General features: G+C 62.8%; 49 protein-coding genes, 1 tRNA gene and 2 rRNA genes (2 of these 52 cut by a window edge). 35 read left to right on the top strand and 17 right to left on the bottom strand.

The window, feature by feature from the left end:
• The 3 genes from I6L45_RS05100 to I6L45_RS05090 all read left to right on the top strand — a co-directional run.
• A 23S ribosomal RNA gene (locus tag I6L45_RS05100) occupies positions 1–1624 on the top strand; it begins 1265 nt to the left of the window's first position.
• Between the two features lie 78 nt (positions 1625–1702).
• Positions 1703–1817: ribosomal RNA gene (gene rrf, locus I6L45_RS05095) — 5S ribosomal RNA — on the top strand.
• A 97-nt stretch (positions 1818–1914) separates the two neighbouring features.
• Positions 1915–1991, top strand: a tRNA-Asp gene (locus I6L45_RS05090).
• Between the two features lie 152 nt (positions 1992–2143).
• Here the strand turns inward: I6L45_RS05090 and I6L45_RS05085 are convergent.
• The 5 genes from I6L45_RS05085 to I6L45_RS05065 form a co-directional block, all read right to left on the bottom strand.
• Positions 2144–3297 (bottom strand): IS3 family transposase gene (locus tag I6L45_RS05085; RefSeq protein WP_216982260.1). Its coding sequence is split into 2 segments (ribosomal slippage): positions 2144–3060 and positions 3060–3297, totalling 1155 coding nucleotides; the frame shifts between segments, so codons are not numbered across the junction.
• A 929-nt stretch (positions 3298–4226) separates the two neighbouring features.
• Positions 4227–5213 (bottom strand): YafY family protein, encoded by a 987-nt coding sequence (locus tag I6L45_RS05080; RefSeq protein WP_167576929.1) that lies wholly within the window; start codon positions 5211–5213, stop codon positions 4227–4229.
• A gap of 287 nt (positions 5214–5500) precedes the next feature.
• Entirely contained in the window at positions 5501–5887 is a 387-nt protein-coding gene (locus tag I6L45_RS05075; protein ID WP_134697054.1) for a SirB2 family protein, read from the bottom strand.
• A complete protein-coding gene (locus tag I6L45_RS05070; RefSeq protein WP_216983618.1) occupies positions 5884–7740 on the bottom strand; it encodes a monovalent cation:proton antiporter-2 (CPA2) family protein in 1857 nt (618 codons plus the stop codon). Before I6L45_RS05070 ends, I6L45_RS05075 begins: the two co-directional genes overlap by 4 nt.
• A gap of 37 nt (positions 7741–7777) precedes the next feature.
• Positions 7778–8380, bottom strand: a complete 603-nt coding sequence (locus I6L45_RS05065) for an NAD(P)H-dependent oxidoreductase (RefSeq protein ID WP_134697056.1) — start codon at positions 8378–8380, stop codon at positions 7778–7780.
• 228 nt (positions 8381–8608) lie between these two features.
• Between I6L45_RS05065 and I6L45_RS05060 the strand changes: the two genes are divergently transcribed.
• The 5 genes from I6L45_RS05060 (at position 8609) to I6L45_RS05040 (ending at position 16039) form a co-directional block, all read left to right on the top strand.
• Positions 8609–8932 carry a hypothetical protein gene (locus I6L45_RS05060; RefSeq protein ID WP_043756749.1) on the top strand — a complete coding sequence of 108 codons (324 nt, stop codon included), beginning with the start codon at positions 8609–8611 and terminating at the stop codon, positions 8930–8932.
• A 46-nt stretch (positions 8933–8978) separates the two neighbouring features.
• Positions 8979–9410, top strand: coding sequence for a DUF411 domain-containing protein (locus I6L45_RS05055; protein WP_043756752.1), 432 nt, complete (start codon positions 8979–8981; stop codon positions 9408–9410).
• Positions 9411–9718: 308 nt separating this feature from the next.
• A complete protein-coding gene (locus I6L45_RS05050) occupies positions 9719–11872 on the top strand; it encodes a S9 family peptidase (RefSeq protein WP_216983617.1) in 2154 nt (717 codons plus the stop codon).
• A gap of 543 nt (positions 11873–12415) precedes the next feature.
• Positions 12416–13387: a TAXI family TRAP transporter solute-binding subunit gene (locus I6L45_RS05045; protein ID WP_134697058.1), complete on the top strand. Its 972-nt coding sequence runs from the start codon at positions 12416–12418 to the stop codon at positions 13385–13387.
• Between the two features lie 87 nt (positions 13388–13474).
• On the top strand, positions 13475–16039 hold the full coding sequence (locus I6L45_RS05040; RefSeq protein ID WP_216983616.1) for a TRAP transporter permease: 2565 nt from the start codon (positions 13475–13477) through the stop codon (positions 16037–16039).
• Between the two features lie 230 nt (positions 16040–16269).
• Here the strand turns inward: I6L45_RS05040 and I6L45_RS05035 are convergent, their stop codons facing one another.
• Positions 16270–16428, bottom strand: a complete 159-nt coding sequence (locus tag I6L45_RS05035; RefSeq protein WP_005332188.1) for a hypothetical protein — start codon at positions 16426–16428, stop codon at positions 16270–16272.
• A gap of 172 nt (positions 16429–16600) precedes the next feature.
• On the opposite strand from I6L45_RS05035, the gene I6L45_RS05030 reads away from it, so the two are divergent.
• Positions 16601–17227 carry a lysoplasmalogenase gene (locus I6L45_RS05030; protein ID WP_216983615.1) on the top strand — a complete coding sequence of 209 codons (627 nt, stop codon included), beginning with the start codon at positions 16601–16603 and terminating at the stop codon, positions 17225–17227.
• A 62-nt stretch (positions 17228–17289) separates the two neighbouring features.
• On the opposite strand, the gene I6L45_RS05025 is transcribed toward I6L45_RS05030, so the two are convergent.
• Together I6L45_RS05025 and I6L45_RS05020 are read right to left on the bottom strand one after the other, a co-directional pair.
• Positions 17290–18843 carry a DHA2 family efflux MFS transporter permease subunit gene (locus I6L45_RS05025; protein WP_216983614.1) on the bottom strand — a complete coding sequence of 518 codons (1554 nt, stop codon included), beginning with the start codon at positions 18841–18843 and terminating at the stop codon, positions 17290–17292.
• The gene (locus tag I6L45_RS05020; protein WP_216983613.1) at positions 18843–19895 is read right to left on the bottom strand and encodes an HlyD family secretion protein; all 1053 of its coding nucleotides are present in this window, start codon (positions 19893–19895) and stop codon (positions 18843–18845) included. Before I6L45_RS05020 ends, I6L45_RS05025 begins: the two co-directional genes overlap by 1 nt.
• Positions 19896–19992: 97 nt before the next feature.
• On the opposite strand from I6L45_RS05020, the gene I6L45_RS05015 reads away from it, so the two are divergent.
• The gene (locus tag I6L45_RS05015) at positions 19993–20895 is read left to right on the top strand and encodes a LysR family transcriptional regulator (RefSeq protein WP_216983612.1); all 903 of its coding nucleotides are present in this window, start codon (positions 19993–19995) and stop codon (positions 20893–20895) included.
• Between the two features lie 243 nt (positions 20896–21138).
• Positions 21139–21453, top strand: coding sequence for a DUF2007 domain-containing protein (locus I6L45_RS05010; RefSeq protein WP_043756772.1), 315 nt, complete (start codon positions 21139–21141; stop codon positions 21451–21453).
• A gap of 17 nt (positions 21454–21470) precedes the next feature.
• Here I6L45_RS05010 and I6L45_RS05005 read toward each other — a convergent pair whose 3' ends face one another.
• Positions 21471–22754 carry a dicarboxylate/amino acid:cation symporter gene (locus I6L45_RS05005; RefSeq protein ID WP_216983611.1) on the bottom strand — a complete coding sequence of 428 codons (1284 nt, stop codon included), beginning with the start codon at positions 22752–22754 and terminating at the stop codon, positions 21471–21473.
• Between the two features lie 208 nt (positions 22755–22962).
• On the opposite strand from I6L45_RS05005, the gene I6L45_RS05000 reads away from it, so the two are divergent.
• Positions 22963–23208 (top strand): YecH family metal-binding protein, encoded by a 246-nt coding sequence (locus I6L45_RS05000; RefSeq protein WP_043756778.1) that lies wholly within the window; start codon positions 22963–22965, stop codon positions 23206–23208.
• Between the two features lie 102 nt (positions 23209–23310).
• Positions 23311–23910: a YhgN family NAAT transporter gene (locus tag I6L45_RS04995; RefSeq protein ID WP_043756783.1), complete on the top strand. Its 600-nt coding sequence runs from the start codon at positions 23311–23313 to the stop codon at positions 23908–23910.
• 36 nt (positions 23911–23946) lie between these two features.
• Here the strand turns inward: I6L45_RS04995 and I6L45_RS04990 are convergent, their stop codons facing one another.
• The gene (locus I6L45_RS04990) at positions 23947–24924 is read right to left on the bottom strand and encodes a LysR substrate-binding domain-containing protein (RefSeq protein ID WP_216983610.1); all 978 of its coding nucleotides are present in this window, start codon (positions 24922–24924) and stop codon (positions 23947–23949) included.
• Between the two features lie 293 nt (positions 24925–25217).
• Between I6L45_RS04990 and tatA the strand changes: the two genes are divergently transcribed.
• From tatA to I6L45_RS04975, 3 genes are all read left to right on the top strand, one after another.
• Positions 25218–25382 (top strand): twin-arginine translocase TatA/TatE family subunit, encoded by a 165-nt coding sequence (gene tatA, locus I6L45_RS04985; protein ID WP_043756790.1) that lies wholly within the window; start codon positions 25218–25220, stop codon positions 25380–25382.
• A gap of 10 nt (positions 25383–25392) precedes the next feature.
• A complete protein-coding gene (locus tag I6L45_RS04980) occupies positions 25393–25695 on the top strand; it encodes a YfcZ/YiiS family protein (RefSeq protein WP_216983609.1) in 303 nt (100 codons plus the stop codon).
• Positions 25696–25922: 227 nt separating this feature from the next.
• On the top strand, positions 25923–27386 hold the full coding sequence (locus tag I6L45_RS04975) for a lytic transglycosylase F (RefSeq protein ID WP_216983608.1): 1464 nt from the start codon (positions 25923–25925) through the stop codon (positions 27384–27386).
• 4 nt (positions 27387–27390) lie between these two features.
• Here the strand turns inward: I6L45_RS04975 and I6L45_RS04970 are convergent, their stop codons facing one another.
• Positions 27391–27552, bottom strand: coding sequence for a hypothetical protein (locus I6L45_RS04970; protein WP_167576917.1), 162 nt, complete (start codon positions 27550–27552; stop codon positions 27391–27393).
• A 75-nt stretch (positions 27553–27627) separates the two neighbouring features.
• Here I6L45_RS04970 and I6L45_RS04965 point away from each other — a divergent pair, with 75 nt between their 5' ends.
• The gene (locus tag I6L45_RS04965) at positions 27628–28881 is read left to right on the top strand and encodes a phospholipase D family protein (protein WP_216983607.1); all 1254 of its coding nucleotides are present in this window, start codon (positions 27628–27630) and stop codon (positions 28879–28881) included.
• A 470-nt stretch (positions 28882–29351) separates the two neighbouring features.
• Here the strand turns inward: I6L45_RS04965 and I6L45_RS04960 are convergent, their stop codons facing one another.
• Positions 29352–30470, bottom strand: coding sequence for a fatty acid desaturase (locus tag I6L45_RS04960; RefSeq protein WP_216983606.1), 1119 nt, complete (start codon positions 30468–30470; stop codon positions 29352–29354).
• A gap of 149 nt (positions 30471–30619) precedes the next feature.
• Between I6L45_RS04960 and fabR the strand changes: the two genes are divergently transcribed.
• Positions 30620–31240, top strand: a complete 621-nt coding sequence (gene fabR, locus I6L45_RS04955; RefSeq protein WP_043756803.1) for an HTH-type transcriptional repressor FabR — start codon at positions 30620–30622, stop codon at positions 31238–31240.
• 19 nt (positions 31241–31259) lie between these two features.
• Positions 31260–31625, top strand: coding sequence for a YijD family membrane protein (locus I6L45_RS04950; protein ID WP_216983605.1), 366 nt, complete (start codon positions 31260–31262; stop codon positions 31623–31625).
• 37 nt (positions 31626–31662) lie between these two features.
• Here I6L45_RS04950 and I6L45_RS04945 read toward each other — a convergent pair whose 3' ends face one another.
• Positions 31663–31977 (bottom strand): DUF1145 domain-containing protein, encoded by a 315-nt coding sequence (locus tag I6L45_RS04945; RefSeq protein ID WP_043756809.1) that lies wholly within the window; start codon positions 31975–31977, stop codon positions 31663–31665.
• Between the two features lie 110 nt (positions 31978–32087).
• The gene (rsmD, locus tag I6L45_RS04940) at positions 32088–32717 is read right to left on the bottom strand and encodes a 16S rRNA (guanine(966)-N(2))-methyltransferase RsmD (RefSeq protein WP_043756812.1); all 630 of its coding nucleotides are present in this window, start codon (positions 32715–32717) and stop codon (positions 32088–32090) included.
• Between the two features lie 110 nt (positions 32718–32827).
• On the opposite strand from rsmD, the gene ftsY reads away from it, so the two are divergent.
• The 10 genes from ftsY (at position 32828) to hutH (ending at position 44756) form a co-directional block, all read left to right on the top strand.
• Entirely contained in the window at positions 32828–34579 is a 1752-nt protein-coding gene (gene ftsY / locus I6L45_RS04935; protein WP_216983604.1) for a signal recognition particle-docking protein FtsY, read from the top strand.
• A gap of 129 nt (positions 34580–34708) precedes the next feature.
• Positions 34709–35377 carry a cell division ATP-binding protein FtsE gene (ftsE, locus tag I6L45_RS04930; RefSeq protein ID WP_042076158.1) on the top strand — a complete coding sequence of 223 codons (669 nt, stop codon included), beginning with the start codon at positions 34709–34711 and terminating at the stop codon, positions 35375–35377.
• Positions 35377–36330: a permease-like cell division protein FtsX gene (gene ftsX / locus I6L45_RS04925; protein WP_005323432.1), complete on the top strand. Its 954-nt coding sequence runs from the start codon at positions 35377–35379 to the stop codon at positions 36328–36330. The genes ftsE and ftsX overlap by 1 nt, the downstream gene beginning before the upstream one ends.
• A 452-nt stretch (positions 36331–36782) precedes the next feature.
• On the top strand, positions 36783–37637 hold the full coding sequence (gene rpoH, locus I6L45_RS04920) for an RNA polymerase sigma factor RpoH (protein ID WP_043756826.1): 855 nt from the start codon (positions 36783–36785) through the stop codon (positions 37635–37637).
• 127 nt (positions 37638–37764) lie between these two features.
• Positions 37765–38424 (top strand): carbonate dehydratase, encoded by a 660-nt coding sequence (can, locus tag I6L45_RS04915; protein WP_042076162.1) that lies wholly within the window; start codon positions 37765–37767, stop codon positions 38422–38424.
• 9 nt (positions 38425–38433) lie between these two features.
• Complete coding sequence (gene hutC, locus I6L45_RS04910) at positions 38434–39138, top strand: histidine utilization repressor (protein WP_043756830.1); 705 nt, start codon at positions 38434–38436, stop codon at positions 39136–39138.
• Positions 39139–39294: 156 nt separating this feature from the next.
• A complete protein-coding gene (gene hutI, locus I6L45_RS04905; RefSeq protein WP_216983603.1) occupies positions 39295–40530 on the top strand; it encodes an imidazolonepropionase in 1236 nt (411 codons plus the stop codon).
• Complete coding sequence (hutG, locus tag I6L45_RS04900; protein ID WP_216983602.1) at positions 40523–41473, top strand: formimidoylglutamase; 951 nt, start codon at positions 40523–40525, stop codon at positions 41471–41473. Before hutI ends, hutG begins: the two co-directional genes overlap by 8 nt.
• Before the next feature lie 45 nt (positions 41474–41518).
• Positions 41519–43222, top strand: coding sequence for a urocanate hydratase (gene hutU / locus I6L45_RS04895; RefSeq protein WP_216983601.1), 1704 nt, complete (start codon positions 41519–41521; stop codon positions 43220–43222).
• A 1-nt stretch (position 43223) separates the two neighbouring features.
• Positions 43224–44756: a histidine ammonia-lyase gene (gene hutH, locus I6L45_RS04890; RefSeq protein ID WP_216983600.1), complete on the top strand. Its 1533-nt coding sequence runs from the start codon at positions 43224–43226 to the stop codon at positions 44754–44756.
• 186 nt (positions 44757–44942) lie between these two features.
• On the opposite strand, the gene I6L45_RS04885 is transcribed toward hutH, so the two are convergent.
• Positions 44943–46040, bottom strand: coding sequence for a calcium:proton antiporter (locus tag I6L45_RS04885; protein WP_042076170.1), 1098 nt, complete (start codon positions 46038–46040; stop codon positions 44943–44945).
• Between the two features lie 173 nt (positions 46041–46213).
• Positions 46214–47734: an EAL domain-containing protein gene (locus tag I6L45_RS04880; RefSeq protein ID WP_216983599.1), complete on the bottom strand. Its 1521-nt coding sequence runs from the start codon at positions 47732–47734 to the stop codon at positions 46214–46216.
• Positions 47735–48248: 514 nt separating this feature from the next.
• Here I6L45_RS04880 and I6L45_RS04875 point away from each other — a divergent pair.
• Positions 48249–50168 (top strand): EAL domain-containing protein, encoded by a 1920-nt coding sequence (locus tag I6L45_RS04875; protein ID WP_216983598.1) that lies wholly within the window; start codon positions 48249–48251, stop codon positions 50166–50168.
• A 31-nt stretch (positions 50169–50199) separates the two neighbouring features.
• Here the strand turns inward: I6L45_RS04875 and I6L45_RS04870 are convergent, their stop codons facing one another.
• Positions 50200–51147: a 1-aminocyclopropane-1-carboxylate deaminase/D-cysteine desulfhydrase gene (locus I6L45_RS04870; RefSeq protein ID WP_216983597.1), complete on the bottom strand. Its 948-nt coding sequence runs from the start codon at positions 51145–51147 to the stop codon at positions 50200–50202.
• A gap of 69 nt (positions 51148–51216) precedes the next feature.
• Between I6L45_RS04870 and I6L45_RS04865 the strand changes: the two genes are divergently transcribed.
• From I6L45_RS04865 to mshL, 5 genes are all read left to right on the top strand, one after another.
• Complete coding sequence (locus tag I6L45_RS04865) at positions 51217–52083, top strand: hypothetical protein (RefSeq protein ID WP_043756857.1); 867 nt, start codon at positions 51217–51219, stop codon at positions 52081–52083.
• Positions 52080–52673: a PilN domain-containing protein gene (locus tag I6L45_RS04860; protein WP_216983596.1), complete on the top strand. Its 594-nt coding sequence runs from the start codon at positions 52080–52082 to the stop codon at positions 52671–52673. The genes I6L45_RS04865 and I6L45_RS04860 overlap by 4 nt, the downstream gene beginning before the upstream one ends.
• On the top strand, positions 52673–53320 hold the full coding sequence (locus I6L45_RS04855) for a type 4a pilus biogenesis protein PilO (protein ID WP_216983595.1): 648 nt from the start codon (positions 52673–52675) through the stop codon (positions 53318–53320). Before I6L45_RS04860 ends, I6L45_RS04855 begins: the two co-directional genes overlap by 1 nt.
• 55 nt (positions 53321–53375) lie before the next feature.
• Complete coding sequence (locus I6L45_RS04850; protein WP_134696253.1) at positions 53376–53678, top strand: MSHA biogenesis protein MshK; 303 nt, start codon at positions 53376–53378, stop codon at positions 53676–53678.
• Positions 53679–53748: 70 nt separating this feature from the next.
• Positions 53749–54691, top strand: partial view of a pilus (MSHA type) biogenesis protein MshL gene (gene mshL / locus I6L45_RS04845; protein WP_216983594.1) — the 5' portion only. Its footprint extends 743 nt past the window's final position; only the first 943 of its 1686 coding nucleotides appear in the window; it begins with the start codon at positions 53749–53751; its stop codon lies off the right edge, out of view.

Below are 54691 nucleotides of genomic sequence, written 5' to 3'. Positions count from 1 at the left end.
GGTGAAAAGCCTCCTCGCCGGAAGACCAAGGGTTCCTGTCCAACGTTAATCGGGGCAGGGTGAGTCGACCCCTAAGGTGAGGCCGAAAGGCGTAATCGATGGGAAGCAGGTTAATATTCCTGCACGACTTGTAATTGCGATGGGGGGACGGAGAAGGCTAGGTGGGCCAGGCGACGGTTGTCCTGGTGAAAGTGCGTAGGTGGTGTTTCTAGGCAAATCCGGAGACACAACACTGAGACACGAGACGAACGCACTACGGTGCGGAAGCCATTGATGCCCTGCTTCCAGGAAAAGCCTCTAAGCTTCAGATTACAAGTCATCGTACCCCAAACCGACACAGGTGGTCGGGTAGAGAATACCAAGGCGCTTGAGAGAACTCGGGTGAAGGAACTAGGCAAAATAGTACCGTAACTTCGGGAGAAGGTACGCTCTTGTTGGTGAAGTCCCTTGCGGATGGAGCTGACGGGAGTCGCAGTGACCAGATGGCTGGGACTGTTTATCAAAAACACAGCACTCTGCAAACACGAAAGTGGACGTATAGGGTGTGACACCTGCCCGGTGCCGGAAGGTTAATTGATGGGGTTAGCGCAAGCGAAGCTCTTGATCGAAGCCCCGGTAAACGGCGGCCGTAACTATAACGGTCCTAAGGTAGCGAAATTCCTTGTCGGGTAAGTTCCGACCTGCACGAATGGTGTAACCATGGCCATGCTGTCTCCACCCGAGACTCAGTGAAATCGAATTCGCCGTGAAGATGCGGTGTACCCGCGGCTAGACGGAAAGACCCCGTGAACCTTTACTACAGCTTGGCACTGAACATTGAACCTACATGTGTAGGATAGGTGGGAGGCTTTGAAGGCGTGACGCCAGTTGCGCTGGAGCCGTCCTTGAAATACCACCCTTGTATGTTTGATGTTCTAACGCAGGCCCATGAATCTGGGCCGCGGACAGTGCCTGGTGGGTAGTTTGACTGGGGCGGTCTCCTCCCAAAGAGTAACGGAGGAGCACGAAGGTTGGCTAATCCTGGTCGGACATCAGGAGGTTAGTGCAATGGCATAAGCCAGCTTAACTGCGAGACGGACAGGTCGAGCAGGTACGAAAGTAGGTCATAGTGATCCGGTGGTTCTGAATGGAAGGGCCATCGCTCAACGGATAAAAGGTACTCCGGGGATAACAGGCTGATACCGCCCAAGAGTTCATATCGACGGCGGTGTTTGGCACCTCGATGTCGGCTCATCACATCCTGGGGCTGAAGTCGGTCCCAAGGGTATGGCTGTTCGCCATTTAAAGTGGTACGCGAGCTGGGTTCAGAACGTCGTGAGACAGTTCGGTCCCTATCTGCCGTGGGCGTTGGATGATTGAAGGGAGTTGCTCCTAGTACGAGAGGACCGGAGTGAACGAACCTCTGGTGTTCGGGTTGTCACGCCAGTGGCACTGCCCGGTAGCTAAGTTCGGAATCGATAACCGCTGAAAGCATCTAAGCGGGAAGCGAGCCCTGAGATGAGTCATCCCTGACCCCTTGAGGGTCCTAAAGGGCCGTTGGAGACCACAACGTTGATAGGTGGGGTGTGTAAGCGCGGCGACGTGTTGAGCTAACCCATACTAATTACCCGTGAGGCTTAACCATACAACACCCAAGAAGTGTTTCGAGCCTTGTAACGAATACGAAACTACTTACATCAGCTTTCTCAGATTGAAGAATTTGCCTGGCGGCAATAGCGCAGTGGAACCACCTGACCCCATGCCGAACTCAGAAGTGAAACGCTGTAGCGCCGATGGTAGTGTGGCATTCGCCATGCGAGAGTAGGACACTGCCAGGCACCCAATTAAACAGTGATGTGCAAAATTACGTTACTGGCTGCGAGGATGACACCTCAGAAGAAGCGGCAAAAGATTTAGCGAAAGCTAACCGAATGCGGAGCGGTAGTTCAGTCGGTTAGAATACCGGCCTGTCACGCCGGGGGTCGCGGGTTCGAGTCCCGTCCGCTCCGCCACTAACAAGAAGCCCAGTCGAAAGACTGGGCTTTTTTCTTTTCTGGCCATTTCCATCTCCGGTGTCCGCTACATCGGGCGGTTCTTTTGCTTATAAAAGCCGGGCCCCTCTGATAGCGAGAGATAAAGGATATAGTGAATCGCCCCGGCTTCTCTAGACACTTTTGAGCCGTTCGAAATATTGCTTTTCACACTCTACTGGCGATAGCCCGTTGTTGAAACTGTGCCGACGCTTGGGGTTGTAAAACATTTCAATGTAATCGAACACATCCCGCCGGGCCTCCTCGCGATCCGCATAGGTTTTACGTCGGATCCGCTCGCGTTTTAGGAGCTGGAAGAAACTCTCCGCCACCGCGTTATCATGACAGTTACCACGTCTGCTCATGCTGGCCTTGAGCCGGTGCTCCCGCAAAAAATCCTGCCAGTCATAGCTGCTAAACTGGCTACCTTGGTCGGAATGAACCAACACTTCCTGCTCAGGTCGCCGTCGCCACACCGCCATCAGTAACGCGCTGATGGCTAGCTCTCGGTCGATCCTTGGCCTCATTGACCAACCAATGACTTGTCGTGAAAACAAATCCAATACTGCGGCCAGATAGAGCCAGCCTTCATGGGTTCGGATATAAGTGATGTCCGTTACCCAGACCTTATTTGGCTCAGTCACATCGAACTGGCGCTCAAGATGATTCGGTGCAACCACTGCCGGCTGGCCACCATAATGACCGGGACGGCGACGATAACCGGTTTGTGAACGTAAACCCTCATGACGCATTAATCGCGCCACCCGGTGTTTCCCGCAGGTCTCTCCCATCTCTCGCAGGTCATCCCGGATCTTACGATAACCATAGACGCCCCCGCTTTCTAGCCAACATTGCTTGATCTGGCCCAGGAGGCGTTGGTCTTCCAGGGCTCGGGCAGATAAAGGCTGGAGCTGCCAGGCGTAATAACCGCTCGGGTGGACATTCATCATTCGACACAGTCTGCGGATGGGATATGTGGACGCGTGCTCCCGGATGAAGGCGTACCTTACCCTGACAGCTTGGCAAAGTACGCGGCGGCCTTTTTTAAGATATCTCGCTCATCGGTGACGCGGCGCAGTTCAGCCTTGAGGCGCCTAATTTCGGCTTGCTGGCTGGAGTCATGCTGTTGCTGCACGTCGGGTTGGCTGTAGCGCCTGATCCAGGCGTAAAGACTATGGCTGGAAACACCAAGCCGCTCAGCAACCTCTGCCACTGGGTAATTCCGCTCAGTCACTTGCTTGACGGCGGCCAATTTGAATTCTTCCGTGTAACGTTGCTGTTTGCTCATAACACCTCCTGAATGACCTCAGTTTGAGGCTCTTGGGGTGTCTAGGAAAGTAGGGGCGATTCAGTGGTAGACAGATATAAGAAAAGGGGACGGCGTCTGCCGTCCCCTCAAGTCATGTCGTCCAGTCCCTGAACTGCCATGCTCCCTGCAATCCTTGACTCTATCCCTTCCTTTGGAATTTCCCCTTCCCATTCCGTTGGGGTGTCCTGTGGCCATCCTAGCCTGGCAATCGCTCCTGATTGCTTCACCCTCTCCATCCTGGAGGTGTCCATTACCACATCCCGTGGTGTTCCATGTGTCGTCCTGACAGATAACCACCCTGGTTATCTCGCTTCATCCTGAAGCTGGTTCCTGCCGCTTCCTGCGGGGTTCCCTTGCCATCCTTGAGAGTGACTATCCGTACCACTCATCCTCGTCCCGAGGTGTCCAGCGACCGCATCCCGCGGTTGTCCTGTCTATCCTTGCGATAATCATCCAGGTCATCGGCCTCATCCCGAGGTGTTCCTTGTCCACGTCCTGTGGATTATTCCCTGATTATGCGCTGTTTCTGCATCCTGCCGAATCAGCTCGTCCTTGTGAGACCCATACTAAGGCAATCGAGCGCATCTACAAGGCATCTGAAGTCATTGGGATCGATTGGCTGACAAATCCAAGTGTGATGATGACGTTAATTTCCTAATAATATCAAACTGTTAATTAGTTTCCATGGAAAGCATGCCGTACCCTGGATGGCTTCACGTACGGCCAGAGACTGAGGGGTCTTACAGGGGGAATGGCAGATCTCTCACAAGCAGAAAACGGCAGGAAAACGATGGTACTGCGGGTTCAATCAGGGGAGTAAGAGTTAAAAATTAATTGAATAAATATGTGTGAAAAACAGACAAAAGCCGAGCGCAGGCTCGGCTTTTCATCATGGATGGCTGGGGAGATCAGCTCACTCGGGTACCCGGTGTCGTATATGCCTTGCGCAGGGACTCGGGGGCCAGAACCTCCAGGTTGCCGCTCATGTTGTTCAGCCAGGAGCGAAACTCGGGCGTGTCCTGCACTTCGGTCTCGACTACCACGCTGCGCTTGTCATAGCGGGTCATACGCGGGTTATGTCCCGGGATTTGCCCGTCGATCAGGGTCGGGCAGTTTGCATCGATGCGCCCGACGAAGCGGATCGGGCCGCTGACGTCCTGATAACCCTGGTCGCGGATCAGCTTCTGGATATTGAAGTCCTTCGGCTGGGTCGCGCTGAAGTTGGTCAGCTCCACGTTCTTGATGTGATCGAACGGAATGCCGTAGACCTTGGGATCCAGCTCGGACAGGGTGCAGAGCAGGATAGGGCCATCGGTCTGGTTCAGGATGCCGAGGGGATTGATGCGGTCATAACAGAGCCACACGGTGCGCTCCTTGATGACACGCTGGATCTCGGCGCTGAACTTGCGGCCGCGCCAGAGGGCGTCGCGGATCAGGGTGCTGCGACGGATCTCCGGGTTGCCGGCAAACGGACGCGGCGACTGATGCACGCTTTCCAGCCAGCGTTCGGCCAGTTCGCTCTGGCTGTCGCGGATCACCTGGCCGGCCTTGTCGACCAGCGGGTTCAATTCGGTCAGCACGCTGGCTGGCAGCAGTTGGCTCGCCTGGTCGCTCCAGGTCTTCAGGGCCACAGCCAGGGAGAGCGGCATGATGTTGGCGAAGTCGTTGAGACCGTGTCGTTCGAAGCACCAGCCATGGGGCTTGCTGCGCTCATCGGAGGTGAGATCGAACAACCCCATGCCGGACATCTCTTCCAGGTCCCGTTGCACGGTACGGAGACTGACGTGAATGCCTTCCTCTTCCAGTTTTACCTGGAGTTGGCTGGCGGTCAGCTTGTAAGGGCGGTGCGGGATGCAACGCGCCAAGGTCAGTTGTCGTAACAGCTTCTTACTCATGGTGCTTGCCTTCACTGGTTTAGCGTTGAGTGTATCCTAGCCATGGGTTGCGACAGTCTATGTCGCAAGTTTTGCTGCGACAACTGTCGCCATTTTCATACATAGTTCTGCAAGCTATTGATAATAAATATGAATCGTCAACATAGAGGGGTTGTTTGAGGCTTGTTTTGGTTGAAATAAAGTCTTGTCAGGGTTGTCGCCGCCGTGACGGCTGCGAGGAAATGAGGATCAAACGGGGATACAGAGGAGCGGGAGAGGGGGGAGAGAAGCCTCCCCCCAGGAGGTCATCAGGCCAGCCAGGACCAGGGAGACTTGGTGAGGGCGGCGCCCACCATGTAACCGAATACCACCAGGGCGGCGACACCTGCCAGCACCTTCTGGCCGCGGGCCGGGCGCTTGAGCGCCATGACGCCGAGGCCGATGTAGACCACCAGGGCGATCAGCTTGGCCATCAGCCAGGGTTGCTGACCCGGGCTCATCTGCAACGTCACCGCCAACAGCACGCCAAGCAGTAGCAGGAAGGTGTCGTTGACGTGGGGCAGCACCTTCAGCCACTTCTGCTGCAGGCGAGCACTGCCCCCGAGGGCCAGCAGCCAGCGATAGAGGAACAGCAGCAGGCTGACCAGGGCCAGGGTCATGTGCAGGTGTTTGAGCAGGGGATAATAGGCAATCATATTGCTTCCTTGTCGTTGTCGGGCAGACCGCTGTTCCAGTTGTGGGCGTGGGTACGCTCCTGTCCTTCCTGATCGTCTTGCAGCAGGTCGGAGAGGATCTCGCGGTATTGCAGGCTCTTGTTGATATAGGTGTGCTCGTCGTCCAGGTAGTTGACCTGCTCGCGCAGCAGCCGATTGTCGTACTGCTTGAACATCTGGCCGGCGCGCCAGGCCTGGTTGGCCCGGAATCCCAGCTGGGTCAGTGCCTCTACCCCCAGATCCACCGCCGATCCCAGGGTTTCCCGGTGCACGCTGTCGATGCCCTGGCGCAGGATCTCGTGGGCATGGGGTCTGTCCTGGGCACGGGCCAGGATCCTGAGGTGCGGGAAGTGCTTCTTCACCAGCTCGATCACGGCGATGGAGGTGGCCGGGTCGTTGATGGAGAGCACCAGCAGCTTGGCCTTGTGGGCACCGGCGGCATGGAGCAGGTCGAGCCGGCTCGCATCGCCGTAGAATACCTGATAGCCGTACTTGCGCAGCATCTCTATCTGGCTGGCGTCCTGCTCGAGGATGGTGGTGCCGATGCCGTGGCCGTGGAGCAGGCGCCCCACGATCTGCCCGAAGCGGCCGAAGCCGGCGATGATGACGGGGTGCTCCACCAGTTCCGGCTGCTCGTGTTCGGGGGCATCGCTCTGGTTGCGGTAGTCGAACCAGGGCTGGATCACCCGATCGTTGAGGATCAGCAGCAGAGGCGTCAACGCCATGGAGAGGGCCACCACCAGGGTCAGCAGGGAGATGGTATCCCCCGGCAGCACCTTGTTCTGGGCGGCGAACGAAAACAGCACGAAGGCGAATTCCCCTCCCTGGGCCAGGGCCAGGGCAAAGGTCCAGCGCTGGCTCGGCGAGATGCGGATGGCGAAGCCGAGCCCCATCAACACCAGCCACTTCAACACCATCAGGCCGACCACCAGGACCGGGATGAGCAGGGGATGGGCCGCAAACAGGCTGAAGTCGATGCCGGCCCCCACGGACATGAAGAAGAGGCCGAGCAGCAACCCCTTGAACGGCTCTATGTCCGCCTCCAGCTCGTGGCGATACTCGCTGTCGGCCAGCACCACACCGGCGAGGAAGGATCCGAGGGCGGGGGAAAGACCCACGGATTCCATCAGCACCGCGATGGCGATCACCAGCAGCAGGGCGGCGGCGACGAAGATCTCCCGCATATGGGCCTCTGCGATGGCGCGAAACACCGGCCGCATCAGGTAGTGGCCGCCCAGCACTATGCCGGCGATGGCGGCCACCACCAGCAGGCCGTGCTGCCAGCCGGCGAGTTCCGATCCACCGTTGCTGGCGACCGGAGCGATGGCCAGCAGCGGCAGTATCGCCAGTATGGGGATGACGGCGATGTCCTGGAACAGCAGCACCGCAAAGCCGGAGCGGCCGCTCTCGCTCTGCATCAGCCTGCGTTCCTGCATGCTCTGCAGCACGATGGCGGTAGAGGAGAGCGCGAGAATGAGGCCGATGGCGAGCCCCTGTTGCCAGGGCAACCCGACGAGGCTGGCCACCCCGGTCAGGGCGGCACTGGTGAGCAGTACCTGCAGGCCGCCGGTGCCGAGGATGGGCCCCTTCAGTTGCCACAGCAGTGCCGGACGCAGCTCCAGGCCGACCAGAAACAGCATCAACACCACTCCGAACTCGGCGAAGTGCATCACGTCCTTCTGCTCCCCCACCAGGCCGAGCAGGAAGGGGCCGATGATGATGCCCGCCAGCAGGTAGCCGAGCACGGAACCCAGCCCCCAGCGCTTGGCCAGCGGCACCGCGATCACCGCGGCACAAAGATAGATCAAGGCGTCAAACAGCAGTCCGTGTCCCATCAGTGATTCCTCCGCCCTTGTGGTCTTGTTTCTTGCCTCATGATGACAGCCCCCCCAGGAGATCGCGCAGGTAGGAGGTGCCGGTGAGCTGGGCCGGGGTCAGCTGCTCGTCCCGCAGGGCGCACAGCAGCTGACGATAGTCCTGGCCGCAGCGACGCAGTGCCTCCGGATCCCGCATCTTGTGAAAGGAGTGCAGCACGAAGGGGGGCAGCCAGGTCATGCCGCACAGCTGCGCCGTCTGCTGAAAGGGGAGCAGGAAGTCGAGCAGCGGGCGCTGGTTGTAACCGGCGCTGCAATAGGATTCGGGCGCGCCCCCCGTGGTGATGGCCGAGAGCCACTGCTTGCCGCTGAGGGCGTGGGCCTCGGGGCCGTAGGCGTAGCCATACTCCAGCACCAGATCCATCCACTCCTTCATGATGGCGGGGCAGGAGTACCAGTAGAAGGGGTGCTGGAAGACGATGATGTCGTGGTTCGACAGCAGGGTCTGTTCCCGCTTCACGTCGATGTACATGTCCGGGTAGTGGTGGTAGAGGTCGTGCAGGGTGACACCCTCCAGACCGTCGATCGCCTGCAGCAGCTGCCTGTTTGCCCGGGAGCTCTGCAGTGCCGGGTGAGAGAAGATAACCAGAATGCGTTTCATGGGGTCATAACCTGAAGGGAAGGACTCGGCAAAGGTACATCGAGTTGCGACGTTATCAAGAAGCGCCCCGGCTCGCCACTGTCCATGTCGACTGACGGGCGTTTACACCAGGGCCGGTGCCGATTTGCCTCTATTGCCTCTTCTTTTGATCTCCCTCAGGTGACGGGCTTGACCCTCACCCTGGGCCAGGGGTTACCATAGCCCCATCTTTCGTCAATGAGTCCTGTCATGGTCCTGACCCGTCGCCAATTCGCTCGCGCCCGCCGCTGGCTCCCCCTGTGGGGCCTGCTGATGGTGCTGATGTCGTTTGGCAGCCAGGCCGCCACGGATCTCTGTACCCTGACGCCTCATTGCAGCCAGAGCGAACGCACCCTGGAGAAGGCCATGCCCTGCGGCAGCTTCACCTCGGCCCTCGCCATGACGGTGCTTGCCAGCGACAGTCTGACGGTCGCAAGACTTGAGCCTGACGCGCCAGCCTTCGTCTCCCCCTCCCTGTTCACGCCGGATGCGCCGCTGGAGCGGCTGGAACGCCCGCCCCGTCACCTCTGCTGAGTCGATCCCCCCTTTTCTGGGCATTTCTTCTTATCCGAGGTGAGTTATGTACAAGTCCCTGTTACTGGCCGTGCTGGCCAGCACCATCAGTCTGTCTGCCCTGGCAACCGAGCAGATGACCGTCTACAAGTCCAAGTATTGCGGCTGCTGCAAGACCTGGGTCAAGCACATGGAAGAGAACGGCTTTGAGGTCAAGGTCGTGGAAACCGAGCAGCTCGATCCCATCAAGCAGCAGCACGGCATTACTCCGCAGCTGGCTTCCTGCCACACCGGGGTAGTGAATGGCTATGTGGTGGAGGGGCATGTGCCCGCTGCCGACGTGCAGAAGCTGCTCAAGGAAAAACCGGCGATCCGCGGTCTGACCATTCCGGGCATGCCCCAGAGTGCGCCGGGCATGGATATTCCGGGCCAGCCCTATGAGGTGCTGAGCATCGACAAGGAGGGCGCGACCAAGGTCTGGTCGAGCTATCCCGGCTGATGCAGGCTGACCCTGAGCGGGCACACTTTCATCATGTGAGGCACACCTGAGCGAGCCCGTGCCGCTCATGGTCAGCAAGAGGGGCCGCCATCGCGAGATGGCGGCCCTTTTTCGTCGATTTGGGGGGAATGTCAGGGGATCGCTTGCAACCCAGAACGACAAGGGGCAGATTGAACGCCAATTTGTTTTCTCAGGGACGATGCCCTCCCGTCTGCCTTGCCGTCCTCCTGGTGGCCTCGGTGGTGCGATCGTCGATGCATGACGTTCCCCCGGGGCCGTCAGCCCTGTTACCGCGCAGAGGATGCGACATGTTTACCTTTTCCCGAGGGTTGCTGCTGGCTTGCCTGCTTGCCGCACCCTGTACCCATGCCAATGAAGAGCCAGCCATGCCTACAAGCGATACCTCCCCTTCGTCCACCCTGCTCCCCCCGGTAGCGGCCAAGCACCCTCACACACTCAAGAAGCACGGGGATACGCGGGTCGACAACTACTACTGGCTGCGCGACGACGAGCGGCAGAATCCCGAGGTGCTGGACTATCTCAAGGCCGAGAATGCCTATACCGAGGCCATGCTCAAGCCGGCCAAGCCGCTGCGCGACCAGCTCTACAAGGAGATGGTGGCCCGCATTCCCCAGCAGGATGAATCCGTCCCCTACGTGAAGAATGGTTACCGCTACCAGACCCGCTACGAGCCCGGCAAGGAGTACGCCATCTACTCCCGCAGCAAGGTGGACGGGGATGGGGCCCAGAGCCTGCTGCTGGACAGCAACCAGCGTGCCGAGGGCCACGAGTTCTACTCCCTGGGCGCCCTGGAGGTGAGTCGCAACAACCGCTGGATGGCGGTGGCGGAAGATTTCCTCTCCCGCCGTCAGTACCAGGTGCAGTTCCTGGATCTGGAGAGCGGCACCTGGGCCGTCGACAAGCTCGAGAACACCTCGGGCAACCTGGTGTGGGCCAACGACAGCAAGACGGTGTTCTACGTGCGCAAGCACCCCCAGACCCTGCTGCCCTATCAGGTCTATCGCCACGAGCTGGGCACGGATCCCGCCAAGGATCAGCTGGTCTATGAGGAGAAGGACGACAGCTTCTACGTCAGCCTCTACGCCACCACCTCGGAAGACTTCATCGTCATCAATCTCTCCAGCACCACCACCAGTGAGGCGCGGCTCATCGACGCCAACACCCCGGTGCAGGCGCCGCGCCTGTTCCTGCCCCGCCAGGTGGATCACGAGTACAGCCTGGATCACTATCGTGGCCGCTTCTATGTGCGTTCCAACAAGGACGGCAAGAACTTCGGCCTGTACGAGACCAAAGAGAGCCCGGTGGATCGCTGGAAGGCGGTGATCGCCCCCAATCCCGACGTGCTGCTGGAGAGCTACGCCCTGTTCAAGGAGTGGCTGGTGCTCGAGGAGCGCAGCCAGGGGCTGACCCGGCTGCGCCAGGTCAACTGGCAGAGCGGTGAGCAGAAGGAGATCGCCTTCGACGATCCCGCCTATGTCACCTGGCTCGCCTACAACCCGGAGCCGGAAACCAGCGCCCTGCGTTACGGCTACTCCTCCATGACCACGCCGTCCTCCACCTATGAGCTCGACATGGACAGCGGCAAGCGCACCCTGCTCAAGCAGCAGCCGGTGGCGGGCTTCAAGGCCGAGCAGTATGCCAGCGAGCGGCTCTGGATCGCCGCCCGCGACGGCGTCAAGGTGCCGGTCTCCCTGGTCTATCGCAAGGACAAGTTCAAGCACAATGGCCAGAACCCCTTGCTGGTCTACGGCTATGGTTCCTACGGTGCCAGCATGGATCCGGACTTCAGCAGCTCTCGTCTGAGCCTGCTGGACCGGGGCTTCGTCTATGCCATCGCCCACATCCGGGGTGGCGAGGAGCTGGGTCGCGCCTGGTATGAAGACGGCAAGCTGCTGAAGAAGCAGAACACCTTCAATGACTTCATCGACGTCACCGAGGCGCTGGTGGCCCAGGGCTATGGTGCCAGGGATCAGGTCTATGCCATGGGGGGCAGTGCCGGCGGCCTGCTGATGGGGGCCGTTATCAACCAGGCGCCCCAGCTCTATCGCGGCGTGGTGGCCCAGGTGCCCTTCGTCGATGTGGTCACCACCATGCTGGACGAGTCCATTCCCCTCACCACCGGCGAGTACGACGAGTGGGGCAACCCGAACCAGAAGCGCTACTACGACTACATGAAGTCCTACAGCCCCTACGATCAGGTCAAGGCGCAGGCCTACCCGAATATGCTGGTGACCACGGGTCTGCACGATTCCCAGGTGCAGTACTGGGAGCCGGCCAAGTGGGTGGCCAAGCTGCGGGAGCTGAAGACAGACGACAGCCAGCTGCTGCTCAGCACCGACATGGATGCCGGCCACGGGGGCAAGTCGGGCCGTTTCAAGGCCTATGAGGATATCGCCCTGGAGTTCGCCTTCATTCTGAAGCTGGCCGGCAGCAAGGCGTGACCCTCGGCATCGAATGAAAACGAGTTGTAACAGACCCCCGATCCGGCAGCGGATCGGGGGTCTTGCGTTATGGCGATGACCGCGTCTTCGACATCGCGATTATGCTGTATATGGTCGCCGTTTCGAGATAACACACCAGGCTTGCAATCCCTGCCAGCAAAGGGTTACGAAAGAATCTGATGACTTTTTTTATTGCTTCCATTCGATGGCACATCTAATTAATCTGCCATTGAGAAATGAATGATCCGCTTCAAAATTCTCGCTATTTAAATCCGCCATTTTGCTGTTTTGTTTGATTTATGTTGGCGTTATGTGCTTAATCGGGGCGTTGATGCTTTTGAACTGACCTGGTCGTGGTCAGATCATCTCCGATCGGCATGACGCTGATTATCTCACCGCAGGATGATGGTGGCTTATGGAAGAGCGCGTGTCGCTCGACCATTTCCTCGTACGAGGCTGTATAGGCAATCCCGTCGCAGAGCGGGCCTGCCTCATAATCACCCGGGAAACGGGTGGGATTAATCAATGAAAAGGATGAAGAACATGAAAGGATTATCCTTGGCGTGCGCCTTGTCGGCGGCCCTGGTCGGTGTGTCATTTGGTGGTCCGGTACAGGCGCAGGAGCGCTTCGTGACCATAGGCACCGGCGGTCAGACCGGCGTTTACTACGTGGCGGGCCAGTCCATCTGCCGCTTCCTGAACCGCGGCGCCGCCGATCACCAGATCAAGTGCAACGCACCGGCCAGCGGTGGCGGTGTTGCCAACGTCAACGGCATCCGCTCCGGTGAGTTCAACTTCGGCATCATGCAGTCCGACCACCAGTACAAGGCGATGAAGGGCGTCGAGCCGTTCAAGGCCGAAGGGGCCATGGACGACATCCGTGCCGTCTTCTCCCTGCAGAGCGAAGTGTTCACCATCCTGGCCCGCAAGGATGCCAAGATCGCCGGTTTCGACGATCTGAAGGGCAAGCGCGTCAACATCGGCAACCCGGGCTCCGGCCAGCGTGACACCTTCGAAGAGATCATGGCCGTGAAGGGTTGGGACAAGTCTGCCTTCAGCCTGGTCTCCGAGCTGAAACCCGCCGAGCAGGCCTCCGCCCTGGGTGACAACAACATCGACGCCATGAGCTACTTCGTCGGCCACCCGAACGGTGCCATCCAGGAAGCCTCCACCACCACCGACACCGTGCTGGTGCCGGTGACCGGCCCCGAGATCGACAAGCTGCTGGCCGAGAAGAGCTACTACAGCAAGGCCGAGATCCCGGGTGGCCTGTACAAGGGCAGTCCGAACCCGACCCCGTCCATCGGTGGCAAGGCCGTGCTCTCCACCAGTGCCAAGGCCGATCCGGAAGTGGTCTACCAGCTGGTCAAGTCCGTGTTCGACAACCTGGATCGTTTCAAGCGCCTGCACCCGGCCTTCGCCGACCTGAAGGAAGCCGACATGATCAAGGTGGGTCTCTCCGCCCCGCTGCATGAAGGCGCGGTGCGCTACTACAAGGAGCGTGGCTGGATGTAATCCGGTTGCAGCTTCGGATGTGCCCCTGACTCGCTCCTCCTTCGGGGGAGCGAGTCTCGTTTATTGCAGCACCAACAGAGTCACACTATGCAGCAAACACAACAACAAGAGGCGCTCTCGGCCGAGGAGCTGATCGCCCAGGACGTGGGAGCCCGCCTGCCGGTGGGCACCATGAGCTGGATCATCGCGGGCCTCGCGCTGATCTGGTCCCTTTTCCAACTCTGGATCGCTTCGCCGCTGCCGTTTTCTCTCGGCATCGGTGTTCTCAACGACACTGAAACACGCTCGATTCACCTGGCCTTCGCCATCCTGCTCGCCTACCTGGTGTTCCCGGCCATGCGCAGTTCGCCGCGCGACCGCGTGCCGCTTGGCGACATCGCCCTCGGCCTCATCGGGGCCGCCGTCGCCAGCTACCTGTTTGTCATGTATGACCAGCTGGCCCAGCGCCCCGGCAACCTGACCACCATGGACTTCGTGGTCGCCTGTATCGGCGTTCCGCTCCTGCTGGAAGCAGCCCGCCGCGCCCTTGGCCCGGCCCTGGCGGTGATCGCCATCGTCTTCCTGGCCTACAGCCTGGCCGGCCCCTGGATGCCCTCCCTGCTGGCCCACCGCGGGGTCAGCCTGCATGCGCTGGCCAACCACCAGTGGATCACCACCGAAGGGGTGTTCGGCATCGCCCTCGGGGTCTCCACCAGCTTCGTCTTCCTGTTCGTGCTGTTTGGCGCCCTGCTCGAGCGTGCCGGCGCGGGCCACTACTTCATCCAGCTCGCCTTCAGCCTGCTCGGCCACCTGCGTGGCGGCCCGGCCAAGGCAGCCGTGGTGGCCTCGGCCCTGACCGGCGTCATCTCCGGCTCCTCCATCGCCAACGTAGTGACCACAGGCACCTTCACCATCCCCATGATGAAACGGGTCGGCTTCTCCAAGGAGAAGGCCGGTGCGGTGGAAGTCGCCTCCTCGGTCAACGGCCAGATCATGCCCCCCGTCATGGGGGCCGCCGCCTTCCTGATGGTGGAGTACGTGGGCATTCCCTATGTGGAGATCATCAAGCACGCCTTCCTGCCTGCGGCCATCTCCTACATCGCGCTGCTCTACATAGTGCACCTCGAGGCGCTCAAGCTCGGCATGGAGCCCATCGGCAACCGTCAGCCGCGCCCCTGGCTGCGTCGCCTGACCGGCTTCGCCTTCGGTGCGGCGCTTATCAGCGGCCTCTCCATGGCGGTCTACTATGGCCTGGGCTGGCTCAAGCCGGCGCTGGGTGACTACGCTCTGCCGGGGATCAGCGTGCTGCTGGCTGCCGCCTACCTGGGTCTGCTGAAGATTGCCGCGAGCAACGAGCCGCTGCCGTCGGAAGATCCGGACAAGCCCCTGGACGAGCTGCCGGAGACCCGCGCCGTGCTGCTCTCCGGCCTGCACTTCCTGCTGCCGGTGGTGGTGCTGGTGTGGTGTCTGATGGTGGAGCGCCTCTCCCCCGGCCTGTCGGCCTTCTGGGGCTCGGTGATGCTGATCATCATACTGCTGACCCAGCGTCCGCTGCTGAACTGGCTGCGCACCGACGGCAAGCATGACTACGGCAGCTTCACCGACGGTATGGTGGACCTGCGCGAGGGGCTGATCGCCGGTGCCCGCAACATGATCGGCATCGGCATCGCCACCGCCACCGCCGGCATCATCGTCGGGGCCGTCTCCCAGACCGGGGTCGGCCTGGTGCTGGCGGATCTGGTGGAGTTCCTCTCCATGGGCAACCTGCTGCTCATGCTGATATTGACCGCACTGCTGAGCCTGATCCTCGGCATGGGGCTGCCCACCACCGCCAACTACATCGTGGTGTCGAGCCTCCTGGCGCCGGTGATCGTGACCCTGGGGCAGCAGAACGGTCTCATCGTGCCGCTCATCGCCGTGCACCTGTTCGTCTTCTACTTCGGCATCATGGCGGACGTGACCCCGCCGGTGGGACTGGCCTCGTTCGCCGCGGCCGCCGTCTCCAAGGGGGATCCCATCAAGACCGGGATCACGGCGTTCTACTACAGCCTGCGCACCGCGGCGCTGCCGTTCCTGTTCATCTTCAACACCGATCTGCTGCTCATCAACGTGGACTTCGCCCACGGCGTGATGATCTTCATCGTGGCGACCATCGCCATGCTGATCTTCGCCGCCGCTACCCAGGGCTACTTCCTGGTGAAGAGCCGCTGGTACGAGAGCGTGCTGCTGCTGCTGGTGGCCTTCACCCTGTTCCGTCCCGGCTTCTGGATGGACATGCTGCACGACCCGTATCGCGACGCCGCGCCGGCCGAGCTGGCCCAGACCATGGGGCAGGTGGAAGCCGAGAGTACCCTGCGCCTGCGCATGGAAGGGGAGGACGCGGTGGGCAAGCTGCGCCGCTTCACTGTGCTGTTGCCGGTGCCGGATGGCGCGAGCGGTGAGGATCGTCTGGCCAAGCTGGGGATCCAGACCTACGAGCAGGACGGCAAGATCCTGATCGACACCGTGACCTTCGGCAGTCAGGCCGCCGAGCTGGGGCTGGAGATGGATCAGCAGATCCTGAGCGTCAAGGCCCCCACCGAGCGTTGGAACAAGGAGCTGATGTGGCTGCCTGGCTTCCTGCTGTTTGGCGCCGTGGTCTGGCTGCAACGCCGCCGGGCTGCCCGCCCATAAACCAGTGCAATGAAAAACGGCGCCTTCGGGCGCCGTTTTCTATGGTGGGCTGGGGCCAAGCTGTTGGCAGGCCTGCTCTAATCCGATGCCCGGAGTATTAGTTGGACTGGTTCTGCTTTTGCAGCAGATCGAGGGTCTACTGTTCCTGCGGGCTGAGGCCAAGCTGCTCGCAGGCCTGTTCGAAGCTGATGCCCGGCATGTGGCACATCGGGATGCCGATGCCGGGAAGATTAGTTGGACTGGGTCTGCTTCTGTTTTTGCAGTTGGTCGAGGGTCTGCTGTTCCTGCGGGCTGAGGCCAAGCTGCTCGCAGGCTTGCTCAAAGCTGATGCCAAGGTGGCACATCATGATGTCGATGGCGGGCAGGTAGTTGGTCATAGCGTCTTCCATGGTGATCTTCCAGAGCTGTCTCTTATGCCCGAGCCACGAGGGAGGGGCAATTAGACTTTAGGTGTAGGGTGCCATATGTCTCACCCTCTGCCACTGGCCGGGGGAATTTGCTACTCTTGCGTGCACTAAAGGGGTTGCCGCCCGAGCGCGCGCAGTCGGTGAGGAGCAGGGTATGGTATTGAGTTTCTTGATCATCGCATCGGGCTGGTGGCACATCCGCGCGGCCTATGGCTCAGACTCCCGTCAGTTCTACATCAGCAAGCCCCTGACCATGCTGTTCATCATCGCCCTGGCGTTTGGCTACCAGAGTGACGATCACAATGGCTCCCATGCCTGGATCCTGATCGGCCTCTGCCTCTCCCTGGCTGGCGACGTACTGCTGATGTTGCCACGGGATCGCTTCATCCAGGGGCTGGCGGCATTTCTTGTCGCGCACCTCTGCTACATCGTCGGTTTTGCCCAGGGCCCCCTGGTGCTCAAGCTGGTGGACGGCCTGCTGCTGCTGGGGCTGGCAGCCCTGGTGTTCGGCCTGCTGTGGGGCAGTCTTGGGGAGATGCGGATCCCCGTCTTCTGCTACATGCTGGTGATCATCGCCATGGCCTGGGTGGCCGCCGGCGCCTGGCATGCCTCCCTCACCGCCGGCAGCGCCGCCGCCCTGGTGGGGGCGCTGATGTTCCTCTTCTCCGACAGCATGCTGGCCCTCGACCGTTTCCGTCGTCCGTTCCCCCATGCCACGGCCTGGGTGATGACCAGCTACTTCGCCGCCCAGTTCCTGATCGCCGCCTCCCTGGCGGGCTGACCGGCAGGCAGCAATGAAAAACGGGCCTTCTGGCCCGTTTTGCTATTCCATCTCCACCGTTTTCACGCCTCGACCGGTTCTGCATCAGGCGCTCTCGGGGCCGGCTGCTTGAGCAGCAGCATCAGGGCGCTGGCGATGAGCAGGAAGATGCCCATCACGTAGAACACCTGGTTGTAGGCCATGATGGCTGCCTCGCGGCTGATGGTGTTCGACAGCATGGCTCTGGCCTGTTGCTGCGCCAGTGCCGGATCCGAGCCCTGAGTCATCATGCTCTGGGCCAGCTGCAGCAGGTAGCTCTGCCCCTCGATGCTGGTGGCGGCCAAGGTGCTGCCGATCTGGCTGACATGGATGCGGGTATCGTTGTCGATCAGGGTGGCGATGATGGCGATGCCGAAGGCACCCCCCAGGTTGCGCAGCACGTTGAGTAGGGTGGAGGAGGAGGGTATCTCGTCCGGGGTCAGGCTGGCGGTCGCCACCAGGGAGAGGGGTACCATGATGAAGGGCTGCCCCAGCGCCCGCACGATGAGCGACTGGATCAGCTGGGGGCCGGCGTAGTCGGCGCTCATGTTGACGTTCATAAAGCAGCTGATGGCAAAGACCAGAAAGCCGAAGCTCACCAGATAGCGCGGGTCTATCTTGTGGGTCAGCTTGGGCACCAGGGGCAGCACCAGCAGCTGGGGCAACCCCATCCACATCAGCACCTCGCCGATTTCCAGCGCGTTGTAGTTGTGGATCTGGGTCATGTAGAGGGGCAGCACATAGATGGAGCCCATCAGCGCCATGCCGAGCACCAGGTAGGCGAAGCAGGCCAGGGCGAAGCGCGGGTTGTGCAGCAGCCGCAGGTTGACCAGCGGGTGGCGGCGCAGCAGCTGGCTGATGACGAAGAACACCAGGGCCACCACGGAGATGACGGTGAGCCGCACAATGAAGCTGGAACCGAACCAGTCCTCCCGGTTGCCCTCCTCCAGCACCACTTCCAGCAGACCCAGCCCCGCCGCCATGGTAAGGATGCCGATGAGATCCACCCGCTTGATCACCTCCCAGTCCACCGGCTTCCGGTCCAGTCCGTGGGCCAGCATGGCCATCACCAGCAGTCCCGGTGGCACGTTCAGGTAGAAGATGTAGTGCCAGGACATCTGTTCCGTCAGCCAGCCCCCCAGGGTCGGACCGATGGCGGGAGCGAAGGTGGCGCACAGGCCGAACAGCGCCATGCCGGTGGCCCGCTTTTGCAGCGGCAACAGGCTGACGATGAGGGAGAAGGCCATAGGGATCAGGGCTCCGCCGGTGAAACCCTGCAGCGCCCGAAAGACGATCATGCTGGTGAGGTTCCAGCTGAACGAGCAGAGCACGGAGGCGACGATGAAGGCGCCCGTGGTCCACAGCAGGTAGCGCCGCACGCTCAGTCCCCGGCTCAGCCAGCCGCTCAGGGGGATGGCGATCATCTCCGCCACCAGATAGGAGGTGGAGATCCAGGAGCTTTCGCTCAGGGTGGCCGAGAGCGCCCCCTGAATGTCCTTCAGGGAGGCGTTGGTGATCTGGATGTCGAGGATGGCCATGAAGGCGCCGATAAGGCCCCCCATGACCGCGATCCAGTTGCGGCGTGGAATGGGTTCCATCAGTGGGCGGCCACCACGGGTTCAGGGGGGCGGGTATCCACTATCACCTCGGTAGAGAGGCCCGGCAGCAGCTTGCCCGCCAGCGCACCCGGCTCCGGGATGCGGATCTTGACCGGCACCCGCTGCACTATCTTGGTGAAGTTGCCGGTGGCGTTCTCCGGCGGCAGCAGGGCGAACTTGGCACCGGTGGCCGGCGCCAGGCTGTCGATGATCCCCTCGACCGGCTGATCCGGGTAGGCATCCAGGATCACCTCCACCTTCTGCCCCGGCTGCATGTGCTGCAACTGGGTCTCCTTGAAGTTCGCCTCGACCCATACCTGCTGCAGCGGCACCAGGCTGGCCACCTGCATGCCGGACTGGACGTAGAGCCCCTCCCGCAGGCTGCGCTTGCCGATGATGCCGTCGGCCGGTGCCCGCAGCTCGGTGTAGCCAAGCTCCAGCCTGGCCTGTTCTAGCTGAGCTTCACTCAGGGCCAGCTTGGCCTGGTTCTGCTTGGCTTCGGCATCCAGCACCAGCAGCCGCTCGCGGGCGGCCTGCAGGGCGGCTTTGGCCTCCTGCTCCTGGGCCTGGTTGACCTGCAAGCCGGCGCGCACCTCGTCCAGGCTGTCCTGGGAGCTGTAGTGGCGCTGATTGAGCTGGCTGACCCGGCGCACCTGCTGCTGGGCCCGAATCTGTTCGGCATTGGCCGAGCTGACCTTGGCCTCGGCTTGACGAATGAGGCTCAGCTGCTGGGTACGGGTGGCGGCGAGATTTTCCGCCGTCGCCTGGTTGAGACGCAGGTCGGCCTCGGCCTCCGCCACCCTGGTCTTGTATTCGCGGTCGTCGAGGCGAGCGATGAGCTGGCCGGCCTTCACCGCCTGGTTGTCGGTCACCAGCACCTCGCTGATGTAGCCGGAGAGCTTGGAGCCGATGCCGGTCACCTCGCTCTGCAGGTAGGCGTTGTCGGTGCTCTCGAAGTAGCGGCCGTGCAGATACCAGTAGGCGGCGAACAGCATGCCCAGCAGTGCCAGCAGCAGGGCAGCCAGCAGGGGGATCTTCTTGTGTTGACTCATGATATTGGTTTTCCTGAACTGTGGCGGGCAGGCTAACATCGCGAAACTGTTTCGATTAGTATCCATTCATGAGATATACAGTTTCACTGGTGAGACAATGGACCTGAACGCAGCTCTAATTCTGGTGCGCATCGTCGACAAGGGCTCCTTCACCGCCGCCGCCCAGGAGCTGGGCATGACCAAGGCCACGGTGAGCCGGCGCATCGCCGAGCTGGAGCAGCGTCTCGGGGCGCGGCTGCTCTACCGCTCCACCCGCCAGCTCACCCTGACCGAGGCCGGGGAGCAGTACTACCTGCGCTGCAGCAAGGCGGTGGAAGAGCTGGCCCAGGCCGAGCTGATGCTGAGCGCCAGCCAGCAGGAGGTGACCGGTACCCTCAAGCTGGCGGTGCCCATCGAGACGGGGCAGCTGGTGGTGGGCAGGCTGGTGGCCAACTTCCTGCAGGCCTATCCGGGGCTGCGGGTGGAGCTGGAGCTGACCAATCGCATCGTGGATCCCATCAGCGAGGGGCTGGATGCCATAGTACGGGTCGGCGACATGAGCGACTCCAACCTGGCGGCTCGGCGGCTGTGGAGCACGGAGCGGCTGCTGTGCGCCAGTCCGGATTATCTGGCGCGCAGCCCGGCGATCGGCCGGCCCGAGGATCTGGTGCACCACGAGCGGATCGCGGTCAGCAGCGGCTTTCTGTCCTCTCACTGGTGTTTCGAGCGGGAGGAGCGCGAGGTGCTGGTGGACCCGCCTTCCCGTTTCCAGGTCAACAACATCACCTGTGCCCGGGAGGCGGCCAAGGCCGGGCTGGGGCTCGCCTCCCTGCCCGCCATGCTGTGCCATGATGAGCTGGCGAGCGGAGCTCTGGTGTCGCTGCTGCCCGAGTGGCAGCAACCCAGGGTGCCCATCTACCTGCTGTTTCCGGAGCGGCGGCTGATGCCGCGCAAGTTGAGGGCATTCATCGATTTTCTGGTGGCCAACGGCCCCGAGTATGGCATCGACAAGCTGTTGTGAGCGGCGCCCGGGGGCGGGTGCCGGTGTGGGGATGACAGGGAGGGGCCATAGTGGATCACAGGCCATCGGACCAGGCGCCCGGGGTGGCATGGCTCGGGCGGGAGGCTTGCGATAGGGGAATGGTGAGGAGATCTTTTATGGATCCATGGCTTGGCTTGTATCTGGTCTCCCATTCCCTGGAGGTATTCGCCCTGGCATGAGGGTCGCGCTGGCGGCACTGACAAGCGGTTTCGAGGACAACGTATGGATCAGTGGATTAACTTGTATCGGGCCTCCCACTCCCTGGAGGCGCACGCACTCAAAGGGGCGCTGGAGGTCGAGGGAGTCAGGGTGAGGCTGAGCGGTGAGGGGCTCTCCGGCGCGCTGGGAGAGCTGCCGGTGGATCTGCTGCAGGTCACCCTGATGGTGTGCGAGCAGGATCGCAGCAAGGCGGGGCGGATCATCGAACGCTACCAGCAGCGGCAGGGCAACGGCTGGTTGTGTGGTCAGTGCGGGGAGGAGAACGGCGCCAATTTCGACATCTGCTGGCGCTGCCATCACGATCCCCACGACCACTGAGTGCCGCCCGCGCGGCCTCAGCGCAGGGTGAAGTCGATGTCATCCCCCGCGCTGGCGTCGTGGTAGGTGGCGAGATCCAGCTCCTTCTCGCTGCGGGCGATGAGGACGGAGACCAGGATGTCGCCGGAGACGTTGACCGTGGTGCGCGCCATGTCGAGGATCCTGTCTATGCCGGCGATGAGGGCCACCCCTTCCAGTGGCAACCCCACCGCAGTGAGTGTCAGCGTCAGCAGCATGAGCCCGGTGCCCGGCGTGCCCGCCGTGCCGATGCTGGCGAGGGTGGCGATGCTGATGATGGTCAGGTAGTCCACCAGGTGCAGATCCACGCCGAAGGCCTGGGCCACGAACAGGGCGGTAACTCCCTGGTAGAGGGCTGTCCCGTCCATGTTGATGGTGGCCCCGATGGGTAGCACCTTGGCGGTGATGGCGGGGGAGACCCCGAGCCGACGCTCGGCGCAGGCCAGGCTGATGGGCAGGGTGCTGCTGCTCGAGCTGCTGGTAAAGGCCACCGCCTGGGCGTCGACGATGCTCTTGAAGTAGTGCAGCGGATTGAGGCGGGCCAGCAGGATAAGCAGGCTGCTGTAGACGCCGAGCACGTGCAGCAGGCAGCCGAGGTAGACGGCCCCGATCACCTTGAGCAGCGGCAGCAGCAGGCTGACGCCGTATTTGCCGGTCATCCAGGCCATCAGGGCGCAGACGCCGTAGGGGGCCAGTGACATCACCATCTGGGTCAGTTTGAACATCCCCTCCGCCAGGGAAGTGAAAAAGAGGATGGCGGGGCGGCCACGCCGGCCAGTGGCATGGAGGGCCAGGGCGAGGGCCACGGCGAACACGATCACCTGCAATATCTTGCCATCCACCATGGCCTGCATCGGATTGCGCGGCACCAGGTGGCTCAGCACGCTGGCCAGGGTCGGCTGCTCTGCCATGGCACCCCGCTCATAGGGCCCCATATTGGCACCCATGCCCGGCTCCAGCAGCCAGCCCATCATCAGGCCGATGCAGATGGCGATGGCGGTGGAGCTGAGGTAGAGGGCGATGGCCTTGCCGGCGATACGGTCCAGGCGCTTGCCCTTGAGCAGAGCGGTGAGGCCGGCGATGACGGAGCAGAAGATGAGGGGGACCATCAGCATCTGTATGGTGTTGACGAACAGGACGCCGACGGGTTTGAGCAACAGCGCCTGCTCATTGAAGCAGAGCCCCAGCCCTATCCCGGTCAGCATGCCGAGCAGTGTCTTCAACCAGAGCGGGCGGCGGGTCCAGATCCGCCAGGGTTTGAAGACCAATCCATGGAACAGCATGACGCCAATGTCCTTATTTTCTGTCTGCGATGGCAAAAAGGGGCGCCAGTGTAGCCGTCCCACCGTCAGGTTGCCACATTATCGACAAAGCGGTGAATACGATCACCCCGGTGGCGCAAAAAAGGGCGCTTTGTTGGCTTATATCAAGATCATGCTGCGGACTTTTGGTTTTAATTGGCATCTGACATGATGATTAACGAGGTTTGAGATGTCCCAGTCGATACACGGCCACGAAGTGATGGAGATGATGCTGGCGCAGGGAGGGCAATTTACCCGGGCCAGCCTGAAGCAGGCGATCGAGACGCACTTTGGCGCCGATGCCCGTTTCCATACCTGCAGCGCGAGCGAGATGGATGCCGAGGCCCTTATCGCCTTCCTGGCCCAGCGCGGCAAGTTCATCGAATCCGACGAAGGGTTCCAGACCCGCGCCGACAAGATCTGCAACCACGGGTGATCCCTGGCGGCGGGCACACCTGGGTGCTCGCCGAATCCCGCCACCTTTGTTATATTTCGCCCTCTTTTCCCCTCTTGTTGAAAGGCTCTGCCTGGGCGTTGTATGGACACTTTTTCCGCTGCCGTCATGCTGTTTCTGATCATGGATCCCCTGGGGAACCTGCCGGTCTTCCTCTCGATCCTTCGCCATGTCGATCCCAAGCGGCGGCGCAAGGTGATGATCCGCGAGCTGCTGTTCTCTCTGGTCATCATGATGGGCTTCCTGTTCGCCGGTCAGCAGATCCTGAGCTTCCTCAACCTGCGCCAGGAGGCGGTCAGCATCGCTGGCGGCATCATCCTCTTCCTCATCGCCATCAAGATGATCTTCCCGAGTCCGGGCGGCGTGACCGGGCTGGCGGCGGGGGAGGAACCCTTCCTGGTGCCCATGGCCATCCCCATGATTGCGGGCCCCTCCATCCTGGCCTCCCTGCTGCTGCTGGCGAACCAGGAGCCGACCCGGATGGTGGACTGGTCCCTGGCCCTGTTGATGGCCTGGGGGGCCAGCGCCGTCATCCTGATGTTCTACGAGCTGTTCAACAAGCTGCTGGGTGAGCGAGGACTCACCGCGGTGGAGCGGCTGATGGGCATGCTGCTGGTGATGATCTCGGTGCAGATGCTGCTGGACGGCGTGCACCACTATCTGGCGGTGACGAACCAGAACTGACGAAGCGGGGCTGAGACAGCCCCGTTTTTTTGCGCGTCAGGCGGCACTCTCCACCGCGCTGGTGGGGGACTCCAGCTTGCCCATGATGAGGGTGAGCAGGGTCTCCCGCAGCCAGCGGTGCCCCGGATCCTCCTCGTGGCGCTGATGCCAGATGAGCAGATGGGAGATGCTGTCCAGGGCGATGGGCAGCGGCAGTGGCACCAAGGGGTAGACCTGGGTGGCATGACGGGCATAGAGCCGGGAGAGGGTCACTATCATGTCCGAATGCATGCCCATGCGCAGGGCCGCCTCGAAGGAGGGCACGGTCGCCTCGATCCGGCGGTAGAGATCCTGCTCCGCCAGCTTGTGATCCAGCATCCAGCGATCCCGCCCCTCGCAGTAGGTTTGCACGTGGGGGTAGGCGAGGTAGCGGGCGAGATCCCAGTCGGGCTCGCGCAGGGCCGGGTGATCCCGCTGCACCAGGCAGGTGAGATCGTCGATGGTGAGCAGCCGCTGGCAGATGGCGTTGGGCAGGGTGTCGAGCCGGAAGTCCGAGTTGATGCAGTTTTCCCGCACCGTGAAGGCGATGTCCACCTGACCCTGACTCATCTCGGTCAGGCTGTGCTCGGTCCACTCCTCGTAACGCAGCCGGATACCGGGGGCCTGGCGCTTGAGCTCGCTCAGGTAGAGGGGCGCGAACAGGGTGAAGGCGCTGTCCATGCTGGCGATGACGAACTCCCGCTCCGTGCTGGCCGGATCGAAATCCGGCGGCTGGATCAGGTTGTCCAGGGAGAGCAGTATGGGCTGCAACTGCTGCTGGAGATCCAGGGCGCGGGGGGTGGGGTCCATCCCGTAGGCGGAGCGGACGAACAGGGGATCGTCGAAGGTTTCCCGCAGACGGCCGAGGGCCTTGCTGACGGCAGACTGACTCAGGTGAAGGCGGCGGGCGGCCCGGCTGCCATTGCGCTCTTCCAGCAAGACTTGCAGGATAATCAAGAGATTGAGGTCTATACGCCCCAACTGTTCCAGCAACATGATATGAATCCTCTTCAATTCTTAGATGAATTTATACCATTTGTTTTCATATCTTGGCGATCCTATGCTCAATCCGTCTCTCGCCCTGGTGGCGGCTGGTACAGGATGTAGCGGTTGAGGGGACAAGTAGCACTGATTCATACGGCGACTCCAGGTCGCCGTATTTTTTTGCCTCGAACGTCCGCATCTGAGCGATTTTCCCGCCAACTTGCACCTGCCTTGATTTTGCCCAACAATCGAGGCGCTTTCTTTTGATACAACTTCAGGGTATCTAATCTGTCAGGAGTATCCCTATGGGGCTGGGTGGAATCCATATCTGGCACCTGCTGATCCTGCTCGTCGTCGTGGTGGTGGTGTTTGGCAGCAAACGCCTGGCCGGCGCCGGTGAGGACCTGGGCGCCGCCATCAGAGATTTTCGTAACGCCTTGCGTGACGATGGCAATATCCGGAATAAGTAGGAGTAAACATATGTCTGTAGACGAGAAAGTGGAATTGAACGAGACCTGTGACAGCTGCGGTTGCTTCGCCGAGATCGGGACCATCATCGGCGAGGGTGATGACGTGATGGAGCTGGTGATCGAGGCGGCGGAAGAGACCGATGCCCGCGCCAAGCTGGCGGCCTATGAGGCGCTGGCCCGGCAGGTGACTGCCGAGGCGAAGAGCAGCAGCGAGCTGAGCCAGGGGGCCCACGGTGTGATCCTGAAGGCCCGCCTGCAATTTACCTGCACCGCCGAGAAACTGATCTTCGAGATGCGTGCCCGCTCGCTCTGAGTTCGTGATGAAACGGCAGGCTTGCCTGCCGTATTGCCCCTCCGATAGCCTTCCCCGTTGTATAGTGAGTTATCCCGCGGACGTTCCCGGTGCCAGAGCGGAACGAGCCGATGGGCGGACGCGCGCCCGCACCGCTATGGCCCCAGCCATGGGGCGCAGGCGCCACGGACGTCGTTCTGCTGACGCTTCCCCCGACGCGAGTCGGCCCACGATGAGGTGGCTGGATCATGATACGGCGATGGATCTGGGCCCTGCTGGCCCTCTGCTCTCTCCCCCTGCTGGCGGCGGATCCCGTGCCTCTGTCTGACGCAACGCCTTCACGTGTCCCGGATGTCAAACCCAAGCTCCTGTCCCAGGCCGGGGATCTCGATCACATCCTGGAGAAGAAGGAACTCAGGGCCCTGGTGGTCTATGAGCGGGGCTTCTTCTTTTTCGACAAGGGGGCCCAGTACGGCATCCTGGTCAATCAGCTGCAGGGGTTCGAACGCTGGCTGAACCGGACCTATCTGGCCAAGGATAAACTCAAGCTCAAAATCATCTACATCCCGGTACGCCAGGACAAGTTGCTGGACTACCTCACCGAGGGGCGCGGGGATCTGGTGGCGGCCAACCTGACGGTGACGCCGACCCGGCGCGAGCAGGTGACCTTCTCCCAGCCGCTCATCTCCCCCATCGAGGAGTGGGTGGTGAGCCAGCGGGATCTGCCGGCCTTCAACCGCATCACCCAGCTCTCCGGCCGGCGGATCTGGGTGCGGGCCAGTTCCAGCTATTACGAGAGCCTGCGCCAGCTAAACTGGTTGTTTCGCGAGCTGGGGCTGCCCCCCGTCTACATAGAGACGGTACCCGAGTACCTGCAGGACGGGGACCTGCTGGAGATGGTGGCGGCCGGTATCATCCCGCTGACGGTCACCGACAGCTTCAAGGGGCGGATCTGGCTCGACATGATAGGGGGGCTCAAGGCCCACAGGTTGATCCCGCTGCGGGATCAGGGGCGCAGCGCCTGGGCTCTGCGCAACAACAGCCCGGAGCTGCTCAAGGCGGTGAACGCCTATATTTCGGAGTCGAGCAAGCGCACCCTCTACAGCGACATGACCCTGCGCCGCCTGATGGCGCAGAGCGACCAGATGAGCAACATACTGGCGCCGGATCCCCTGGGCCGCCTGTCGACCATTCGCAAGGTGCTGGAAACCCAGGCCGACAAGTACGGGCTGGACTGGCTGATGCTGGCGGCCCTGGCCTACAAGGAGTCGGGGCTCAACCCCAATGTCCGCTCCCACCGGGGGGCGGTTGGCATCATGCAGCTGCTGCCGAGCACCGGGGGCGAAGTGGGGATCCGCGGCGCCAGGCTCACCAGCCTGGAGGGGAATGTGGAGGCGGCCTGCCGCTACATGCGGCTCATTCTCGATACCTACTTCAACGACCCCGGGATGGACAGGGTCAACCGCCACCTGTTTGCGCTGGCCGCCTACAACGCGGGCCCGAACCGGGTGAAGGCCCTGCAGGCCAAGGCCGGGGAGCGGGGGCTGGATCCCAACGTCTGGTTCGGCAACGTGGAACAGCTGGTGGCCAACGAGGTGGGCCAGGGGCCCATCAACTACGTCGGTACCATCTACAAATACTACGTGGGCTACCGCTTCAGCCTGCCCCAGCTGGAGGGCAAGTCGGAGGCCATCGAGGCGCTGCAACCCTGAACGCTCAATGCCGCCCGGGAAGGCGATCCCCGTGAAGCGGGGGGAGGGGGTCCCAACCCAGATCCTGGTGCTGCAGGTACCAGGGCATCAGCAGCCTGGCGGGGGTCGGGTCCGGCTGGCTGGCCTGGGGGCCCTGGCTGAGAGAGGGGTGGTCGCGCAGTTCCATCATCGGCTCCTTGACACGTGGCGATCGGGGCGGTTGTCTGGGTTATGCCACGACCAGATGACAGGGAGATGACCCTTGCTCACCGCCGACTTCGCCCTGCTGGATAACCCCGGTGACGCCCTCAAGGCCCGTTGCCAGCTAATCCGCCACGCCCGCCACCGGATCCTGGCCCAGTACTACAGCTGGGAGGAAGACGGCAGCGGCAAGCTGCTGCTGGCCGAGTTGATCCGGGCGGCGAGGCGCGGGGTCCGGATCCGGCTGCTCATCGACGACCTCTATGGGGGCGACAACCGCTTCCTGGAGGCGGTGGCGGCAGAGCCCGGCATCGAGGTGCGCCTGTTCAACCCGTTCTGGCTGAGGGGCTGGCGCCCCCTGACCCTGCTGCTGGAGGGGCTGCTGAGCTTTCGGCGCATCAACCACCGCATGCACAACAAGCTGCTGCTGGTGGACGGCTGTCAGGCGGTGATCGGGGGGCGCAACATCGGCGACCGCTACTTCGGTCTCGGCCCCCCCCCCCATTTCATCGATCTGGATCTGCTCTGCCGGGGCCCGCTCTGCCAGCAGGCCGAACAGGGGTTTGACCTGTTCTGGTATAGCCGCTGGAGCCACCCCATCCGGCGCCTGTTGCGGCGCGCCTTGTCGCCCGCCGAGGTCACGGTGCTGAACGACTTCCTGCTGACCCTGAGCGAGCCGGCGGTGGCTGCCGTCTACGATCTGCCCGCCAGCCTGTTCGACGACGAACCTGTCTCCCTGCGCTGGCACCCCGGGCGGGGGGAGTGCTGGTTTGACCGGCCCGGCAAGGGGCTGGTCTCCCGGCCCGCCACGGCGCCCCTGCTGGGGCGCAAGCTGGGCGGTAATCTGGGGGATCTCAGGTTGGTGAGCCCTTACCTGATCCTGACCCGGAGCCTGCGCCGCCAGCTCAGGGCGCAGCGCAGGGCGGGGGTCGGCATCGAGATCCTGACCAACTCCCTGGCCAGCACGGACGTCCCCCTGGTGTATGGCGCCTATCGGCGTCACCGCCCCTGGCTCGAGCGCCAGGGGATAGCGCTGTTCGAGCTGGTGGGGGAGGAGGTCAGCCTGCACGCCAAGCTGATCCTGATGGGGCGGGAGGAGGCGCTGCTCGGCAGCTTCAACCTGGACCCCCGCTCCCTGATGCTCAACACCGAGCTGATGCTGCACCTCAGGTGCCCGGTGCTGTGCGACGAGTTGCAGCAACTCATCGATGGCTGGTTGCAGCAGGCCGTTCACCCGGTGGCGGCGTCCCCCTCTGCATGGCGGCGGCTGCTGGCGCAATTGAGCGATTGGTTACCGTTGCACCGCTGGCTGTGAGGGGAGCAGGGCTTGTGCGAGATCTCGCAAAGCCTTGTGCGCCTTCGAAGACAACGTTTGCCATCCAAAATCGGGTGGGGATTTTATCGTATTGTTTTTAATCGGTTTATCTCTTGAGGCTGGCGATGCGATCGCCACCAGGTCTCCATGGCGGGCCGGATAAAGCGGTTTTTTATTTTATTGAACTGCGTAGTATTTCGGTTGCAAGGACAAACACGGCGGCTGGTCTGCCGTGTGGGTGAAAGCAGCAGGGGAAATGGGCTGGCCGGATTGCTTCGGCTGGCAGCGCGGATCGGGAGCGGAAACCCGAGAGGCACAACGGCTCCCCGTCGTTGCCGGATCCCAATATGGAACATGCTATTTGCGAGGGGGTGACATGCGAATGTCGCCCCATTTTTTTATGCCCGCTTCCAGCCGGGACCAATGAAAAGACCGCCCGGAGGCGGTCTTGTCGGCAAGGCGTTCCGACGTCAGGCAATGCCGGCCAGGAGGCGGCTCCAGTTGCGTTTGCTGGCGAGGAAGCCATCGCGCAGCGTGCGATACTCCAGTTGCAGCTTGAGCCTGTCGTAGCGTGCCATGGCTGTGCGCTTGCGCTGCTCCAGCAGGGACTTGCGACTGGCGTAGTAGTGCTGTATCTGCAGGCTCAGCTTGTCGTACTCCTCCTGCAGCAGCGCCTGCCACCGCTCCCTGTCCTCTCCCCTGTGCAGCCTTGCCTGGGCGCGCTTGAGCTGCATCTCCAGCCTGGCCTGCTCGATGCGCTCCTCCGGGCAGGATCTCAGGTCCTTCGCCAGACCGCACCAGGCGGCGCTGCGAATGAGCCACTTGGTGGGATCGAACTGCCACCAGTGAATGCCGTTGCGATAGTCGTTCTCGAACAGGTGGTGGAAGTTGTGGTACCCCTCGCCGAAGGTGAAGAAGGCCAGGATGCCGTTGTCCCGGGCGCTGTTGCGATCGGTGAAGGGCTGGCTGCCCCAGATGTGGGCCAGGGAGTTGATGAAGAAGGTGGTGTGGTGGGTCATCACCATGCGCAGCACTCCGGCCAGCAACAGCATGCCGAGCAGATCGCCGTGGACGAGCCCCAGCAGCAGCGGGATGCCGATGTTGGTGGCCAGGGTCAGCGCCAGATAGTGCCTGTGCTGGAAGGCGACGACGGGGTTGTTCTGCAGATCCCGCACATTGGTGTAGTCGTGGTAGATGTCGCGCTGGTATTCCCGCAGCATCCAGCCGATGTGGGAGAACCAGAATCCGCGGCCCGCGCTGTAGGGATCCTTGTGGTTGTCGTCCACGTGGCGATGGTGGCGACGGTGATCGGACGACCAGTGCAGCGCCGAGTTTTGCAGGGCGAGGGCCCCGCCGATGGCGAAGATCCATTGCAGGATAGGGTGCGCCTTGTAGGCCTTGTGGGACCAGAGCCTGTGGTAGCCGGCGGTGATGGAGATGCCGCAATAGCAGAACAGCAGCAGGAAGCTGCCCCACTGCCAGAGGTCATAGCCATGGGTCATGCCGTACCAGGGCACGGCGATCAGTGCGGTCAGCCCGGAGAGGGCAAACAGCAGGGTGTTGGTCATGATGATCGGGGGGCGTTCCATCTCACTCGGTTCCTTTCAGCGAACAGCTGTTCACTATTCTCCATTGAGCCGGAATGCGGGTCAATGGTAAAAAAGTCGGAGACAAACCTGATCCCGCCCCTCCCTTCGGGTTATCATCTGGCCTCGCTCATCTCAAGGTGACAGTTTTCGTGGGTATTCGCGCGCAACAAAAAGAAAAGACCCGGCGTACGCTGATCGAGGCGGCGTTCAGTCAACTCTGTGCCAACCGCAGCTTCTCCAACCTCAGCCTGCGGGAAGTGGCCAGGGAGGCGGGCATAGCGCCGACCTCCTTCTATCGTCACTTCCGCGACATGGAGGAGCTGGGGCTGACCCTGGTGGACGAGGGTGGCCTGACCCTGCGTCAGCTGATGCGCCAGGCGCGCCAGCGCATCGCCGGTGGCGGCAGCGTCATCAGCACCTCGGTGCAGACCTTCATGGAATTCGTCGAAAACAACCCGAACATCTTCCGCTTGCTGCTGCGCGAGCGCTCCGGCACCTCGGCGGCGTTCCGCCAGGCGGTGGCCCGGGAGATCCAGCACTTCATCGCCGAGCTGACCGACTATCTGGAGGCCACCACGGAGGCGCCACGGGAAGAGGCCTACATCCAGGCCGAGGCCATGGTGACCATCGTCTTCAGTGCCGGTGCCGATGCCCTCGACATGACCAGTGAAGAGTGTCGGGCCCTGTCGGAGCGCACTATCAGCCAGCTGCGGATGATCGCCATGGGCGCCGAGGTACAGAACCGCAAGCGTCGCGAATCACTCTCTTAACGCAAGGATGGACAGCCCCATGCACGAACCGACCCCGATCCCGAAGAAGCCCCTGTTACTGGCCCTGCTGATAGGCATCTGCGGCGATGCTTTCTTCGCGGTGGTGACCGAATCCGTGGTGCCTTTCTCCTTCTTCCCCCTGATCGCCCTGCTGCTGGCGGCCAGCCAGCTCTATCAGTACTACCGTCAGGAGCCCATGGTGGGCAATACCCCCAGCTGCATCCTGCTCTGTTTCTTCATCGGCGCGTTCGGCCACTCTGCCCTGATCAAGGTGCAGTACCCCGAGCTTGGCAGCAACTTCTTCTCCCTCATCGCCATGCTGTTGCTGCTCGCCGTGCTCTCCATCAGGCTCGGGATCAGCCTCGGAAAAACAACGAAGGAGTGACGTGTCACTCCTTCTGGTCAGGCATGGCGGCTCGACGCTAGTCGACCCTGGGCGGGTTCTCGCCCTTCTGTCTGGCGTCTATGATGGCCTGCAGCTTGGCGCGGATCTCCATCATGCCGAACACGCCGAAGATCAACACCTGGGTGAACTCCAGGCGCGTGACCGCGAAGTAGGGTTTGCAGGCCGCCTTGATCATGCTCGCCTGTACCCAGTGCATCAGTATCACGATGACGCCGCAGACCGGCAGGAAGCCGTTCAGCTTGCCGGGCAGGGTGCCCAGCAGGGCGAGCGCCACGCCGAACCAGAAGAACAGCAACACCCCCATCGCCAACAGATTAAACACCCGCTTCATCACCTACCTCCCGTACATAGAGTTGATGGCAGACCTGATGTGATTGACCTGCCTGTCCTTGAGTCGTTGTCCAGATTGACGGGGAGGGGCACTGCGCCCATCTCCCCCCTTTAAACTGCTGCGTCATTTTTGGTGTCCCGCAGATAGAGCTGATAGCAGACCTGACCGGCCTGCTTGTCCTTGAGTAATTGCCAGCTGGCGGGCAGGGCCAGATCGGCCATCTCCTTTTCCCGCTCCAGATAGATGAGGGCGTCTGGCGCCAGCCAGCCGCGCTGCTCCAGCAGGTCGCACACCTGGGGCAGCAGCTCGCGGCGAAACGGCGGATCCAAGAACACCAGATCGAAGGGGGTGACCGGGCCTTGTAGCCAGCTCACCGCATCGGCCTGGATCACCTGGCCCTGGCTGCTGCCGAGCACGGCCAGATTCTTCTTGATCTGGTCGGCGGCGCCCTTGTCCATCTCGATCAGGGTCACCTGCTCGGCGTAACGGGACAGAGCCTCCAGCCCCAGGCCGCCGCTGCCGGCAAACAGATCGAGGCAGCGGGCACCGCGCACATGGGGCGCCAGCCAGTTGAAGATGGTTTCCTTGACGCGATCCGTGGTGGGTCTGAGACCTTCCACATCCCTGACCGGCAGTTTGCGACCCTTCCACTGGCCGCTGATGATTCTTACCACGCCCGCTCGCCCCTGGGGGGCCGGGCTCTTGCTCGGGCTGCTACGGCTGGATTTCACTCTGGGCATCGCGTTTCGTCGTCAGAAAATAAAGTGATAGTATAAGGCGGTTCATTTTTATGCCGACCCGCCGAGGGACGGCTATCTTAGCAGTCAGCCTTTGATGTGAGTATTTTTAGATGGCAAAAGGTTTGTTTTCCTGGCTGGGTTTCGGCCGCAAGAAAGAAGAGGCTGAGGCCGTCCAACCACAGACACCCCAAGCCACCCCTGAGTCCGAAGTCGCGACCAGCCCTGCCCCCGTTTCCGATACCGTGCAGCCCGAGGCTGTCGAGACGCCGGCCAGCGCACAGAATGCTGGTGTGCAAGAGGAGTGCGCCCCCTCCGCCGAGCTGGATGACCACGGTCCCGTAGTGGTCGAGGAGTGTGCGTCCGAGCTGGAGCCGGTGATCGTCAATGACGCCCTGCTGGCCGAGGAAGAGGCCCGTCTTGCCGCCGAAGCCCGCGCCGCTGAAGAGGCTCGTGTTGCCGCCGAGGCTCGCGCCGCGGAAGAGGCGCGTCTCGCCGCCGAAGCTCGCGCCGCAGAAGAGGCTCGTCTTGCCGCCGAGGCCCGTGCCGCGGAAGAGGCCCGCATTGCCGCCAAAGCCCGCGCCGCGGAAGAAGCCCGTCTGGCCGCCGAAGCCCGCGCCGCAGAAGAGGCCCGTCTGGCCGCCGAGGCTCGCGCCGCGGAAGAGGCCCGTCTTGCCGCCGAAGCCCGCGCCGCGGAAGAAGCCCGTCTTGCCGCCGAGGCTCGCGCCGCGGAAGAGGCCCGTGTTGCTGCCGAGGCTCAGGCCGCGGAAGAAGCGCGTATTGCCGCCGAAGCTCAGGCAGCCGAGGAAGCCCGTCTCGCCAAAGAGGCCCAGCGCGCGGAAGATCTGCGCCTGGTCGCCGAGATGGAGGCGGAGGCCGCCGCCCTGGCTGCCCTGCCGCTGGCCGCGGCCGTGGACGACGACACCCAGGACAAGCCGCAGCGTGAGGGCTTCTTTGCCCGTCTCAAGCGCAGCCTGGTACGCACCAAGGAGAACATCGGTTCCGGTTTCTTCGGCCTGTTCCGTGGCAAGAAGATCGATGACGATCTGTTCGAGGAGCTGGAGACCCAGCTACTGACCGCGGATCTCGGCGTGGACACCACCAGCCGCATCATCGAGGGTCTGGTGCAGCACGCGGATCGCAAGCAACTCAAGGACGCCGAGGCGCTCTACGGCCTACTCAAGCAGGACATGGGTGCCATGCTGGCCAAGGTGGAGCAGCCCCTGGTCATCGACACCAGCAAGAAGCCCTATGTGATCCTGATGGTCGGCGTGAACGGCGTCGGCAAGACCACCACCATCGGCAAGCTGGCCAAACAGTTCCAGGCCGAGGGCAAGAGCGTGATGCTGGCCGCTGGCGACACCTTCCGCGCCGCCGCCGTCGAGCAGCTGCAGGTGTGGGGTCAGCGCAACAACATTCCGGTGATCGCCCAGCACACCGGTGCCGACTCCGCCTCCGTCATCTTTGACGCCATCGAGGCTGCCCGCTCACGCGGCGCCGACGTGCTGATCGCCGACACCGCCGGCCGCCTGCAGAACAAGAGCAACCTGATGGAGGAGCTCAAGAAGGTGGTGCGGGTGATGAAGAAGCTCGACGAGGAAGCGCCGCACGAGATCATGCTGACCCTGGATGCGGGCACCGGCCAGAACGCCCTGAGCCAGGCCAAGCTGTTCAGCGAGGCGGTGGGCCTGACCGGCATCACCCTCACCAAGCTGGATGGGACCGCCAAGGGGGGCGTCATCTTCGCGGTGGCCGACAAGTTCCAGATCCCGATCCGCTACATCGGGGTGGGCGAGGGGATCGACGATCTGCGCCCCTTCGTGGCCAACGACTTTATCGAGGCGCTTTTCAGTCGCGATGAGTAAGGCCGTCACTTGAGTGAAGGCATCCCGTCGGTTCGATTAACCGCAAAGTGGCGTAATCGGATGTTCGCGATCTGAGCCCCAATACATGCCCCGACCCAGGTCGGGGCTTGTCACTGTCAGGGAACCGTTATGATTCGTTTTGACAAGGTCAGCAAGGTATACAGCGGTGGCCACCAGGCGCTGCAGAAGGTCAGTTTTCACCTGCGCAAGGGGGAGATGGCCTTCCTGACCGGCCACTCGGGGGCGGGCAAGAGCACCCTGCTCAAGCTCATCAGCGTGATGGAGCGCCCGACCGACGGCCGCGTCTTCTTCCACGGCGATGACGTCAGCCACATCCAGCGCAGCCAGATCCCCTATGTGCGGCGCCAGATCGGCATGATCTTCCAGGATCACCGCCTGTTGATGGACCGCACCGTGTTCGACAACGTGGCCCTGCCCCTGGTCATCGACGGCTACAGCCACGCCGACATCAACAAGCGGGTGGCGGCGGCGCTCGACAAGGTGGGCCTGCTAGGCAAGGAGCGTTACCAGCCGCGCATGCTCTCCGGCGGGGAGCAGCAGCGGGTCGGCATCGCCCGCGCCATCGTCAACAAGCCGCCACTCTTGCTGGCGGATGAACCGACCGGCAACCTGGATCCCCAGCTCTCCATGGACATCATGCGCCTGTTCGAGGAGTTCAACCGTTTCGGCGTCTCCGTGCTGATCGCCACCCACGATCTGGGGCTGATTGCCCGCATGCGCTATCGCACCCTGACCCTCAAGGCAGGGCGTATGTATTCGTCCGGGGAGGAGCTCTGATGGCTATTGTTCGTCATAAACAGCCGCCGTTGCGTCGTTTGATGATGTATGGCGTGGACCACGTGCGCCAGGCCTTTGCCAGCCTGGGAGAGCTGTGGCGCAATCCGCTCGCCTCCCTGATGACCCTGGCCGTGCTGGGGGTGAGCCTGGCGCTGCCCTCCTGCTTCCACGTGCTGCTGAAGAACGCCGAGGTGGTGGAGGGGAGCTGGCAGACCAGCTCCCAGATCTCCCTCTATCTGCGCAAGGATCTGCCGGAACAAAGCATCCTCGACATGAAGCAGCGGATCCTGCTCTACCCCGAGGTGGAGTCCGTCACCTATATGAACCGGGATGAGGCGCTCAAGGAGTTTCGCGAGATCTCCGGCTTCGGCGATGCCCTGGATTACCTCGACAGCAACCCGCTGCCGCCGGTACTGAGCGTGATCCCGGATCCGCGCTGGCAGAACCCGGAAGGGGCCGCCGAGCTGCTCGCCAAGCTGGAGAACGAACCCGGCATCGAGCAGGGCAAGCTGGACCTGCAGTGGCTGACGCGGCTGCAGGGGATCATGAACCTGCTGCGCCACACCATCACGGGGATCGCCGTGCTGCTGCTCTCCGCCGTGCTCTTGATCGTCGGCAACACCCTCAGGCTGAATATCCTGAACCAGCGCTCCGAGATCGAGGTGCTCAAGCTGGTGGGGGCGACCGATGCCTTCATCCACCGTCCCTTCCTCTATACCGGCATCTGGTTCGGTGTCATCGGTGGCATGCTGGCCTGGTGGCTGACCGAGGTGATGGTGATCTGGAGCGAGGGGGTGGTGAAGGAGCTGGCGGGACTTTACAACAGCAACTTCCGGCTGGTGGGGATGGGGGCGTTCGACGGCTTCAACCTCATACTGCTCGGGGCCTTGCTGGGGTTGATCGCCTCCTGGTTTTCGGTCCACAGGCATATTCGCGACATCGAACCTTCCTGATGAATTTACCAGCAGTGCAAAGCACTGGATTTTGAGAACTGGATCAAGTAAAAGAGTGGCCCGTTTCTGGCAAGGCCCACTTTCTCGGGGTAATCTGAATTGTACCTGAATCATCAGGCGCTTCTCCGAGTCTTGGGAACCTTCCAATTTGTTAGCGGTCTACTAGTTCGACAAATTTATACGGGTATGGCCCCTATGCCTTGCTCGTCTGACTTGGCAAGCATGTGAAGGTTGCGAGCTCCGCAACAATGGACTTAGCATGCTACTTTTCGGGGGTCCTTCACTGTGACCCCTTTTTTTTGATTGTTCATTTATGATTCATGGCGTCAGCCTAAGATAGGCCGGGTTCATGCTGGGGTTATGTATGATGCAGCCCGCAGAATGATACCTGGTCGGTAGACACGTCTTCTCAGGGTGTTAGACTGATTCGATTGAAAAGTAAGAGGTAGAACATGGGAACTTCATTGCAGCGCACTATGGCTCTGATTCCGCAAGGTAGTCTGGAAGGCTATATCCAGGCCGTCAACTCGATCCCTGTGCTGAGCGCAGAGGAAGAGCGCGAACTGGCGATGCGTTTGCAGCAGGACGGTGATCTCGAGGCTGCCCGCCAGCTGGTCATGTCACATCTGCGTTTTGTCGTTCACGTGGCCAAGAGCTACTCCGGCTATGGCCTGCCTCAGGCCGATCTGGTGCAGGAAGGCAACATCGGCCTGATGAAGGCGGTCAAGCGCTTCGACCCGAGTGTCGGTGTGCGCCTGGTCTCCTTCGCCGTGCACTGGATCAAGGCCGAGATCCACGAATACGTGCTGCGCAACTGGCGCATGGTCAAGGTGGCGACCACCAAGGCCCAGCGCAAGCTGTTCTTCAACCTGCGCAAGTCCAAGAAGCGTCTGGGCTGGCTGAACCACGAAGAGGTGCAGGCCGTGGCCGCAGACCTCGGGGTTTCCGCCGCGGACGTCACCGAGATGGAAGCGCGCATGAGCAATTACGATCAGGCCTTCGATCTGGTCGGTGACGATGAAGACGAGGGTGGCTTCGCACCTGTGCACTATCTGGAAGACAAGTCTTCTGATCTCGCCGCCACCATCGAGAACGACAACTGGGACAGCCATGCCACCCGTCGTCTGAGTGCGGCCATGGCCACTCTGGACGAGCGCAGCCAGCACATCATCCGTGCCCGCTGGCTGGATGAAGAGAGCAAGACCACCCTGCAGGAGCTGGCCGACAACTACGGCGTCTCCGCGGAGCGGGTCCGCCAGCTCGAGAAAAACGCGCTGAAGAAGCTGAAAGATGCGATGGATGCCTGAGGGCTTCCGCCGAGATTAAGCAGGGCCTGATGGCCCTGTTTTTGTTTCACGGGGAGCTGGTCGGCCTTGCCTTGGTTACCCTTGTGTATGGTATGTTGCCGCCACTGCCACAGTAGGGAGAGCAGAAGTGAAACTGTTGAACGACCTGTTTACCAATAACCGCGAGTGGGCGGAACGGATCAAGGCCGAGGATCCCAATTTCTTCGCTACCCTGTCCGCCCAGCAGGCCCCCGAGTATCTCTGGATCGGCTGCTCCGACAGCCGGGTGCCCGCCAACCAGCTGATGGGGCTGCTGCCGGGGGATGTCTTCGTCCACCGCAACGTTGCCAACCTGGTGGTGCACACCGATTTCAACTGCCTCTCCGTGCTACAATACGCGGTGGAAGTGCTCAAGGTGAAGCACATCATCGTCTGCGGCCACTATGGCTGCGGCGGCGTCAAGGCGGCGATGCAGAACCAGGAGCTGGGCCTCATCGACAACTGGCTGCGCAACATCAAGGACGTCTACTTCAAGTATGGCGAAGAGCTTGAGGCCATCGAAGACGAGCACGAGCGCTTCGACTACCTGTGCGAGCTGAACGTGGCCGAGCAGGTAGCCAATGTTTGCCACACCACCATCATCCAGAATGCCTGGCGCAAGGGTCAGGAGCTGGCGGTGCACGGCTGGATCTATGGCATCAAGGACGGCCTGCTGCACGATCTCGATCTCTGCATCAGCGGTCCGGACCAGATCCCGGACGTCTACCGCGCCTGGCCGGACATGCGTCCGCCCCACCGCCGTCGCTGAGGCGCCTAGGTGGCCCCCGCACTCTACCTGCAGATAAAGCAGCACATCCTGGACGGGATCCGCGAACGCCACTACCAGGCGGGAGACAGGATCCCGACCGAAGCCGCCCTGTGCGAGCAGTTTGCCGTGAGCCGGATGACGGTCAACAAGGCGCTGCGTGAACTGGTGGCCGAGGGCTGGCTGGTGCGCACCGCCGGATCCGGCAGCTTCGTGGCCGACAGGCGCACCGAGTCGCCGCTGCTGGCCATACGCAACATCGCCGACGAGATCGCCGAGCGGGGCAGCCAGTACAGTGCACGCGTGATCCGCCTGCAACGCCAGGCCGCCGACGAGAAGGTAGCGGTGCGTCTGGGCCTGCGGGTGGGTGCGCCCACCTTTCACAGCCTCATCGTCCACCAGGCCGACGGGGAGCCGCTGCAGCTGGAGGAGCGCTTCGTCGATGCGGAGCGCCTGCCGGACTACGGCGAGCAGGACTTTACCCAGCAGACGCCGAACAGCTATCTGATGGAAGTCTGCCCCCTCTCCGAGATGGAACACGTGGTGGAGGCAGTGCTGCCGAGCGCAGGGGAAGCCGGATTGCTGCAGGTACGGGTCGATACCCCCTGCCTGCTGCTGCACCGGCGCACCTGGTCGGATGGCTACCTGGTCTCCTATGCCAGGCTGCTCTCGCCGGGCTCCCGCTACAAGCTGAGTTCCAAGACGCGCCTCGCATGATTGTATATACAAATTAAGCATTTAAAAGCCCACCCCTCGGTGGGCTTTTTTGTGTTTAAACTCTAATGAAGCCGCTGTTATCAAGATGTGAACTTGATCCTTTCTTTCTCGTCAGAGATCGGCTATAAATTATTGTATATACATTTAGAGGTCGGTATGAACAAGGAACTGTTGAACTGCGAGCGGGTCTGGCTCAACGTGACACCCGCCACCCTGCGCTCCGATCTGGCGGACTACGGTCTGCTGGAGCCCCACGCCCTCGGCGTGAAAGAGGGGCGGATCCACGCCATGGTCCCCATGCAGGATCTCAAGGGGCCCTATCCCGCCCACTGGCGCGACATGAAGGGCAGGCTGGTGACCCCCGGCCTCATCGACTGCCATACCCACCTCATCTTCGCGGGCAGCCGCGCCGAAGAGTTCGAGCTGCGCCAGAAAGGCGTGCCCTATGCGGAGATCGCCCGCAAGGGGGGTGGCATCCTCTCCACCGTCAGGGCCACCCGCGCGGCCAGCGAGGAGCAGCTCTACGATCTGGCCCTGCCGCGGATCAAGTCCCTGATCCGGGAAGGGGTCACCACGGTGGAGATCAAGTCCGGCTACGGGCTGACTCTGGCGGACGAGCTCAAGATGCTGCGGGTCGCCCGCCGTCTGGGCGACGCCCTGCCCATCCGGGTCAGGACCACCCTGCTGGCGGCCCATGCGGTGCCGCCGGAGTATCGGGACGATCCCGACTCCTGGGTCGAGACCATCTGCCAGGAGATCATCCCGGCAGCGGCCGAAGAAGGGCTGGCCGATGCGGTAGACGTCTTCTGCGAGCACATCGGCTTCTCCCTGGCCCAGACCGAGCAGGTCTATCTGGCGGCGGCCCAGTACGATCTCGCGGTGAAGGGGCACATGGATCAGCTCTCCAACCTGGGGGGCAGCACCCTGGCCGCCAACTTCGGTGCCCTCTCGGTGGACCATCTGGAATACCTGGATCAGGACGGCATCCAGGCGCTGGCCCATCGCGGGGTGGTCGCTACCCTGCTGCCCACCGCCTTCTACTTCCTGAAAGAGACCAAGCTGCCACCGGTGGAGGCCCTGCGCCGTGCCGGTGTGCCCATGGCGGTCTCCTCCGACATCAACCCGGGTACGGCCCCCATCGTCTCCCTGCGCATGGCCATGAACATGGCCTGCACCCTGTTCGGCCTGACCCCGGTGGAGGCCATGGCCGGTGTGACCCGCCACGCCGCCCGGGCGCTCGGCGAGCAGGAGCGCCTGGGACAGCTGAGAGTGGGCATGCAGGCCGATTTTCTCATCTGGAATTGCGGCCATCCGGCCGAACTCAGCTACCTCATCGGCGTCGATCAGCTGGTGAGCCGGGTACTCAACGGCGAGGAGACGCTCCATGGATAAGTGCAACCCGGTCGACATGTCGGTCTGGCAGGGTCGCCAGGATCCGGAAGACGGCGCTCTGGCCCTGCGCTGGCACGACAAGGTGCAACCCTGGCAGGGACGGGGTGAACCCGGCGTGGTACTGCTCGGCTTCGCCTGTGACGAAGGGGTGCGCCGCAACAAGGGGCGTGTCGGCGCCGCCGGTGCACCGCTGGCGGTGCGCAAGCTGCTCGCCAACAGCGCCTGGCACCTGGACCAGCCCGTCTATGACGGCGGCGACGTGCGCTGCGAGGACGGGGATCTCGACGCCGCCCACGGCCGGTTGGCCGAGCGGGTCGCCGCTGCCCTGGAACAGGGCCAGTTCCCGCTGGTGCTGGGGGGCGGCCACGAGGTGGCTTTCGGCAGCTGGAGCGGCCTTAACCGCCACCTTCTGCAACAGAACGCTGGCCGTGGCAAGGTCGGAATCATCAACTTCGACGCTCACTTCGATCTGCGCATGAAACAGGAGCAGGCGAGTTCCGGCACCCCCTTCTACCAGATCGCCGAGCAGTGCGCGGCCCAGGGCTCGGTGTTCCATTACGCCTGCCTCGGGGTCGCCGAGACCGCCAACACCGCGGCGCTGTTTGCCCGCGCCGAGGCGCTGGGGGTGTGGCACATGCTGGACGAGGCCATGACCCAGGCCGATCTGCCGGTGCTGCTGGCGGGGCTGGATGCCTTCATTGCCCGCTGTGACCATCTCTATCTGACCATCGATCTGGACGTGCTGCCCGCCGCCGTGATGCCGGGGGTGAGCGCTCCCGCCGCCCGCGGCGTGGAGCTGGCCGTCATCGAACCCCTGATCGCCCATATCCGGGCCAGCGGCAAGCTCAGGCTCGCCGATCTGGCCGAGTACAACCCGAACCTGGATCAGGACAACCGCAGTGCCCGCGTGGCCGCGCGCCTGGTCCACCAGTTGACCAAGTAGCGGCGCACCGCGCCGCCTGACCGTATCGATAAACAAGGAGTGTCTATGTCTGTACAACACCAGGATCCCCGCCACGATCCGAGCCGGATCATCCGTGCTCCCCACGGTACCCAGCTGACTGCCAAGAGCTGGCTCACCGAGGCGCCCCTGCGGATGCTGATGAACAACCTGGATCCGGAAGTGGCCGAGCATCCCCAGTCCCTGGTGGTGTACGGCGGCATCGGTCGCGCCGCCCGCAACTGGGAGTGCTACGACAAGATCGTCGAGGTACTGACCCGTCTCGAGGATGATCAGACCCTGCTGGTGCAATCCGGCAAGCCGGTCGGCGTGTTCCAGACCCACAAGGACGCGCCGCGCGTGCTGATTGCCAACTCCAACCTGGTGCCGCACTGGGCCAACTGGGAGCACTTCAACGAGCTCGATAAGAAGGGCCTGATGATGTACGGCCAGATGACCGCCGGCTCCTGGATCTACATCGGTACCCAGGGCATCGTCCAGGGCACCTACGAGACCTTCTTCGCCGTGGCCAACCAGCACTTCAACGGCGAGCCCAAGGGCCGCTGGATCCTGACCGGGGGCCTGGGTGGCATGGGCGGCGCCCAGCCCCTGGCCGCCACCATGGCCGGCTTCTCCATGATCGCCGTGGAGTGCGACGAGACCCGCATCGACTTCCGTCTCAAGACCCGCTACGTCGACAAGAAGGCCTACAGCCTGGATGAGGCGCTGGCCATGATCGAGGAAGCCAAGCAGAGCGGCACCGCCGTCTCCGTCGGCCTGCTCGGCAACGCCGCCGACGTCTTCGCCGAGCTGGTGGCCCGTGGCATCACCCCGGACGTGGTGACCGACCAGACCTCCGCCCATGACCCGGTGCATGGGTACCTGCCCCAGGGCTGGAGCGTGGCCCAGTGGCGCGATCTGCAGAAGAGCGCGCCGGAAGAGGTGAATCTCGCCGCCCGCCGCTCCATGGCCCGTCAGGTTGAAGCCATGCTGACCCTGCAGTCCCGTGGCGCCGCCACGCTCGATTATGGGAATAACATCCGCCAGATGGCGCTGGAAGAGGGTGTCAAGAATGCCTTCGACTTCCCCGGCTTCGTCCCGGCCTACATCCGTCCGCTGTTCTGCGAAGGGATCGGTCCGTTCCGCTGGGTCGCGCTCTCCGGCGATCCGGAAGACATCTACAAGACCGACCAGAAGGTCAAAGAGCTGATCCCGGACGATCCGCACCTGCACAACTGGCTCGACATGGCCCGTGAGCGCATCGCCTTCCAGGGTCTGCCGGCGCGTATCTGCTGGGTCGGGGTCAAGGATAGGGTTCGCCTCGGTCTGGCCTTCAACGAGATGGTGAAGAACGGCGAGCTGAAGGCGCCGGTCGTCATCGGTCGCGATCACCTGGACTCCGGTTCCGTGGCGAGCCCGAACCGTGAAACCGAATCCATGATGGATGGCTCCGATGCCGTCTCCGACTGGCCGCTGCTCAACGCCCTGCTCAACACCGCAGGCGGCGCGACCTGGGTCTCCCTGCACCACGGTGGCGGTGTCGGCATGGGCTTCTCCCAGCACTCCGGCGTGGTGATCGTCTGTGACGGCACCGACGACGCCGCCAAACGGGTCGGCCGCGTGCTGCGCAACGACCCGGGCACCGGGGTGATGCGTCACGCCGATGCCGGCTACGAGATTGCTATCAACTGTGCCCACGAGGCGAAACTGGATCTGCCGATGCTGGACGCAGCAGGCAAAGGGGTGAAATAAGATGTTCGAACTCAATCTGCAACCGGGCAAGCTCTGCCTCGCCACCCTGCGCCGCGTCAGCCGCGAGCCGGTACACGTCAGTCTGGACCCGTCCGCCCTGCCGGGGATCCACGCCTCCGCCGCCGTGGTCACCAAGGTGATCGAGCAAAACCGCGTGGTGTACGGCATCAACACCGGCTTCGGCCTCCTGGCCAATACCCGCATCCCGGTAGAGCAGCTGGACGAGCTGCAGCGCTCCATCGTGCTCTCCCATGCCGCCGGTATCGGCGAGTACATGGATGACGCCACCGTGCGCCTGATGATGGTGCTGAAACTGAACTCCCTGGCCCGCGGCTTCTCCGGCATCCGCCTGGTGGTGCTGGAGGCCCTGATGCGCCTCATCAACGCCGAGGTGTACCCCGTGGTGCCGAAGAAGGGCTCCGTCGGTGCCTCCGGCGACCTGGCGCCCCTGGCCCACATGAGCTGCCTGCTCATCGGGGAAGGCAAGGCGCGCCACAAGGGTGAGCTGATCGACGCCGCGACTGCCCTGAAGATTGCAGGCCTGGAGGCCATCTCCCTGGCGCCGAAAGAGGGGCTGGCCCTGCTCAACGGCACCCAGGCGAGCACCGCCTTCGCGCTGGAAGGGCTGTTCCACGCCGAAGACCTCTACGCCGGTGCCATCACAATCGGTGCCATGAGCGTGGAGGCGGCCCTCGGCAGCCGCCGGCCGTTCGATGCCCGCATTCACGAGGTGCGCGGCCAGCGTGGCCAGATCGACGCGGCCGCCTGCTACCGCCACCTGCTGGTGGATGGCAGCGAGATCGGCATGTCCCACCACAACTGCGAGAAGGTGCAGGATCCCTACTCCCTGCGCTGCCAGCCCCAGGTGATGGGCGCCTGTCTGACCCAGATCCGTCAGGCCGCCGAGGTGCTGGTGTGCGAGGCCAACGCGGTCTCCGACAACCCGCTGGTGTTTGCCGAGGATGAGGAGATCATCTCCGGCGGTAACTTCCACGCAGAACCCGTGGCCTTCGCCGCCGACAACCTGGCCCTGGCCATCGCCGAGATCGGCTCCCTGTCTGAGCGTCGCATGGCGCTGCTCATCGACTCGCGCATGTCCGGTCTGCCGGCCTTCCTGGTCAACAATGGCGGCGTGAACTCCGGCTTCATGATCGCCCAGGTCACCTCGGCGGCGCTCGCCTCCGAGAACAAGACCCTGGCGCACCCGGCCTCGGTGGACAGCCTGCCCACCTCGGCGAACCAGGAGGACCACGTTTCCATGGCCACCTTCGCCGGTCGCCGTCTGGCGGACATGGCGGAGAACACCCGCGGCATCCTGGCAGTCGAGCTGCTGGCCGCTGCCCAGGGCCTGGATTTCCGTGCGCCGCTGCGTTCTACCGAGCTCATCGAGCTGGCCAAGGGCCGTCTGCGGGAAGAGGTCAGCTTCTACGACAAGGATAGGTACTTCGCGCCGGACATCGAGGCGGCCGCCGCGCTGCTGGGCCGTGCCAGCTACAACGACCTGATCCCGGCCGGGACTCTGCCCAGCCTCTGAATCGAAGCCTGAGCAAACCATAAAAAAAGACCGCCCATGGGGCGGTCTTTTCATTTCTGGGTTTTGGGTGCAGCTCCTGTCCTTGGCCATCGGGAGCGGGCAGCGCGGCAACGGCAGGCGCCCTTATCCGTGCTCGAACATCAGGAACAGGTGGGCTGTGAATGGAACCATGCAGAGTCGGCGCCGTTAGCCATGTTCGAACATCAGGAACAGGTAGACCACGAAGAGCACCAGATGGGTGGCGCCGTGCAGGGCGTGGGTGCGGCCACTGCTGAAGGTCACCTTGCACACCATGAGGGTGGTGACGAGCAGCACCATGTCGGCCGGGGAGAGGCCGAGGCGCACGTCGTGGCCCACCAGGGAGCCGATGAAGAGCACCGAGGGAACGGTGAGGGCGATGGTGGCCAGCACGGAGCCGAAGTAGAGGTTCATGGCGCGCTGCAGCTGGTTGTTGAAGGCCGCCTTGATGGCGCCGACCGCCTCCGGCGCCAGCACGATACAGGCGACGATGAAGCCACCCAGGGCCGCCGGGGCCTCCATCACATGGACACCGTGATTGATGGGGATGGCCAGCGTCTTGGCCAGCAGGATCACCACCACCAGATAGGCCAGCAGCAGCAGGGTGTGATAGACGTTGCTGCGCAGGGGGCCGTGGTGCTCCTCGTGATCCTCGTGGTCGCTGTCGACGAAGAAATGGCTGTGGCTGCGAGTCTGGATCAGCAGGAAGACGCCGTAGAGCAGCAGCGAGATGATGATCAGCATCCAGGACATGGCGCCGGACAGGCCGCCCTGGGAGCCCCCCTGGGTGAAGTTGGGCAGCACCAGGCAGAGCAGGGCCAGGGGAATGATGGCCACCAGATAGGATTTGACCCCGTCCAGATTGAAGTTCTGGGTGTGGTAGCGCCAGCCGCCGAACAACAGGGTGAAGCCCACCAGGCCGTTGGTCACCAGCATCACCACCGCAAACATGGTGTCACGGGCCATGGTGGGGTTGGGCTCGCCGGTCAGCATGACGGAGGAGATCATCACCACCTCCAGGGAGATGACCGACAGGGTGAGGATCAGGGTGCCGAAGGGTTCGCCGAGCTTGATGGCAAGGGCATCGGAGTGACGGACGACGGAGAAGATGGCCCAGGTGACGACGGCCAGCAGGAGCAGCGACACCGGCAGGTAGACCGCAAGGGGGGTTGCCTCCGTCAGCAGCTCGCTGCCGAGCGTCTTGAAGAAGAGCAGGGTCAGCAGGCCGGCGGGCAGGGCAATCTCTTGGCGGATAAATGACTTCATAGGCAGTGGTTCTCATCTCGGGGCGGCGGTGGCCGACAGGGTATGGAGCGACTTGGCGTCGTCACCGGCGTGACGAACCCGCAGATGATAAAGGCTGTTGTCCGTTCAGGGGAAAATCATTTTGTTACAAATCGCGAGAGCGCCGGACCCGTCACCCGGATCCGGCGCCGCCATCAGGTGCTCGTGCGGCTCTGACTCCAGGCCATCTGCCAGATCTTCAACTGGCTGAGGGACATGGGTTTGGCATAGACATAACCCTGGATGAGATACACGCCATGCTCGCTCAGATAGTCGACCTGGGCCTGGGTCTCGACCCCTTCGGCGATCATCTCCATGCCCGACTTGCGGCCGAAGGCGATGATGGCGTCCAGCACACTGCGCTTGAGATCGTCCGTGCCTATGGTGTCGACGAACATCTTGTCGATCTTGATCTGGCGGATGCCGAGGCGCTGCAGGTAGGCAAAGCCGCCATAGCCGGTGCCAAAATCGTCCAGCTTGATGTGATACCCCTTCTCCTGCAGCGTGGTGATCTCTCCCATGGCGGTCTTTATATCCTTGATGGGCTCACGTTCCGTGAGCTCGAAGGTCAGCCTGATGGGGGAGGGCCAGTCGTTCTGCTGCAACAGCTCGCGCAGGTGGGGGTGTTCGAGGTGGGTGGCCACTATGTTGACGCTGACCCACTGTCCGTCGGCGAGCTTGGGCAGATCGGCGATCACTTTCTCCAGCAGCTGGCTGGTCATGGGCAGGATCAGTCCCTGTTCCTCCGCATAACCGATGAAGGCTCCTGGGGGGACCAGGCCGCCCCCCCGCTGCCAGCGCAGCAGGGCCTCGAACCCCACCACCTGCCGGGTACGGCTGTCCACCACGGGCTGGTAGAAGGGGATGAACTCCTTGCGTGCCAGCCCGGCCTGCAGCAGGCCCTTGAGGGAGCGCCGGTAGTTGCGAAGCCCCCAGTAGGCGGCGACCAGCAGCAGCCCCAGGGCTCCGCCGAACCAGAGGCCGTCATGGCGAACCTGGCTTCTCGCATAGTCGTGCAGCGCCTTGCCCGCCCACAGGTCTTGCTCCACCCGATGGAGCTCGTCCATGCTGGTCACGCGGATGGCGTTTGCCTCTTCCCGTATGTGCTTGTTGCCCCGGGGGAAGTAGAGCCCGGCCCGGGCCGGATCCTTGTGGTTGAATTCGAGGTAGAAGCAGTCGTCGCATGGAGTACGCAGCAACTCATGGCTCCAGCTGCTGTCGAGCACCCAGAAGGCGAGGTTATTGTCGCGCTTCCCATAGACCAGGGTCTCCCGCTCGGTGTCGAACATGGGGACTGTACTGGTGAAGTGGAGACCCGGGTCGGTAGGCATAGTCGCACCGGACAGCAGGGGGACTGCCAGCCCCAGGGTCGAGCAGCCCGTCCCATTGGCCAGTTGCAGGCCGGCCAGGCGGATATGGCGGTTGTAATATTCCGGTTCTCTCAGCAGGGCCATGTCCTTGGGGCCGCAGTCAAAGACGAAGCGATCCAGCTGGAGGGGCACATGGTGATCCAGTATCCGGGTGCGTTCCTTCTGGAACTCCGCCAGCTCCATTCCCTTCGACTCGAGCAGGTGGCGAGCCAGCCAGTCGGTCAGCAGGGGGCTGAGAAGCAGCATCAGGAGGAGGGGGGCACAGAACAGCCCCAAAGAAATCCATAACGGAGAGCGTGTCGACATAGGGAAACCCTTCTTCCATGAAACAAGGTCACTCGATTGAGGCTCAACCAGCATAACATTAGCTACATCGATTTGAGTCGAATCGGTCACACTTGGAACAAAAATGCTAATTCCTTGATAAACAACCAATATGACAAAGCGAGCGGTGAAGATTCAATCGCTGACCTGTCATAAATGACAATTGTCCAGCTTATCTGAAATGGCTAGAGTAGCAGTGCGGTTTGACTCACCGTGTGTTCAATACTCCTGTATCTATTTTTGTCAGTAGCACAGAGTGTTAGTTTTGATATGAGTGTTTCTTTTGGTCCCCATAGTGGGACCATTTTTCTGCCCGTTTGTCACCTCCTTTCTTCCTGATTTCGCTCCCGTCCCCCATTTTTCCCTCGCGCCGTGGTGCCGCGGTCTGACGCCTGCCATCGCTTATTTGCAGAAGCGGGATCTTCATCCATAGGCGCCTTTTGGCCAAGGCTGATACCATGAGGGTCAATGGATGCTGTCGGCTACGGAAAGGCACATGAAACTGACCACTCAACTCGTCTCCTTTATTACCCTGTGCGTGATCTCGGCCATGGCCATGGTGATGCTGGGGGGGGTCTTCAGTTTCCGCCAGATGGGGATGGAGCTGCAGCAGAACCGGGTCGACTCCCTGGTGGAAATCATCGACAAGCAGCTCGGGGTGACCGACGACCAGCAGGCCCTGGCCCGCTGGCTGCCCTCCCTGTTGCGCGCCTCCCACGTGGTCGAGCTGGAGATCCGCCAGGACAAGCAGCGGGTCTACTGGTTTCGCGACGTGCAGCAGCAGACGGACGAGAGCCTGCTGATCCCCTACAGCAAGGCGATCCCCAACCAGGCCGGCATGCGGGCCGAGTTCAAGCTGGACAGGCCGTTCAAGGAGTTCGAGTACTCCATGCGGGCCATGTTCGGCATCTCCTTCGGGGTCTTCATCGTGGTGTTCGGGCTCTGGTACTCCATCCGTTGGTTGCGCCAGCAGCTGCGCGGCGCCGAGCTGCTGGCGGATCGCGCCCAGCTGATCCTGGACGGCAAGCTCACCAAGCTGGCCCATGATCCCGCCGAGGAGTGGCCGGCTCCCGCCAGCCAGGCCCTCGACTACCTGCTGGCCGAGCTGGCGGACGCCCGCAAGGAGCGCAGCCGGTTCGACAACTTCATCCGCAGCAACGCCTTCGTCGACAAGACGACGGGCATCGGCAACCGCCTCTTCTTCGACAACCGGCTGGAGAGTGCCATCATGGAGGCGAGCGTGATCAGTGGCGGTGTGCTGCTGATCGAGCTGGCCGGTCTGGAGGAGCTGGATCCCGAGCTCAGCAGCCGCCCGAGCCAGGATCTGCTGATGGAGGCGAGCGCCTCCATCGGTACCTTCGTGCGCAAGCACAGCGGCGCTCTGCAGGCCCGCTATGCCGGCCAGGTCTTTGCGGTGTTGCTGCCCAACATGTCCGAGAGCGAGATGGTGGACGGCGCCAGCCAGTTGCTCAAGAGCCTGCAGCGTCTGCACTGGCCGGAGTCGGTCAATGTGGAGACGGCCGTCTATCTGGGTGCCGTCTGCTATCAGGCGGACGATTCCCTGCTCAAGGTGCAGGAGGAGGCCGAGCTGGCGCTCAAGAGCGCGCGCCTGCAGGGACACAGCGGCTGGTTCCTGTTCGAGAAGTCCCTCAACGAGGAGGCGAGCAACAAGGGGACGGTGCGCTGGCGCACCCTGATCTCCCGGCGTATCGAGGAGCAGGGGATCTCCTTCTACCTGCAGCCGGTGCAGCAGGAGCGGGATCAGGTGGTGCTGCAGCAGGAGCTGCTGATCCGCATCCACGACGAGCAGGGGCGGGAGTTGCAGGCGGGGGTCTTCATGCCCATGGCGGAGAAGGCCGGGCTCTTGCTGCCGCTGGATCGGCTGGTGATCGCCAGCACCCTGCGCCTGCTGCGCCAGCGGCCGGCGTCGAGCTGCCCCGTCAGCCTCTCCCTCAGCGCCCAGAACCTGCTCAACCGGGAGTTCCAGCGCGAGCTCTTCTTCGAGCTGTTCCAGCTGCCGCGCAGCACCAACGAGGGGCTGATCCTGCAGTTGTCGGAATCCCAGGTGACCCGCCACTACGAGGCGCTCAAGCGACCGCTGCGGGCGCTGCGCATGCTGGGTTGCAGGCTGGCCATCGATCACGCGGGCCAGGACGTGGTGAGCACCCAGTACATCAAGGAGTTCGAGATCCACTTCCTCAAGCTGCATCCCAGCCTGGTGCGGGAGATCCACCTGCGTCAGGTCAACCAGATGGCGGTACGCAGCCTGGTGGGGGGTTGCGCCAACACCCAGACCCGGGTGATCGCGGTGGGGGTGGAGAGCGGCGACGAGTGGAAGATGCTGCGCCACCTCGGGGTGCACGCGGGGCAGGGGCCCTGGTTCGCCGAGCCTGCGCCGCTCACCATGCCCGTCTGACCGCCCGGCGGGGCGACAACAGGGAGGGCGACTACAGGCGTCCCTGTTCCCGCAGCCCCGCCAGCCCTTGCAGGCCGCCGGTGTGGAGGAAGACCACCTCGCTGCCGCGGGGGATGCGGCCGGCCTCCAGCTCCCTAAACAGTCCCCACATCGCCTTGCCGCTGTAGATGGGTTCGAGCGGCAGGCCGGTCTCGGCGCTGAAGTCCTGCACCCACTGCCAGAGCGCCGGGCTGAACCTGGCGTAGCCGCCGTCGTGGTGCTCCAGGGCGATGCGCCAACCCTCCGTGGTGGCTGCCCCGGGATGGAGCCGGCACACCTCGTCACGCAGCTGGGTTCCCCCCTTGATCACGGCGATGGCCAGGATCCGCTCCCGTTCACGCTTGCCCGCGATGAGCCCTGCCAGGGTGCCGCCGCTGGCGCAGGGCAACACCCAGAGATCCGGCGAGAAGGGCAGCTCGTCCACCAGTTCGGCCACCCCGGGGAGGGCCAGCGGGCTGCTCCCCCCCTCCGGGACTATCAGGGTGTCGGCATCCTCGAACTGGGCCAGCCAGGCGGGATCCTGGCGGCGCCGGTAGCTCTGGCGATCGACAAAAACGAGATCCATTCCCCAGCCTCTGGCGGCGCTCAGGGTCGCGTTGCTGACGCTGGCGGCTTCGCCGCGTATGATGCCTGTTGTGCGCAGCCCCAATCTGCACCCTGCCGCCGCCAGGGCGTGGATGTGATTGGAGTAGGCACCGCCAAACGACAGTATGTGGGTCTTGCCCTGTGCCCGGGCTTGCTGCAGATGGTACTTGAGCTTGCGCCACTTGTTGCCGGACAGGCTCGGGTGAATGAGATCGTCCCGTTTGCACCAGAGCGTGACCCCATGGGCCGTCAGCAGCGGGTGGTGGATCCGGTGCAGGGGGGAGGGAAGTTGCAGAGGTTCAATCGGATTGCATCCGGAGGGCGCCCCCTCGTCCTTCAAGGCATCGTCTGTCATAAAGTTGGAGGCTAATCGCCTGTTTATGTTAAGGTTTAATCCGTTTCATACCGCCAGGTGCAGGTCCAGATGAAATCATTGTTCAGACGCTCGCCTCCCAGCCATCAGGTCGGACTCCTGCTGGCCAGCGATCGCATCCTGCTGGCCTGTCCGGGATCCGCGCCCGTGTTCACCAGTCGCGCCGTCAATGGTCCCCACGAATGGGCCAGGGCTACGACGGAGCTGTTCGCCCAGCACGGTCTGGCCAAGTCTAAGGTGCGGGTGGCCCTCGGGGCCAGCCTTTATCAGCAGATCCAGATCGACAAGCCCGCCGTGCCCGATGCCGAGATGGCGGGGGCCCTGCCCTGGGCCGTGAAGGACTTCGTCAACGAGCCTGTGCTGCAGCTCGCCATGGATTACGTGGATCTGCCGACTCCCCCCGCGGGCAGCCCGAGGATCAACGTGATCTGCGTGCCGAAGAGCCGGATCCAGCTGGTGGCGGACGCGGTCAACGGCGTGGCCACCCTGGACGCCATCGTCAGCGACGAGCTGGCCATGACGGCCCTCTACGAGGAGGATCAGACGGTGCGCATGCTGCTCTGGCAACCCAGGGGGCAGGAGCTGCAACTGCTGGTCTTCCACCGGGGCGGGCTCTGCTTCTCCCGCCAGTTGCGCGGCTTTGCCGCCCTCACCGGCCCCCGTGAGCCCGACATCGAACAGCTCGACGGGCTGGCGCTGGAGCTCCAGCGCTCCATCGACTACCTGGCCGGCCACCTCAAGCTGCCGGAGCCGGGCCAGCTGCAACTCGCCATCGCCTCTTCCGCCATCGGGTTGCTGGTTCGCCACCTGGAGCAGGCTTTCGGCTTCCCGGTCTCCGCCATGGCCAACAAGGCGGTCCTCGCGGGGGTTGAATACCTCTGCGCCTATGGCGCGGCCCTGGGCAGGAGCGAGCGATGAAGCATCATATCAACCTCTATGGGGCCGAATTCCGGCCAAGACGCCTGTGGGCCAGCCTCTCCCAGATGAGCCTGGTCTGGGGAGCCGTTCTGCTGGTGCTGGCCGCGGTCACCCTGGCCTATGGCTGGCAGCAGCGGGGCGTCGATCGCGAGCTGGCCCAACTGCGGGCGCAGCTCGACGTGCAGCGCGGCGAGGCGGCACGGCTCGACGGCGAGCTGGCACGCCACCAGGCGGACGCTCGGTTGCAACAGCAACTGGCCGACAAGCGGGAAGAACTGGGGGCCAAGCAGGCGCTGATGCAGCAGCTCGGCGACCTCTCCCTGCAAAAATCCCGGGGGTACGCCGGCGTGATGGCGGATCTGGCCCGCCTGCGGGATGACCGTCTCTCCCTGCAGCGGATAGAGATAAGCGAGGGGCGGATCAACCTCTCCGGGGTGGCCGAACGCAGCCAGGATGTGCCCGCCTGGGTGAACCGCTTCAAGCAGACGCCCTCCCTGGCGGGCAAGGAGTTTGGCGAGCTCACCCTGAGCCGGGACAAGCAGGGCCAGCTGGCCTTCCAGCTCAGCGGCATAGCGCGGGAGACCCCTTGATGGAGATGAAGGCACAGTGGCAGGCATGGGCGGCGCGGGTCGCCGCCCTCAGCCTGCGGGAGCGGGTCCTGATCCTGCTGACCGGGGTGATCCTGCTGGGCGCCGCCGGCGTCTATGGCTGGCTGGATGCTGCCGATACCCGCCTGAACCAGACTCGGCAGGCGTTGACCGCCGCCGAACGGGATCTGGAGATCCTGACCCTGGAGAACCAGGGCAAGCAGGCCCGGCTGGGGCGGGATCCCAACGCCCGCGCCCGGGAACAGCTGGCCAGTGTGGAGGCCTCCCTGGCCCAGCTGGATGCCAGGCTGCAAGCCCAGACGGTGGATCTGATCCCGGCCCGGGAGATGCCAGCGGTGCTGGAGGCCCTGTTGTCTCGCTCCGCCAACCTGCATATGCTGGCGCTGACCACCCTCAAGCCCGAGCCGCTGATGGCCGGGCAGCAGAAGGCCAACCTGTTCAGGCACGGGCTCCGGCTTCAGCTGGAGGGGGGCTATTTCGACGTCTACCAGTACCTCAAGGCGCTGGAGGCCCTGCCTCGCCACTTCTACTGGAAGGGCTTCGACTACAGGGTGGTCGAGCACCCCAGGGCGGTGGTGGAGATGGAGATCTACACCCTCAGCACCAGCAAGGAGTTTATCCGTGGTTAAGTGGCGTATCGGCGGGACAGGATCCCGCGTCTTTGCGCTCTCGTCCTGCCGCTGGCTGGCCCTGTGGGGCTGCCTGTTGGGACCGCTGGCCCAGGCCGAGGTGTTGCAGGATCCCACCACCCCCCTGGCCGGTTCGGTACCGGCGGCGAACGCGACCAGGGAGGCCGGCCTGCCCCGTCTGCAGAGCGTCATCCTGGGCAACGGGCCTGCCCTGGCGGTGCTGAACGGCCAGAGCTACCGGGTGGGCCAGCAGGTCAACGGGTTCCGGCTGGTGGGCATCAGCGCCGACAGCGTGGTGCTGGAGAAGGCGGGCAAGCGCCAGACACTGACCCTGTTTGGCAGCAAGATCCGGATGTGAAGTGGTTGCCGCGCGGGATGCTGCGGGCCAGATGTGTCGAGTTTCATTGCGAGTCAGGTGCACGAATAACATGAAAAAACACCATTTTTGTCTGCTTCCCCTCGCACTGGCGGTGGCGGGTTGCACTACCTATCGTCATCCCGAGCCGGTACAGGCCAAGGATGCGATCAAGCAGGCCATGAGCGAGCAGACCCCGACCGCCCCGCTGACCACCCTGCCTCCTTCGGTGCAGAGCGAACTGCTGCAGCTCAACCGTCCCCAGCAGCCCCTGAGTGTGCCCGAGAAGCGGATGCGCATCGCGGCCCACGACGTGGATGCGGTGGAGTTTTTCGGCTCCCTGTTCAAGGGCTCCCGCTACAGCGTCGCCGTCCACCCCGGGGTGGCGGGCGTCATCTCGGTGGAATTGAAAGACGTGACCCTGCAGGAGGCGCTGGCCACGGTGGGGGACATGTACGGCTTCGACGTGCAGCGCAAGGGCAATGTCTTCCACGTCTATCCGGCGGGCCTGCGCACCGAGACCATCCCGGTCAACTACCTGATGATGGCCAGACGCGGCCTCTCTCGCACCTCGGTGAGCACCGGCGGGGTGACGGCCAACGACAACAATGACAACGGCAATAACAACAACTTCGACAACGGCCTGAACAATAGCGGCAGCAACAACAACAACAGCAACAGCTTCGACAACGGCAACAACGGTAACGGCAACAGCAACGGCACCCGGATCGAGACGGACAGCAACAACGACTACTGGACCGATCTGCGGGATGCCCTGCAGACCCTGATTGGCAGCGGCGAGGGGAGAGCCGTCATCACCAGCCCCCAGGCGGGCCTCGTCACGGTGCGCGCCTATCCGAAGGAGCTCAAGGCGGTGCGCGATTTCCTGGAACAGTCCGGCGAACACCTCAAGCGCCAGGTGGTGCTGGAGGCGCGGATCCTGGAAGTCTCCCTCAACGAGGGTTACGAACAGGGGGTGGACTGGAGCGGTCTCTCCGCGAGCTGGGACGGCGGCA

This window comes from Aeromonas sp. FDAARGOS 1415 (assembly GCF_019048365.1).
GTDB lineage: Bacteria > Pseudomonadota > Gammaproteobacteria > Enterobacterales > Aeromonadaceae > Aeromonas > Aeromonas taiwanensis.
The sequence above is the reverse complement of the archived record's forward strand: the minus strand, read 5'-3'. Positions and strand labels throughout refer to the sequence as shown.

Excerpts from the sequence above, each read along its gene's own strand:
- I6L45_RS04855 (WP_216983595.1), top strand. The coding sequence starts at position 52,673 with ATGGAGATGAAGGCACAGTGGCAGGCATGGGCGGCGCGGGTCGCCGCC.
- hutH (WP_216983600.1), top strand. The coding sequence starts at position 43,224 with ATGTTCGAACTCAATCTGCAACCGGGCAAGCTCTGCCTCGCCACCCTG.
- I6L45_RS05050 (WP_216983617.1), top strand. The coding sequence starts at position 9,719 with ATGTTTACCTTTTCCCGAGGGTTGCTGCTGGCTTGCCTGCTTGCCGCA.
- I6L45_RS05005 (WP_216983611.1), bottom strand. The coding sequence starts at position 22,754 with ATGCTGTTCCATGGATTGGTCTTCAAACCCTGGCGGATCTGGACCCGC.
- I6L45_RS04950 (WP_216983605.1), top strand. The coding sequence starts at position 31,260 with ATGCACGAACCGACCCCGATCCCGAAGAAGCCCCTGTTACTGGCCCTG.
- rpoH (WP_043756826.1), top strand. The coding sequence starts at position 36,783 with ATGGGAACTTCATTGCAGCGCACTATGGCTCTGATTCCGCAAGGTAGT.
- I6L45_RS04865 (WP_043756857.1), top strand. The coding sequence starts at position 51,217 with ATGAAATCATTGTTCAGACGCTCGCCTCCCAGCCATCAGGTCGGACTC.
- ftsX (WP_005323432.1), top strand. The coding sequence starts at position 35,377 with ATGGCTATTGTTCGTCATAAACAGCCGCCGTTGCGTCGTTTGATGATG.
- I6L45_RS05030 (WP_216983615.1), top strand. The coding sequence starts at position 16,601 with ATGGTATTGAGTTTCTTGATCATCGCATCGGGCTGGTGGCACATCCGC.
- I6L45_RS04870 (WP_216983597.1), bottom strand. The coding sequence starts at position 51,147 with ATGACAGACGATGCCTTGAAGGACGAGGGGGCGCCCTCCGGATGCAAT.
- I6L45_RS04990 (WP_216983610.1), bottom strand. The coding sequence starts at position 24,924 with ATGTTGCTGGAACAGTTGGGGCGTATAGACCTCAATCTCTTGATTATC.
- ftsE (WP_042076158.1), top strand. The coding sequence starts at position 34,709 with ATGATTCGTTTTGACAAGGTCAGCAAGGTATACAGCGGTGGCCACCAG.
- I6L45_RS05055 (WP_043756752.1), top strand. The coding sequence starts at position 8,979 with ATGTACAAGTCCCTGTTACTGGCCGTGCTGGCCAGCACCATCAGTCTG.
- I6L45_RS04880 (WP_216983599.1), bottom strand. The coding sequence starts at position 47,734 with ATGTCGACACGCTCTCCGTTATGGATTTCTTTGGGGCTGTTCTGTGCC.
- I6L45_RS05010 (WP_043756772.1), top strand. The coding sequence starts at position 21,139 with ATGGATCAGTGGATTAACTTGTATCGGGCCTCCCACTCCCTGGAGGCG.
- hutG (WP_216983602.1), top strand. The coding sequence starts at position 40,523 with ATGGATAAGTGCAACCCGGTCGACATGTCGGTCTGGCAGGGTCGCCAG.
- I6L45_RS05015 (WP_216983612.1), top strand. The coding sequence starts at position 19,993 with ATGGACCTGAACGCAGCTCTAATTCTGGTGCGCATCGTCGACAAGGGC.
- I6L45_RS04885 (WP_042076170.1), bottom strand. The coding sequence starts at position 46,040 with ATGAAGTCATTTATCCGCCAAGAGATTGCCCTGCCCGCCGGCCTGCTG.
- hutI (WP_216983603.1), top strand. The coding sequence starts at position 39,295 with ATGAACAAGGAACTGTTGAACTGCGAGCGGGTCTGGCTCAACGTGACA.
- I6L45_RS05035 (WP_005332188.1), bottom strand. The coding sequence starts at position 16,428 with ATGGAAGACGCTATGACCAACTACCTGCCCGCCATCGACATCATGATG.
- I6L45_RS04975 (WP_216983608.1), top strand. The coding sequence starts at position 25,923 with ATGATACGGCGATGGATCTGGGCCCTGCTGGCCCTCTGCTCTCTCCCC.
- ftsY (WP_216983604.1), top strand. The coding sequence starts at position 32,828 with ATGGCAAAAGGTTTGTTTTCCTGGCTGGGTTTCGGCCGCAAGAAAGAA.
- I6L45_RS05080 (WP_167576929.1), bottom strand. The coding sequence starts at position 5,213 with ATGAGTAAGAAGCTGTTACGACAACTGACCTTGGCGCGTTGCATCCCG.
- I6L45_RS04860 (WP_216983596.1), top strand. The coding sequence starts at position 52,080 with ATGAAGCATCATATCAACCTCTATGGGGCCGAATTCCGGCCAAGACGC.
- I6L45_RS05065 (WP_134697056.1), bottom strand. The coding sequence starts at position 8,380 with ATGAAACGCATTCTGGTTATCTTCTCTCACCCGGCACTGCAGAGCTCC.
- I6L45_RS05070 (WP_216983618.1), bottom strand. The coding sequence starts at position 7,740 with ATGGGACACGGACTGCTGTTTGACGCCTTGATCTATCTTTGTGCCGCG.
- I6L45_RS04970 (WP_167576917.1), bottom strand. The coding sequence starts at position 27,552 with ATGGAACTGCGCGACCACCCCTCTCTCAGCCAGGGCCCCCAGGCCAGC.
- I6L45_RS05025 (WP_216983614.1), bottom strand. The coding sequence starts at position 18,843 with ATGGAACCCATTCCACGCCGCAACTGGATCGCGGTCATGGGGGGCCTT.
- I6L45_RS04995 (WP_043756783.1), top strand. The coding sequence starts at position 23,311 with ATGGACACTTTTTCCGCTGCCGTCATGCTGTTTCTGATCATGGATCCC.
- I6L45_RS04875 (WP_216983598.1), top strand. The coding sequence starts at position 48,249 with ATGAAACTGACCACTCAACTCGTCTCCTTTATTACCCTGTGCGTGATC.
- hutU (WP_216983601.1), top strand. The coding sequence starts at position 41,519 with ATGTCTGTACAACACCAGGATCCCCGCCACGATCCGAGCCGGATCATC.
- I6L45_RS05040 (WP_216983616.1), top strand. The coding sequence starts at position 13,475 with ATGCAGCAAACACAACAACAAGAGGCGCTCTCGGCCGAGGAGCTGATC.
- I6L45_RS05020 (WP_216983613.1), bottom strand. The coding sequence starts at position 19,895 with ATGAGTCAACACAAGAAGATCCCCCTGCTGGCTGCCCTGCTGCTGGCA.
- I6L45_RS04945 (WP_043756809.1), bottom strand. The coding sequence starts at position 31,977 with ATGAAGCGGGTGTTTAATCTGTTGGCGATGGGGGTGTTGCTGTTCTTC.
- I6L45_RS05060 (WP_043756749.1), top strand. The coding sequence starts at position 8,609 with ATGGTCCTGACCCGTCGCCAATTCGCTCGCGCCCGCCGCTGGCTCCCC.
- I6L45_RS05000 (WP_043756778.1), top strand. The coding sequence starts at position 22,963 with ATGTCCCAGTCGATACACGGCCACGAAGTGATGGAGATGATGCTGGCG.
- I6L45_RS05075 (WP_134697054.1), bottom strand. The coding sequence starts at position 5,887 with ATGATTGCCTATTATCCCCTGCTCAAACACCTGCACATGACCCTGGCC.
- I6L45_RS05045 (WP_134697058.1), top strand. The coding sequence starts at position 12,416 with ATGAAAGGATTATCCTTGGCGTGCGCCTTGTCGGCGGCCCTGGTCGGT.
- rsmD (WP_043756812.1), bottom strand. The coding sequence starts at position 32,717 with ATGCCCAGAGTGAAATCCAGCCGTAGCAGCCCGAGCAAGAGCCCGGCC.
- I6L45_RS04960 (WP_216983606.1), bottom strand. The coding sequence starts at position 30,470 with ATGGAACGCCCCCCGATCATCATGACCAACACCCTGCTGTTTGCCCTC.
- tatA (WP_043756790.1), top strand. The coding sequence starts at position 25,218 with ATGGGGCTGGGTGGAATCCATATCTGGCACCTGCTGATCCTGCTCGTC.
- I6L45_RS04980 (WP_216983609.1), top strand. The coding sequence starts at position 25,393 with ATGTCTGTAGACGAGAAAGTGGAATTGAACGAGACCTGTGACAGCTGC.